The 57,671-nt window shown below is 51.7% G+C and carries 33 protein-coding genes and 2 pseudogenes; 27 read left to right on the forward strand and 8 right to left on the reverse strand.

Annotated elements, in window-relative coordinates:
* Positions 1-357: 357 nt before the first annotated feature.
* The 3 genes and pseudogenes from BLR08_RS31940 to BLR08_RS27750 form a co-directional block, all read left to right on the forward strand.
* A pseudogene (locus tag BLR08_RS31940) lies at positions 358-447 on the forward strand (cation transporter); the annotation flags it as partial.
* A gap of 20 nt (positions 448-467) precedes the next feature.
* Entirely contained in the window at positions 468-1,355 is an 888-nt protein-coding gene (locus BLR08_RS27745; RefSeq protein WP_072337767.1) for a hypothetical protein, read from the forward strand.
* Between the two features lie 33 nt (positions 1,356-1,388).
* On the forward strand, positions 1,389-2,006 hold the full coding sequence (locus BLR08_RS27750; RefSeq protein WP_072337769.1) for an NAD(P)/FAD-dependent oxidoreductase: 618 nt from the start codon (positions 1,389-1,391) through the stop codon (positions 2,004-2,006).
* An 875-nt stretch (positions 2,007-2,881) separates the two neighbouring features.
* On the opposite strand, the gene BLR08_RS27755 is transcribed toward BLR08_RS27750, so the two are convergent.
* From BLR08_RS27755 to BLR08_RS27765, 3 genes are all read right to left on the reverse strand, one after another.
* Positions 2,882-3,148, reverse strand: coding sequence for a pepsin/retropepsin-like aspartic protease family protein (locus BLR08_RS27755; protein ID WP_072337771.1), 267 nt, complete (start codon positions 3,146-3,148; stop codon positions 2,882-2,884).
* A gap of 86 nt (positions 3,149-3,234) precedes the next feature.
* Complete coding sequence (locus tag BLR08_RS27760; RefSeq protein ID WP_072337773.1) at positions 3,235-4,074, reverse strand: WYL domain-containing protein; 840 nt, start codon at positions 4,072-4,074, stop codon at positions 3,235-3,237.
* Positions 4,061-5,371, reverse strand: coding sequence for a helix-turn-helix transcriptional regulator (locus BLR08_RS27765; RefSeq protein ID WP_072337775.1), 1,311 nt, complete (start codon positions 5,369-5,371; stop codon positions 4,061-4,063). The genes BLR08_RS27760 and BLR08_RS27765 overlap by 14 nt, the downstream gene beginning before the upstream one ends.
* A 589-nt stretch (positions 5,372-5,960) precedes the next feature.
* Here BLR08_RS27765 and BLR08_RS27770 point away from each other — a divergent pair.
* The 5 genes from BLR08_RS27770 to BLR08_RS27790 all read left to right on the forward strand — a co-directional run bounded on the left by BLR08_RS27770 (position 5,961) and on the right by BLR08_RS27790 (position 11,411).
* Positions 5,961-7,076, forward strand: a complete 1,116-nt coding sequence (locus tag BLR08_RS27770; protein ID WP_072337777.1) for a slipin family protein — start codon at positions 5,961-5,963, stop codon at positions 7,074-7,076.
* A 39-nt stretch (positions 7,077-7,115) separates the two neighbouring features.
* Positions 7,116-7,919, forward strand: a complete 804-nt coding sequence (locus tag BLR08_RS27775) for a nucleotidyltransferase domain-containing protein (RefSeq protein WP_072337779.1) — start codon at positions 7,116-7,118, stop codon at positions 7,917-7,919.
* 7 nt (positions 7,920-7,926) lie between these two features.
* Positions 7,927-9,153: an RtcB family protein gene (locus tag BLR08_RS27780; RefSeq protein ID WP_072337781.1), complete on the forward strand. Its 1,227-nt coding sequence runs from the start codon at positions 7,927-7,929 to the stop codon at positions 9,151-9,153.
* A gap of 204 nt (positions 9,154-9,357) precedes the next feature.
* Positions 9,358-10,446: an IS200/IS605 family element RNA-guided endonuclease TnpB gene (tnpB, locus tag BLR08_RS27785; RefSeq protein ID WP_072337783.1), complete on the forward strand. Its 1,089-nt coding sequence runs from the start codon at positions 9,358-9,360 to the stop codon at positions 10,444-10,446.
* 377 nt (positions 10,447-10,823) lie between these two features.
* A complete protein-coding gene (locus BLR08_RS27790) occupies positions 10,824-11,411 on the forward strand; it encodes an ATPase (RefSeq protein ID WP_072337785.1) in 588 nt (195 codons plus the stop codon).
* Between the two features lie 25 nt (positions 11,412-11,436).
* Here the strand turns inward: BLR08_RS27790 and BLR08_RS27795 are convergent.
* Positions 11,437-12,651: pseudogene (locus tag BLR08_RS27795) on the reverse strand (multidrug effflux MFS transporter).
* A gap of 632 nt (positions 12,652-13,283) precedes the next feature.
* Here BLR08_RS27795 and BLR08_RS27800 point away from each other — a divergent pair.
* The 3 genes from BLR08_RS27800 to BLR08_RS27810 are packed head-to-tail and all read left to right on the forward strand — an operon-like array spanning position 13,284 to position 19,865.
* Positions 13,284-14,081, forward strand: coding sequence for a hypothetical protein (locus BLR08_RS27800; RefSeq protein ID WP_143014482.1), 798 nt, complete (start codon positions 13,284-13,286; stop codon positions 14,079-14,081).
* Positions 14,082-14,133: 52 nt separating this feature from the next.
* The gene (locus BLR08_RS27805) at positions 14,134-15,675 is read left to right on the forward strand and encodes a hypothetical protein (RefSeq protein WP_143014483.1); all 1,542 of its coding nucleotides are present in this window, start codon (positions 14,134-14,136) and stop codon (positions 15,673-15,675) included.
* Positions 15,676-15,686: 11 nt separating this feature from the next.
* Positions 15,687-19,865 (forward strand): NACHT domain-containing protein, encoded by a 4,179-nt coding sequence (locus tag BLR08_RS27810; RefSeq protein WP_072337788.1) that lies wholly within the window; start codon positions 15,687-15,689, stop codon positions 19,863-19,865.
* Between the two features lie 54 nt (positions 19,866-19,919).
* On the opposite strand, the gene BLR08_RS32200 is transcribed toward BLR08_RS27810, so the two are convergent.
* Positions 19,920-20,231, reverse strand: a complete 312-nt coding sequence (locus tag BLR08_RS32200; protein ID WP_072337789.1) for a helix-turn-helix domain-containing protein — start codon at positions 20,229-20,231, stop codon at positions 19,920-19,922.
* 163 nt (positions 20,232-20,394) lie between these two features.
* Here BLR08_RS32200 and BLR08_RS27820 point away from each other — a divergent pair, with 163 nt between their 5' ends.
* Entirely contained in the window at positions 20,395-20,742 is a 348-nt protein-coding gene (locus tag BLR08_RS27820; protein ID WP_072337790.1) for a hypothetical protein, read from the forward strand.
* Between the two features lie 449 nt (positions 20,743-21,191).
* Here BLR08_RS27820 and BLR08_RS27830 read toward each other — a convergent pair whose 3' ends face one another.
* Positions 21,192-24,383 carry a bifunctional diguanylate cyclase/phosphodiesterase gene (locus tag BLR08_RS27830; protein ID WP_176835624.1) on the reverse strand — a complete coding sequence of 1,064 codons (3,192 nt, stop codon included), beginning with the start codon at positions 24,381-24,383 and terminating at the stop codon, positions 21,192-21,194.
* Between the two features lie 452 nt (positions 24,384-24,835).
* Between BLR08_RS27830 and BLR08_RS27835 the strand changes: the two genes are divergently transcribed.
* A complete protein-coding gene (locus BLR08_RS27835) occupies positions 24,836-30,865 on the forward strand; it encodes an S-layer homology domain-containing protein (protein WP_072337793.1) in 6,030 nt (2,009 codons plus the stop codon).
* Positions 30,866-30,955: 90 nt separating this feature from the next.
* Here BLR08_RS27835 and BLR08_RS27840 read toward each other — a convergent pair whose 3' ends face one another.
* Positions 30,956-32,440, reverse strand: a complete 1,485-nt coding sequence (locus tag BLR08_RS27840) for an Lsa family ABC-F type ribosomal protection protein (RefSeq protein WP_072337794.1) — start codon at positions 32,438-32,440, stop codon at positions 30,956-30,958.
* A gap of 409 nt (positions 32,441-32,849) precedes the next feature.
* On the opposite strand from BLR08_RS27840, the gene BLR08_RS27850 reads away from it, so the two are divergent.
* From BLR08_RS27850 to BLR08_RS27865, 4 genes are all read left to right on the forward strand, one after another.
* Positions 32,850-33,269, forward strand: coding sequence for a hypothetical protein (locus BLR08_RS27850; protein ID WP_072337796.1), 420 nt, complete (start codon positions 32,850-32,852; stop codon positions 33,267-33,269).
* A 14-nt stretch (positions 33,270-33,283) separates the two neighbouring features.
* A complete protein-coding gene (locus tag BLR08_RS27855; RefSeq protein WP_072337797.1) occupies positions 33,284-38,149 on the forward strand; it encodes a DUF4132 domain-containing protein in 4,866 nt (1,621 codons plus the stop codon).
* A 92-nt stretch (positions 38,150-38,241) separates the two neighbouring features.
* Positions 38,242-39,507, forward strand: coding sequence for a class I SAM-dependent methyltransferase (locus BLR08_RS27860; protein ID WP_072337798.1), 1,266 nt, complete (start codon positions 38,242-38,244; stop codon positions 39,505-39,507).
* 3 nt (positions 39,508-39,510) lie between these two features.
* On the forward strand, positions 39,511-42,096 hold the full coding sequence (locus BLR08_RS27865; RefSeq protein WP_072337799.1) for a metallophosphoesterase: 2,586 nt from the start codon (positions 39,511-39,513) through the stop codon (positions 42,094-42,096).
* 82 nt (positions 42,097-42,178) lie between these two features.
* Here the strand turns inward: BLR08_RS27865 and BLR08_RS27870 are convergent, their stop codons facing one another.
* A complete protein-coding gene (locus BLR08_RS27870) occupies positions 42,179-43,576 on the reverse strand; it encodes a HupE/UreJ family protein (RefSeq protein ID WP_072337800.1) in 1,398 nt (465 codons plus the stop codon).
* Between the two features lie 170 nt (positions 43,577-43,746).
* Here BLR08_RS27870 and BLR08_RS27875 point away from each other — a divergent pair, with 170 nt between their 5' ends.
* The 10 genes from BLR08_RS27875 (at position 43,747) to BLR08_RS27915 (ending at position 57,479) form a co-directional block, all read left to right on the forward strand.
* A complete protein-coding gene (locus BLR08_RS27875) occupies positions 43,747-44,481 on the forward strand; it encodes a GntR family transcriptional regulator (RefSeq protein WP_072337801.1) in 735 nt (244 codons plus the stop codon).
* Between the two features lie 194 nt (positions 44,482-44,675).
* Entirely contained in the window at positions 44,676-45,623 is a 948-nt protein-coding gene (gene murQ / locus BLR08_RS27880; RefSeq protein ID WP_072337802.1) for an N-acetylmuramic acid 6-phosphate etherase, read from the forward strand.
* Positions 45,624-45,698: 75 nt separating this feature from the next.
* On the forward strand, positions 45,699-46,649 hold the full coding sequence (locus BLR08_RS27885) for a carbohydrate ABC transporter permease (protein ID WP_072337803.1): 951 nt from the start codon (positions 45,699-45,701) through the stop codon (positions 46,647-46,649).
* 27 nt (positions 46,650-46,676) lie between these two features.
* Positions 46,677-47,516 carry a carbohydrate ABC transporter permease gene (locus tag BLR08_RS27890; protein ID WP_072337804.1) on the forward strand — a complete coding sequence of 280 codons (840 nt, stop codon included), beginning with the start codon at positions 46,677-46,679 and terminating at the stop codon, positions 47,514-47,516.
* A 185-nt stretch (positions 47,517-47,701) separates the two neighbouring features.
* The gene (locus BLR08_RS27895; RefSeq protein ID WP_083537536.1) at positions 47,702-49,036 is read left to right on the forward strand and encodes an ABC transporter substrate-binding protein; all 1,335 of its coding nucleotides are present in this window, start codon (positions 47,702-47,704) and stop codon (positions 49,034-49,036) included.
* Positions 49,037-49,058: 22 nt separating this feature from the next.
* Positions 49,059-50,099: an N-acetylglucosamine kinase gene (locus BLR08_RS27900; protein ID WP_072337805.1), complete on the forward strand. Its 1,041-nt coding sequence runs from the start codon at positions 49,059-49,061 to the stop codon at positions 50,097-50,099.
* Positions 50,100-50,130: 31 nt separating this feature from the next.
* Positions 50,131-50,877: a sugar isomerase domain-containing protein gene (locus BLR08_RS27905; RefSeq protein WP_072337806.1), complete on the forward strand. Its 747-nt coding sequence runs from the start codon at positions 50,131-50,133 to the stop codon at positions 50,875-50,877.
* Positions 50,878-50,882: 5 nt separating this feature from the next.
* On the forward strand, positions 50,883-53,030 hold the full coding sequence (locus BLR08_RS31345) for a DUF6259 domain-containing protein (RefSeq protein WP_072337807.1): 2,148 nt from the start codon (positions 50,883-50,885) through the stop codon (positions 53,028-53,030).
* Complete coding sequence (locus BLR08_RS27910; RefSeq protein WP_072337808.1) at positions 53,027-53,755, forward strand: MBL fold metallo-hydrolase; 729 nt, start codon at positions 53,027-53,029, stop codon at positions 53,753-53,755. Before BLR08_RS31345 ends, BLR08_RS27910 begins: the two co-directional genes overlap by 4 nt.
* 139 nt (positions 53,756-53,894) lie before the next feature.
* Entirely contained in the window at positions 53,895-57,479 is a 3,585-nt protein-coding gene (locus BLR08_RS27915) for an outer membrane protein assembly factor BamB family protein (RefSeq protein ID WP_072337809.1), read from the forward strand.
* The last annotated feature ends 192 nt before the right edge of the window (positions 57,480-57,671 follow it).

The following is a 57,671-nucleotide window of genomic DNA, read 5'->3' on the forward strand; positions in this document are numbered from 1 at the left end:
CAACGGAAGCACTGGAGCAGCCGAAGGACTACATTCCATAAGGGCAACGACCCCGTAAAGGAGCAAGAATCGGCATCCACCCCTTGAGAGGTAGAACGAAGGAATGTGAGGGCATAGACCCAGCGTGACATGGGAGGGTAAACCCCGAGGGTGAATGTGGATATCCAACTGTGCGATCATACCGAATCATCCACAGTTTTGGAATCTGACATCCTAAGCTCTATTCCCGCCTACGCTCTGACTCCAGTCAGTTGCATAGGCTACATTCTCCGCTATTACCGCTCAAGCTGTCAAAGTTGAAATATTGAGAATACGTGAGAAAACAGAAGAAAACATTACTTTATAGTGGGAGGGACCATGACAAACGGAACGCTGAAAGTGGAAGGAATGTCTTGCGGACACTGTGTTAATTCGATCGAAGGGGCGCTGAGAATAATCGGCGCAAGCGAACAAGGAGTGAAGAAGGTATGAAACGACTGCTATTTCTGTTGATAACGATTACAGTTGTGCTTGCAGCTTGCGGAACGAACACGCCCACTAAGGAAGGGGATCATGCTGCGATGGATGACAATCATGGGGGGCATCAATCGGATAACCAAGTGAAGAACGGGACAGGTCAGGAGCATGCCGGGCATGGAAGTAAAGGCGGGAATGACAGGCAAGCCGAAGCCGTAAAGGCTGTTTGGACCCTTGCAGGAGGACAAAAACCGCAGGCGAAGCAGGATACAGCCATTCGGGTGGAAATACGGAATAACGGCAAGCCGATCGAAAATTTCGATACGAATCATGAAAAGAAACTGCACCTGATTATCGTCAGCCAAGATTTATCGTTTTTCAACCACATCCACCCCGAATTTAAAGGCAACGGCGTATTTGAGATTGTGACGCAGTTTCCAGCGGGCGGAGATTATAAGCTGATTGCCGACTTTGTTCCGACCGGCGGCAGCGCGATGACCCAAATGGAGTGGATTCATGTAGAGGGTACGCCGGGGCAAACCGAACCGATTCAACCTAGTCCGGGATTAACGGCGGCACTGAACGGAAAACAGGTCACGCTGCAGGTTGATCAGCTTGCGGCGGGCAAGGAATTGACGCTCACCTATACCATCAAAGACGAGAAAACGAAGGCCCCCATTACGAACCTCCAGCCGTATCTGGGCGCTGTCGGGCATGTCGTGATTTTGACGGCCGATGCCGAGCAATACCTGCATGTGCATCCTGTGGATGAGAAAGCAAGCGGCCCGGACGCCAAGTTTATGACGACGTTTCCGAAGAGCGGCGTGTATAAAATATGGGGACAATTTAAGCATAACGATCAGGTGATTACCGTGCCTTTCGTCGTCAAAGTGCCTTGAGTCATATCAACAGATAAGGGGAGAGTGAACGAAGTGGCCATTCGGAAATTTGCGGTTACGCCTGGTTTTGAAGTAGGGGGCACCGTATTTAAGCCGGAGCAGCTGGCAATCTTGGGACGTATCGTCGGTGAGGATGCCAAAATCGAATTGACCACGTTTAAGCAGCTTTATATCGCTATGGAAGAGGAGCGGCTGGAAGAGGTGCAGGATGCGCTTCGAGGGGCAGGGCTCCAGGTCCTTCCGGCCGGTTTTTATACCAAAAGCCTGATTGCCTGTCATTTCTGCAGGGGGGCGGAGGAGGCCGGACTGGATGTGGCCAAGGCGCTGGATGAGGTGATCTCGGGCCGTGAGGTGCCGAGTCCGCTGAAAATCGGCTTTGCGGGATGCGCCTTGGGAACGAGCGAGCCGCTTCTGAAGGACATTGCGGTGGTGAAGATGAAGGATGCATTCGATATTTACGTAGGCGGCGAAGCGAAAGGGCTGAAGGCTGAGCTCGCCAAGCTCTTTATGTCCGGAGTGAAGGAAGAACAGGTGATTCCGATCGTTTCCCGATTAATCGCCATGTTTCAGGAGCAAGGGAAAAAGAAAGAAAAGTTCGGCAAGTTCGTGGAACGGATGACGATGGAATCGCTCCGGGAACTGTCAGCTTAGGATTGCATAGAAAGCTGCATGTGTATCAGAGAATCGTCATTGTGTTACGCTGCTGATCATTCCGGTGTATCTGTTCAGCCTTTGGATCAATACGATAGGATTGTGGTATATCCGTCATCAATTTGCTACCTCCATAGAGTCGAACATCAACTTTTATGCGGAACAGCTGGATAAGCAGATGGCGCTTATCCGGGGCCAGCTTCCACAGAATCGAATAACGTGGACACCAACTTGGACGCGGGGGCTTCATCGTATACCGATACCCGGCTGACGAAATGGGTTATACAGAGAAGATCGCAGCGAACCAACCGCTGACCCCAGGCATGGTGCTAGGCGCGTACTTCCGGGCAACTACGTTTTCCTTGTAAATAGGCTGTGGGGCTAGGTCAGTCTATTAAAATACCCCCGATGGGTAGTCGAAGCTTGGGACATGTGCGGAAAACCATATAAACTCTCCTGATCGGGGGGCGAAGTATGGGAGTTGTGCGGAAAACCGTATAAAACGCTCCCGAGTGGCGGTTGAAGTAGGGGAATTGTGTGGAAAATCGTATAAAACGCTCCCGAGTTGCGGTCAAAGTATGGGATTTATGCGGAAAATCGTACAAAACGCTTCCGGCGGGTAGTCGAAGTATGGGATTTCCAAGGAATACCCGCTACTGCTTAAGCTGAGCGAAAAACCTCGAATTTCAGGGAAGAAAACTCCGGTTCCACTAACACAGTGGAATCGGAGCTTTTTTGTACATAAAATCAAACTTTAAAGGAAGGCAATTAAAGCACAACTCAAGATGGACGTAGGTGCCACGACTGCGGGTTATCTCTCACATAGTTGATGGAGATGAAATGGGACGAGGGCCTTTTCGCTTCCCCTCACAGTGCTAATCGATGTTTGCCGGATACATTTGCATCTGATGAAGGTCATTGACCATATTGCCACTTTTCAAGATATCTAAGCCGATAAGTCCATTAATGCTGCTAATCTCATCATGGAAGACGCCAAAGTTTAACGAGATATCATTTATGATGAAATGGCCAAGTTGGATGTGATCAATCCGCTTTTGGAACGAGTACTCATAGCCGCCAATCCCGAAGCTGCGCACAAGCTTATCGCCATTTTCAAATTTGTAAGCTTGTATTCGCAGCATTAACAATCACGTCGGCTGTTACTTTCGTAATATCACCTTTGAGCAAGGTGATGATTGTCTGATTGACCTTTATGCCATACTCCCTATTACTCCCCCACCAATGACGAAGTAAGCTCCTCTTCACCCGCAACGACACCGTAGCGCTCCAAGGCTTTCGTCGATGCTTCGAGCATGCGCTTTTTTAAATAATCGCCTTCGACTACCCGAATCCGTTTTCCCAGAAAGCGGATTTTGGAAAGTAAATACTCCATCTCATCTCCAAGCAGACAAACCGTGACTCGATAGGTATCGGTATCCGCAGCATACTCCACCTTTTTCTCAAAGCTGGAGAACACGTATAGGATACGGGACAGCTCTTCGTTATAGGTACGAATAATTTCAATGACGGCTTCCGTTTTACGCGATTCAAGCGTTTTTCCGATCTTCTTCAGGATGCTTTCCGCAGCTGAGGATTCGATAGGCTCCGATGTGACAGAATGGATTTTCTTCAGCCTTGTGCTCATGAAGGCGTGATGCCGAATATGATACCAGAGCAAGTACCACTCCCGTTTGACCATGGAGTACTCCAGCTTGTATGGGAAGCCCGAATGCTCTGTGTTTACACGCCCGCCCTTCATCTCGTACGTGATCCGGATGCCCGTTTTATTCATGATATGTCGGCGCAAAGGCCGCAGGAGCGGGTGGTAGACCTGCTTTTCCATCGTACCGGCTTTTTCAATCAAGTGGGGAGACGTATCCATCACCTGATCCGGAACAAGGGCAGACCGCAGCTTGTCTAAAGTGCCGGCCGTAAAAGCATCGGCCGCCGCGGGATGTTCCAGCATTGTTTTCAGCCATGCCCTCTCGTGCGAGGTGATCATGAACGTACCGGAGTCCTCCAGCCGGGAGATGATCTGGTGATTGAAGATTTTCTCAAACAGATTCATAATACGACTGAATCTCCTTCCATTCGGCGATCATTTCCTGGCGAAACGAAGCGGGCTCCAGAACCTCACAGCTGGAACCGAAGCTTCGCAGCCATGGCTTAATTTCAGTGGTCCCGTTTACGGGGATCTCGTATATAAATGAATGCTCATCTTCAAATACAATTTCTCCCCATTGCCCCTGCAGCAGTACCCGTTCCTTGATAAAATTCGGTTCGGAGCCTTCCGGATTAAAAAAACGCGCGCGTATCGTCACCAGTCGTCCGGTATCGATCAGCCAGCTGTATCGTATTTTCTCGGCAAGCTCACTTTTCTTCTCCTCATACCAGGCTTCATCCACGGCTTCTTCCTCTTCGATTTGCGTGATTCCTTCCATGCGGTATTTCCGGATCACGGACCGGCTGTAAGAAAGCAAATACCATCTCCCATATTGATGATCGTAAACAATCTTAAGCGGGAGCGTCTTTTCGGCCCTACCGTTTGCATCACGTTCAAACAGAGGATTGGTGTTTTTGGAAGCGTAGCTTTTGTCAGACTTCGGCGAGAAATATAGAAAACGGACTTTACGACGGTGACGTATGGCATGAAGAAGCGTGAACAGATGCGCCTCATCCAAAATCCGCGAGTAATAATGGTATTTATATAAAAAAGGTTCGACGGCATGCGGCTCAAATGCTTTGCGCAAAAGATGCTTCTTCAGTCCATCGCGCAGCAAATATCCTTGCACGGAAGGGATCTGCGTGTTGGCCATCACATCCACAAAATCGTACAGATCAATTAGCTCCTCGTCGGATAAATCGCGAATCAAGTCGTCCTGGATGCGATACCGATAAGGGCGGGGACCCGGCTCCCTCTTGATAACTCCGACCTCCTCCAGGTACTTGAGGTCCGACCGAATCGTCTTCTCGTCAGGCAGAGACAGCTCGGAAGACGGACTGCCGCAGCATATATCCAAAAGCTCTCTGGCAGTCAAAGCCCGCTCATTCATCGCAGCTATTAGCAGCGAGATTCTTTGGCTTTCGGATTCTTTGACAGATTTGGCGCGAAACAGAAACAAGAGCAGGGGATCGGTGGAGTCATAATAACTGAAGCGAATCGTCTCGGAAAATTCCTTGCTTTGTTCCTGCGGCAAATGCTGGTGCATGGAGCTTACAACTTCTTTGAGCCGTCGGAGCGTTTTATCGAAGGTATGGACGGAAATGCCGAGCCGTTCTGCGAACTGTTGCCTGCTGAACGCCCCGCTTGTCAGCGCCAGCATACGCAGGAATTGGATTTCTTTATCAAAGCTTTCTTTGGCCAAAGGTATCCTCCGTTCAAATGGAACATCTTCTTCCATTGTAGCAGGGGAGGGATTTGGATGAAATGGCAAACTTTATAGCGGGTCGTAATACTTTCGCCATGTTCGTTCAGAGCGAAATGAGCGAATATAGAACCTGTAACACACATCGCTTCTTATCCGGACGGTCGTAACGAGGCGAGGATATCGATGTATCCCGCAGTGCCGTGCCTGTCAGGCTGCGGTATCCTGTACGATGGGAACGGTAAGAAGCCAGTATTTGGGGTTCGATTCCCCAATCGCCTAGTGAGCGATTCTGGTAGAAGGCTCGACTTTCAATTGAGCGCAAATGTTGAAGAAGACCAGAGGGTAGAATCCCTGGCGGCTAGTTTAGCGCACTGCAGGCAAGGCTCTGTGATCCGTGGATACCGATAGTGCTAGACGCCGGCAGGATTTTCAGGATAGAAGAGGCAGGAGAATGGCTGAAACAAAGTCACCCTCCTGCATCAGATGTCCTTAACATCACCGGAAGACCGCTTATCTGAAACGAGATTCCGCCCAAACCACAGCGGGATTCTACATCCAATGGTCGAACCATGAGGGGGTAACGAACATGTTTAACAAAGTAATCATTCAAGCTGACCAACGGGGTTTGCTTTTTCATAAAGGAAGTTACGTGAAAAAGCTCAATCCGGGGACCTATCGCTATTTCATGTGGTCGCAAACTACTGTTGTCGTGATGAATATCGCGAATAAATTCGCCATAGAGGGCAAAGATTTGCAGCTGTTCCTTCACGATGCTGACCTCGTGCGAGAGCTGGATATCGTACGTGTGCCAGATCATGAATACGTGCTGCATTATGAGGACGGCCAATTCGTACAGCTGCTTAAGCCCGGTGTTTACGCCTACTGGAACGTGCTGAAAAAACATGCGTTTTTACATACGGATATCCGAAAACCGGAACTGCCCTCCGAGGTGGACCGCTCAATTATACCGAAGCTTGCGGGCCATATACAGTCCTACGAAATCGCGAGCTGCGAGTCCGGATTTTTATTTTATGATCATGTTTTGCAGCGGGAGCTTTCCCCTGGAAAGTATTATTTCTGGAAGGGCCCCGTTTCGGTTACAGTCAAGTCGATTGATCTAAGACAACAACAGATGGATCTGATCGGCCAAGAGATTATGACGGAGGATAAAGTTACGCTGCGGTTGAATTTTGTCTGCCAATACAAGATCGTACAGCCGCTGCGCGCCTTGGAGATGAAATCGTTCGACGAGCAAATTCATATCCAGCTTCAGCTCATGCTCCGGGAGTATGTCGGAACACTTAAATTAGACGATCTCCTGAAAAGGAAAGAGGACATAGCGTCGTTCATCCTGTCTCGTATACGGGACAAGAGTGAGGAGTTCGGCGTACAGTTCCTGAGTGCCGGGGTTAAGGATGTCATTTTGCCGGGAGAAATGAAGGATATTTTGAGCACCGTCCTGCTCGCTGAGAAAAAGGCCCAGGCGAATCTCATCACACGCCGGGAAGAAACGGCATCGACCCGAAGCTTGCTGAACACCGCGAAGCTGATGGACGAGAATCAGACATTATTCCGTCTGAAAGAGCTGGAATTCCTGGAGAAAATATGCGAGAAAATCGGGTCCATTTCTTTGACGGGCGGCGGGGATCTGTTGGAACGGCTGAGCTCCCTCATCGGCGAGAAAGGGACAGCAAGCAAATAACGAATGCTAGTGATAACTATGGCTTAAGGAGGGTGCCGGATGAACAGTTGCCATCAGCAAATCTTGACCGCGCTAGAACGGATCGAACACGAAGAACATGTGCGGATCTTGTATGCTTGCGAATCGGGCAGTCGGGCATGGGGATTTCCTTCCAAGGATAGCGATTATGACGTCAGATTTCTCTATGTCAGGCCGGAGGATTGGTACTTATCGATCTTCGAGAAACGGGATGTCATCGAGCGGCCGATCAGCGATATGCTGGACATCAATGGCTGGGATTTGCGCAAAGCGCTGAATTTGTTCCGCAAGTCGAATCCGCCGCTGCTCGAGTGGCTTCAGTCTCCGATTGTATACAGGGAGAATCATGCGATTGCCGAACAAATCCGCGGCCTGTCTTCCTTTACGTTTTCACCTAAGTCATGTATGTACCACTATTTGCACATGGCAAAGGGAAACTATCGGGAGTATCTGCAGGGCGAGCGGGTTAAGATCAAAAAATATTTCTACGTTCTCCGCCCGATATTGGCATGCGAGTGGATCGAGAAGCATCTTACTATGCCTCCTATTGAATTTGACCGGCTGGTCGATGCTGCGGTGCCGCGGGGGAGCGAGCTTAAGGCGATTATTGGCGAATTGCTTGTCCGTAAAAAGGCAGGAGATGAGCTGGATTACGAACCGAGGATCACTCCGATCAACGAGTATGTGGAGGAAAAAATCGCTTACTATGAGCGGACGGCAGCGGGTATGCAAACGTCCGATGGGGGCCAGGATCAGCAATTAGACGATTTGTTCCGGTCTGTGCTGGAGGAAGTATGGGGAGAAAATAGGGAAAACGGGAGTTGAATGAACAATGGCTTATCAGAATATAGACGGCGTGCGTGTCTGGGGAAATCCCGACAGCGGGGCGCTTGCTCAAGCGAAAACATGTGCGGAAACCGGCAATGTGGTTCAAACCTTGCTCATGGCGGATCATCATAAAGGCTACAGTCAGCCGATCGGCGGGGTTATGGTCTATGACGGGCAAATTTCTCCTTCAGGCGTTGGTTATGATATTGCATGCGGAAATAAGGCGGTGCGGACCAACTTGTTTGCCAAGGACATGAAGTCCGGCTTGGCGAAAGTTATGGATGAGATCGCCCGAAAGATATCGTTCGGTATAGGGCGTGTCAATCATGAACAGGTCGACCACGACCTTTTCGATGATCCGAATTGGGCCGTATACAAGGCGGTAGGCAAGCAGGAGCACGACAAGCTCAAGGGGTTGGCGCAGAGTCAGCTTGGTACAGTGGGCAGCGGCAACCATTTCGTAGACTTGTTCGAAGAAGCGGGAACCGGCCGCTTATGGATCGCAAATCACTTTGGGAGCCGAGGGTTCGGACATAAAACGGCGAGCGGCTTTATCAACCTGGCCGCCGGTAGAGAATTTCTCGCCGGCGCGCCCGGCGAAAAGATGGATCAGCCGCCTGTCCTGCTGGATCTGAGCAGTGAGCTTGGCGATATGTATGACAGAGCGATGAAGTTGGCCGGACGTTATGCCTATGCGGGAAGGGACTATGTGATGCGGCAAGTATTGGCCATTCTGGGAGCGGAGGCGGATCTTGAAGTGCATAACCATCATAACTTTGCTTGGAAAGAGACACATAACGGGAAGGAAGTCGTTGTCGTCCGTAAAGGGGCGACCCCTTCCGCACCTGGGCAGATCGGTTTTATCGGCGGCAGTATGGGGGATATATCCGTGATTGTCCGAGGCAAGGACAGCCTGGAGAACCGCGAAGCTTACTATAGCACTGTGCATGGAGCCGGGCGGGTTATGAGCCGCACACAGGCTGCCGGCAAGATGAACTGGAGGACCCGTACCCGCAGCGGTGGTCAAATCTCAACGGAGCAAATGCGGCAGGCCGTTCGGGAGTTCGGAGTGGAACTGCGCGGAGCAGGCACGGACGAAAGTCCCTTTGTTTACCGGAAGCTTCAAGACGTACTGGATGCGCATGCTGAAACGATCGAGGTCATGCACGTGCTAAAGCCGATAGGCGTTTGTATGGCCGGAGCGGACGAGTTTGATCCGTATAAGGATTGAGGTATGATCGAGTTTATTGGAGGGTAAATAGTAAGCGCCGTGAATGGTGAGGGGTAGTACGATCCTCCAGTGATAAGGTTTTACCTCAAAAAGCCGAAAATACTTCTTCCTCTCAAGGAAGGAGATGAATCGGCGTTTTTGTGATTTGAGCGAACATATGTGCTATGATGAATCATATTCACAAACGAAAGGAGGTTGCGTGGCATGCCTCATCATAAAGCTTTTAAGTATCGCATCTACCCCAATACCGAACAACAAAAGCTCATTCAGCAGATGTTTGGTTGTTGCCGTTTTGTATACAATCACTTTCTTGGAAAATGGAACGATACGTATACGGCAACGGGTAAAGGGTTGTCCTACAACACCTGTGCCACGCAGCTTCCTTCGCTCAAGGCCGAATTTGACTGGTTGAAATCGGTCGATAGCATTGCGCTACAATCGACAGTTCGGCATGTGGCCGACAGCTTTGATCGCTTTTTCAACAAGCAATCGGATCGGCCCCGTTTCAAGAGCCGCAAGCATCCGGTGCAGAGCTATACGACCCGGTTTACCAACGGGAACATCGCGGTTCATGGAAATCGCATCAAACTTCCGAAGCTTGGATGGATTCGTTATGCCCGCTCCAGGGAGCTGGAGGGACGCATCCTTTCGGCAACCGTTCGGCGAAATGCCGCGGGCAAATACTTTGTTGCGTTGGTTTGCGAGGTGGATGTTCAGTCTTTGCCGCCAAGCAACAAAGAGATTGGCATTGATGTTGGACTGAAGGAGTTTGCCGTTTGCACCGATGGGCCGCGAGTTCCGTATCCCCAAGCCTATCGCAAACACGAACAGCAGCTAGCTAGGTGGGAACGCCGGATGTCCCGCCGCACAAAGGTCGGTGCCAACTGGCAGAAAGCCAAACGCAAGGTTGCCTCGATCCATGAGAAGATCGCAAATATCCGCCGCGATTTTTTGCATCAATTCACCATAAGGCTGATCCGTGAAAACCAAACGATCAGTATCGAAAAGTTGAACGTGGTGAGCATGCTAAAAAATCGCACACTGGCAAAATCGATTGCAGATGCATCCTGGAGCGAATTCAGACGGCAGTTGACGTATAAAGCCACGTGGTATGGACGCACAGTCAAGCTTGCAGACACGTACGAGCCAACGAGCCAAAGGTGTCATGTATGCGGATTTGTGTGCAAAGAAGTGAAGAAGCTAACTGTGCGGCAATGGGAGTGTCCGACGTGCCATACGGTTCATGATCGTGACGAAAATGCCGCAATCAATATAAAGAGAGTTGCGATCTAGCGCCTCTCTTCGAACTGCGGGAACCGCAGGGATCGCTTGGTAGAGGTATTTCCGAAGGGAAATACCTTGTAACTCTGCTTCGTTGGAAGCAGTTATCCAAGAATCCGCCAATTCAAGCTTTTGCTAAGTGGGGGAGAGTTCAAAGTCAACGTATGTTATAATTAAAGCCAAATACCGATGCTAAATATAGATAAGGACGGTGAAGAAAATGAATCAAATCAAAGACCTCCAGAAGTATATTAAGCTTACGGGAGATCGGGCTAAGCTGGATGCTAAAGCCAACGAAACTTACATCGTATACAAAACTGATAAAGGCCAGATCGTAAAGGAATTTAACGACGGTCATATTGTCCCAGTCACTGACCAGGATGTCTCACATGCATGACACAACCTCAATCATGTATGTATTTGCTGGTAACAATGGCAGCGGAAAAAGTACAATTCGTAATCTCATCGTTGATCGGCTCGGGATTAGTATTAACATTGACCCAGATGCATTAGCTCGCGGGTTGGACTTCCTTCATCCGGAAAGCCGAAAAATGTCTGCAGGTAAAGCCGCCATCAAATTGGCGAGAGAATGTATTCAATTCAAACGAGATTTTTCAGTAGAAACGACATTAGCTGGAGGCAACGTCATTCGACTCATGCGCGACGCTAAAGCGAACGGATTCGAAGTATCCATGTTTTATGTTGGTCTGGGAGATTATCGTTTAAATATTGAAAGAGTCGCGGCGCGAGTTAAAAATGGCGGGCATAATATTCCAGTTGAAGATATAATCAGACGACATGACACTTCTATTGCAAATTTGCTTACGTATCTACATTTAATTGATCATCTCATTGTTATTGATAATAGCCATACGGCAGGAAAGATTATTCTGGGTGCAGATCACGGCTCAATAACTTATCGGGCAGATTCTCTTCCTCGGTGGGGTGAACGCATTGAGCAGGGATTACAGACTTAGAGAGAACAGACCGGTAAATTGAAAATTACATAGTTGATGAAGCTGCTGGTGCTGACGACCTTCTCACCAAGATGATGTAAGCGATAACAGCCAGTATACTCGTCGTGAAAATGGTTATGCCGAAAGGGACAGCAGAATTTTCTCCTGCGATGCCTACTAAAGGGGAAGTGACAGCCCCCAGGGCAAATTAAAGAGTTCCCAGTACGGCGGCTGCGCTCCCGGCAATATGGTCTTGTGATTCCATCGCGAGCGTAAAGGAAACCGGTCCGATCATGCCGATAGCGGCTGCGAATAAGAAGATGGCGATGAACAAAGCGACGAAAGGGCCGTGAGTCAGCACGACAATCAGGACAGCAGCGGTAGTGATGAACGCTAACAGCAGCCCGATCCGGAAAATACGGCGTTCGTCGATTCGTCCGGCCAGTCGTTTGACAAGCTGTGAGCCCAGAATAATCCCAAGCCCATTTAAGGCAAAGAGAACCGAAAACAGTTGAGGCGAAATGCCATACATATTTTGATAAATAAATGGAGTGCCGGCCACATAGGCGAATACACCGGAAAATAATATGCCATTGACAAGCGCATATCCCATAAAGCTCCGATTCCGAAGCAAGGAACCGTAGTTTCGCAGCATCTCCTTGAAGTTGCTTGGTATGCGCTGCTCAACAGGCAAGCTTTCATTTATGCCCCATATAGTTATCCCCGTTAAAAGAAGCCCTAAAATCCCAAGAGAAATAAACACCCCGATCCATGAAGTGAATGTAGTTACCGCGCTTCCGGCAGTAGGGGAAATCAATGGAGCGACATTGCTAATCATCGTCAACAGCGCCATGAATTTGACCATCTCTACTCCGCTGTACTGATCACGAACAATCGCGCGAGAAATAACAAGCCCCGCGGAAGCGACAAACCCTTGAATAAAGCGCAAAGCAATAAATATACCGATGTTTGGCGAAAACGCTCATGCTATAGAAATAAAAAAATAGAGCAGCATCGAAATGAGCAAAGGCTTACGCCTGCCATGAACATCGCTTAAAGGACCTGCAACGAGCTGCCCCAGACCTAACCCCAACAAACTGGCAGTTAGACTCGCTTGGATAAGAGATGCAGAGGTGTGAAAATAACTCATCATTTGCGGCAGCGATGACAGATACATATCGACCGTAAAGGGTCCCAACGCTGAAAAAGCCGAAAGGATCAGGGCAAAAAGAACTGGATGGTTAATGGTCTTAACATGCATTCCTATAGCTCCTTACTGGGGAGGTAGTGGTTGATTCGACGTTAATGAACTCATGTTCATAAGTATAGAAGGTTATCAAATATGTGCAATTGTCAATTAAGCTCAAGTTGTTAAGTAATGAACAGATCGATAGGATTTGTTTATTTATTAAAAAAAACGTTAAGCGGTAGCCGAGGTAGTCGAAAAACCGTATAAAATGCGTCCGATTGGCGGTAACGCAGAAGATTTAAACAAAAAACCGTCTACATACGCCCAGTTGGCGGTCCAAAGTAGGAGATTTGTGCGAAAAACCGTCTACATACGCTTTGCCGGAGGACAAAAAGGGTGAAATTTATACGAAAAACCGTCTAAATGGGTCTGGTTGCTGAATACGCACAGCCTAGTCCCTGTTTAATCTGCTTCTGATCAGTGTACTTTGTCATTGAAATGTTTGTGGTCTGCCCTTGTTCATTTCTTTGTTTCGAAAATCCCGCGGGACAGCTGCTAATGCACTGTCTCTTTTTGTGATTAGCTGTGGGTAGCATAACCGTTCCGTTCGGATAATCGTTCCGGCGAGAAAGCATACATAATCGGGAAGGTTTATATTAAATTCCAAAAAGAAGGATTTTGGCGTAATTTGCCGAATGATCTCCATGAATCAGGAATTACATACTGGGAAATTAGGACTATTCGTAGAGAGGAATACAAAATGGGAAATCGATTTTGGAGTTTTACCTTATCCGTTATTTGTCGGGTACGATATTCGGGTGCTTGTTTTATTTATTCTGGCTATGAATTTCAAATATGAAATCAACCAGGCCCTTTTTTCCAGAAGCAACGAAGGCGTAGATTATCTTTATAATCTGCTGTTTGTCACCACAAATGATATTGAAGTAGGCAACTTGAAGATGACTATTAACGGCAATCATTTGCAACTCCATGATGTTATTGGCGGAGATGCTCAAGGATTAATACGCTTGAATACTGACGGATTAACGGTGCTTACAGCCATCATCATCGCGGTTTTTGGATTTCTGTATATGTATCTCTCCAGTATGCTGATTCTGATCTTGCATGCAGCCAGGCTGGTTATATATCCGCGAATGAAGGAAATGAAGGTCTTGAGTCCTTTGTTTTATTTTTATGTGGATCTGAGTTTTTTGAGGTCCCAGAGGGAGCAGACAAACGGCAAAAAGGATTCGGTGGCAGACAGCGACTCTGCGGGAAACCGGCATTTGAATGAATATATCGAATCGTACAGACATTTGCGGGAGCACGGCAATGCCTTTGCTATCATTTCATGCGAAATTATATTTGCATTATGGCTGATCTTATGGTCATTTTCTGTATTGGCTATCGTGATCTGGGTAAGCGCAGGCTCGATTGCTTGGTTTATAGGCAGCTATTTGGAGATTAGAATGGTCAAGGAGCGCAGGAGATTTGAGCGATAAATGACGGATGGAAAGCGAAAGCGGGCATCTCGGTCGCGAACGGAGGGAGAGCATGGAGAAGAAACGGACATGGCCTACATATATATGGAGAATAGCGGCGTTCATTGTCCTTATTGTTTTATTCATAAAGTCAATGGATATATTGACGAGCATCCGGGAGTCCGGAGAGGCGACTATTCGGCAGCTGTTGAACAGCAATTTAAGTGCTTGGGAACGTTTGCGGAACATTTGGTGGCTGTTCTTCGATTTAGTCATACTGGTCCTATGGTATGTGTTTTCTGTGGGGGCGATCTCTTCCTTATCAGATTTTGCGGAGAAAATGAGTTTCAGATATAAATCATTCCTGCTTTGGTTTCATCCAGCTAAACGATTCATAACAAGGTTAGTCTGGTACGGGGTTTGCCTCATTTATTATATAGTCATTGTGTTGGCAAGCAGCGTCCTTTTATTGTTTGTCTCGTCCTTGTTGGTTATTGGTATTCATAGCATGGTGCCGACTATGGTGTCTATATTCGGGACGGCAATGAAGCTGCTGTTTACCTTTTTTTCTCTTGACTATAATTTCTCCGATTTTCTGGTCAATCAGCAAGAATTGGATGTGTCAAAAATTTTCGGCAATCAGTCGATTACTATTTTTGTCATTTTATTCGCTTATCTGATCAAGGCTATGACACAAGCGGGCTGTAAATTTTGGTTTTGGGCAATGGGTGGACAGTCGACAGCTCCTTTTTATCTGAAAGTGAACATCTTGCTCAGCCACAATTACTTGCGGATTGGGATGTACGGTATAGCTTTCTGTGCTTACATTATTCAGTCTTCTTACAAGATCATGGGCGATGTCAATAACATATTTACTACCTTTATTATTGCTGATGTGATTTTCTATACAATCAGCAGCTGGTTTAAGGGGAACGCCAAGGCAGCCAACGAGAATATCCGGACCTACTTGAACGGCAGCTACCAGTACTTAACCGAAGTTGAGCGTCAGATAGCAAAACACGCTTTAAACAACTTCGGCAGCAATTCAGTGGCTTCGGTCTGTTTTATTAATAAGGAACTTAAAATTGGATTTTTCGAAAAGGCATATCTGTACGCCAACAAAGAACGGAGACAACGTTACTTGATTGTCAGGAAGGTAGCTGTTTTATTAAAGACCAGGTATGCGAACACGAATGAGATTCTACACATGGCTGATGTCGTGAAGAAGCATATTTTAAACGCCAGACGGTATGCCCCTAATCGAGAGTACGAACGTATGGCGGTTAGATTGGATGAGATTAAGCAGGACATGGATAACGTTATGTGGGAATATGCAACGAGCGCTAGGACAGAGGTGAGGATTAAAGATAAATGTTTAGACAAGCAGAAGACCTTTCATATTCATTTTCGCGGATGGACGAGTAAGGATCAGATCGTTCTTTTTGTAAGGAAACGGTTGGATAAAGTAAGAGTAAGTGAGCTTGAACGGCAATATGAGCAGTACCGGGAGTCCGTAGAAGGCGTAAGCCGCAGGATCAACGAGGCTTATTTGCACCATATAGTCATTTCGTTGGAAAGCGTAGCGAGCGGGGGGAAGCTTGAACAATCGGATTAGGAGGACTCTTTATGAACGATATCATGTTTCCTTGGGTAAGATTCTGGTGTTCTAGGAAAGGCACCATCAACCTATCTGATGACGGATACCTTTACAATCCCGAATCCGAATATGGGCCCATATTTAATGAACATGTTGTTTCCTTTGATAAGATATCAGAGGTGCCTTGCTTAGTATTGTTGGGAGAGCCGGGTATTGGAAAAACAGAGGCTTTGCGAAACGTTGCTGATAAGGAAGGAAATCATACTCTGAGAATTGATCTCCGTTCGTATGGAACGGAGGAGCGATTGATCAGAAATGTATTCGAAAATCCTTTGTTTTTAGCATGCTTAAGGGGAGAACGCACTTTACATCTCTTTTTGGATAGTTTGGATGAGTGTTTACTACAGCTCAATTATGTAGCAGGTTTGCTGGCAGAAGAGTTTCAAAAACATAAAGACAATTCGAATTTGAAGAACCTTTATCTGAGAATTGCATGTCGAACGGCAGATTGGCCGAGTCTACTCGAGCGTGAGCTAGGGAAGATATGGGGAGATGAAAATATTCAAATCATGGAACTGGCTCCTTTGCGACGAGTGGATGTTTATAGCGCCGCGAGTTCATTCGAAATAGATGCGGATAAGTTTATGAGCGAAGTATCCGAGAAGGAAGTAGTTCCCCTGGCAATTAAGCCTGTTACGCTAAAATTCCTTTTGAACCTTTATAAGCAACACGGAAGCTTTCCATCTACACAAAAGGAGTTGTACATGCAGGGATGCGAGCTGCTTTGTGAAGAAACAAATGAAAGCAGAGTTTCATCTCAGCATGTAGGAAATTTAAGAGCTAAAGATCGTTTAAGGATAGCCTCCAGGATTGCAGCTTTAATGGTTTTTTCTAATAAGTATGCGGTGTGGCGAGGAATTAATTTTGGTAATATTCCTGATGAAGATCTTACCCTAGGAGATATTTCGGGCGAATCTCTGCGGCAAAGCGATATACTTTTGAAACTGTCAGAATCGGAAATTGAAGAAACTCTCTCGACAGGTCTATTTACTTCGAGAGGTTTGAACCGATTCGGGTGGGCTCATCAAACCTATGCAGAGTTTTTAGCGGCCTGGTTCATTACACAGCATGAACTGTCTACTACGCAAATTATGAGTTTAATAGAACATCCGCTTGGTGAAGAACGTAAGCTTGTACCTCAACTTCATGAGGTTTCGTCCTGGATATCAATGATGAATGTCGATGTCTTTCGTCAGATTACTGAGCAAGATCCGCAAATCCTTCTTCGAAGTGATGTAGCAAGTACAGACGTTGGGGATAAAAGAATGTTAGTTGCAAGCCTGTTGGAACTATATGATGCTGAAAAAATAATGTATTGGGACTCTGAGGAATATTTTTATAAATTAAAGCATCCTTCCCTTGCTGAACAAATTAAAACGTATGTGATAGACCAGCGGCATAGTAATGTGGCGCGGCGTGCCGCTATTCGAATAGCAAAAGCATGTCAATTAAGTGTGCTACAGGAGGACTTGTTTAGAATTGCGTTAAATCAGGACGAGGAGTACCAATTACGGGTACAAGCAGGATATGCACTATGTGAATTAGCAGAGGGGGAGAATACAAAGCGATTAATTCCATTAGCTAAATCAGAGGCAGGGGAAGACGCTGACGATGAACTGAAGGGGGTGGCACTGCATGCTTTGTGGCCCCAATATATTTCCGGTGAAGAACTATTTGCATGGCTAACTATTCCAAAACGCAGAAAATTCACTGGAGCATACAGAATGTTTTTAAACTTTGAAGTTTTTGATAAGCTACAAGCGAGCGAACTGCCTTTCGCGTTGCGATGGGTACTAACAGTGGTTGCGAATTATCAACAAATTGATCACCGTGTTGATGATTTAATTTTTGGCATTATGAATAAAGCAGGGGAGCATCTTGATCAGCCTGACGTTCTAATGGCGTTTACTAATGTTATTCGAGTGAGATTGGAGCATTTTGATGATTTTAGATACATCAGTGATTTATTGCAAAGGCATACGATTCGTAGGTCGATTCTTTGTTCACTAATAAACAATGAAGCTTCACATGAAGTAGTTGAAACATCTGCAATTAATTGGCTTATTAGGCCGGAAGATTTCTCATGGATGATTGAACGGCTTCAGGAAGAACTGGCTACAGAACTACGACGAAAATGGATTGGTCTAATCCAAAGGAGATTTGATACGACTGATTCTAGTCAAGTGGATTTACTTTTCCACGCTATGCAGAACAACGAAATGTTGGCAGCACAATGTCAAATTTATTTTCAAAGTATTCCGTTACATTCCGAACAAGCTCGAGAATTAAAAAAATATTACACTCGCATAAATCCATGGCAAAATCCAAGGCCTGCCCATCCTCCGATCCATCCGCCTATTCTTGAAAGAATAGGTCAGCGTCTCAATGAATTTGAGGCAGGAAATCTAGATGCTTGGTGGTTATTAAATTGGGAGTTAGGAGTTGATGAGGAGAGCAGGCGTGTTGAAGAATTTGTACCAAATATTAAGTCGTTACCAAATTGGGAAAAAGTAAGTTTTTCTGATGAAGTGCGTATTTTATCTGCTGCGAGAAAATATTTGCTTGACAAAAAAACAGAAGCTGATGAGTGGTTTGGAACAAACATTTGGCATAGGCCTGCTATGTCAGGGTATAGAGCGCTGAGGCTGGTCTACGAACAAGATTATGGATTTTTATTATCGTTAGCATCCGTGTATTGGGAAAACTGGACACCCGTTATTTTAACGCAATGGGTAACATCGAGAAGCGACGAAGAAATGATACGTCATCAATTGCTGAAGTTGGCCTATGATCAAGCTCCTGATAAAGTGATATCAAATCTGTTACAACTTATTCTTAAAGAGAACGAACAAGATTCTAATGTGTTTATTATCAGTGCTATGAAGGAATGCTGGGATGCCCAATTAGGTAAAGCCGTTTTAAATATGCTAATGACCCGTAGCTTAGCTCCAGAATCTGTGAAATGCTTACTTGATGGGCTACTAGGGCACCAAATAAGAGGATCAGAGGAATTTGCCAAGTCTCTCATCTCTTCTGAGTTATTAAATGAAGAAAATTCACGTGAAAAAGCTGTAATTGCTGCTATTTTGCTTTTAAAGAATCTCCCGACCGTAGGCTGGGACACAGTTTGGTCATTAAAAGAATCTCAACCGGATTTTGTTAAAAATACGTTTCTTTCACTTTCAAATAGATTCGAAGGATATAGCTTGCTTCATCATTTACCCGATGTAGCACTCGCTGATTTGTATATCTGGCTAGTACAGCAGTTCCCTTACCATGAAGATCCGAATCATGATGATGACGAGATGGCGCATTTTGTAGGTCTTCGTGAAGAGGTAGCTGAATTTAGAGATAAGCTTTTACGCTATTTGTCTAGTAAAGGAACACTGGAATCCTCCAATCAAGTTGCTCGAATAGTTGCAGCGCTGCCAGAGCTTCCGTGGTTAAAGTGGAAATTAGTAGAAGCACAAAATGCTACACGCCGGGACACATGGTCCCCGCTGAGTCCTAAAGAAATCATCCAATTAGCAGGGAATAGGCACAGCAGGCTGGTTCAAAGTGAACAACAGCTGTTAGAGACCTTAATTGAATCACTTAAGAGACTTGAGCAAAAGCTGCATGGAATTACGCCTGAAGTAAAATGGCTTTGGAATGAAGTTGGTAGAAACCTCTACCGCCCCAGATCAGAGAACGATTTTTCGGACTATGTAAAACAGCATCTGGAAGAGGACCTTGTGGGCAGGGGGATTGTAGTCAATCGTGAAGTAGAAATACGCAGCAGCGCAGGGTCAATGCCAGGAGAACGTACAGATATTCATGTCAATGCCGCTTTGTCTGAGCATACAAAAGGAGCTTTTGAAGTCATTACAGTCATCGTCGAAGTCAAAGGAAATTGGCATCGGGAACTTTTTCAAGCCATGGAGACACAACTGGTCGGGAGATATTTAAAAGAGGGGAAATGTAAGTTCGGGCTGTACTTAATTGGTTGGTTTGAAAGCTCAATTTGGGATAACGAAGATAGGCGTAAATCTGCGATTCCATCATGTGGCCTTGAACATACCAAAAAAAGATTGATAGGCCAGTCGACTAGTTTATCTGAGCTAGAAGGGACAACTGTTAGATCATTCGTCATGAATCTACATCTATAAGTTGAATTTTTTAGTTAGGCATAGGAGGGTCAACACATGCTGACTTTCTTATGCCTAACTGCTGCTGTATTTCCGAAAAACCTGTAAGGCTTCTTCAAGGAAGCCTTCTTCCCGTTCTGTAAGCTCTTTTCGAGTATAAGTTTGGTATCCATTGGCGTTAAATTCATGAATTTCCGTTCGGCCAAGTAGATAATCCAGGCTGACTTCAAAAAAATCTGCAAATACAATTAAAGTATGAAAATCAGGTTCTCTTGTGCCTTGCTCATAATTGGCAATTTGTGCTCTGCTAAATCCTAAGCGTTCAGCCAGTTCGTACTGGCTAAGACCTTTATTGGTTCTGACTTCTGCCAAGCGTTTTCCGAACAAGCAGATACACCTCCATCCACATTATAGAAAACTACGTTCCTATCCACCATAAAGGACACAAATAGTTTCTTTTATTTGACAATTATCAATTATTATATGTATAACGGACACAAAATGAGTCTTTTATGTGATGTTCATTGATGTCACTTTTTGGAGGTCAGCCATGCTCAAACAAACCTCATCTTGCCCGCTCATTACCATAACCCCGCATATCAGCGAAGCTACACATTGGATGCCCTTACCTGATGAACGATGGACAGCAGATAACGATGCTTGGAGCGGTGTCAGACCGGATAAGCATTATCGCCTGTTTTACGATAAGTATGACCGAGAGTATGTGATCGTCAACGACCGAGGACAACTTTCCATGATTTACTTAGCTCATCACGGCCTTTATCTGATCAATGGACATCAAGATGCCGCAGCTGACAACTCTATTGAATCCATTGCACAGCCAGGCTTGACTGAGACAAACTTCATTTCATTCGGTTCAGTTCAGGGGAAGGATTGAGCTATGGGGCACTCCAGAAAGTTACAGTCTTTGATACAGGGTCGATTGGAAGCCGCACTAGCACAAGTTGAACAGCAGGAGGATACAGCTCGTCTTCGAGCTATGGAGCAAGCTTCGTATGCAGCAATGAAGCGCAGCATGAGCAAGAGGGAGTTGGATAAGTTTATAGCATGGGAAGAGATCTACTGGATCTCAATATCGTTGAACTGAAACAGATGTATCAGCAGGGAGTACGAGACGGAGTGAACGAATGCGAGTCCAGAGGAACAGAGCCTTCATGCTGAACTGTTTATACATCCTTGTCTAGCTCATCTGCGTCTATTTTCTATACGCAATGGGGAGCGGTGAGTTTGAAGTTGAAGCGCTGCCGTTACAACCCAAAGAAACGGCCTCGGCCCCATGAAATTCAGGACTAAGGCCGCTTTGCCTTCCCAGCATTCTCTCTTGAACTACCCTTTCTGAAAAAACCGAACCACCTCGGCCTCAGGAAGCGGCTTGCTGAAGAGGAAGCCCTGGACGGCCTGGCATTGCAGGCTTTGCAGATGGGCGAGCTGCTCCTCGGCTTCGACCCCTTCTGCAATTACGTACAGCCCCAGATTCCGGCCAAGCTGAATAACGGATTGGACGATGGCCTTGTCCTCGGCATCCTCGGGAATATCCTGAACGAAGGAACGGTCGATTTTGAGCGTATCGATCGGCAGCTTCTTCAAGTGATTCAGGGACGAATAGCCTACGCCGAAATCATCCAGCGAGATGCGGATCCCCATCTCCTTCAAGGCATGGAGCGTTTGCAGGGCAATCTCCGGATTGCTCATGACGGTGCTCTCGGTTATTTCGATCCCGAGATAGTGAGGGGGAAGCCCGGAGTCCGTCATCGCCTGGGAGATATAGACGGCCAGATTCGGTTGTCTGAACAACATCATGGAAACGTTGACGGATACGGGCACCGGCTTATACCCTTCATCCAGCCAACGCCTGAGCTGTCTGCAGGCTTCCCGGATGACCCATTGGTCCAATGTTTTGATCAAGCCGCTTTCTTCCGCGAGCGGGATGAATTTGGCGGGAGGAATTGGCCCCCATTCCGGATGCGACCAACGAACCAGCGCTTCGAGGCCGATGATGTTCTGAGTAACCGAATCGATTTGCGGCTGATAGTGCAGCTTCAGCTCTTCGTTCGAAAGGGCTCGTCTCAGGCTGACCTCCAGCGACAACAGCTGCGGCGAAGAGTCCTCCTGAACCGGGGAGAACACCTGAAAATTGTTTCTCCCCTGCTCCTTGGCGCTGTACATGGCTTGATCCGCATGCTTGATCAAGGTATGGATATCCTTGCCGTCGCGCGGACAGAAGCTGATGCCGATGCTTACGGTAATATATAGCTCGAACCGGTCCAGGAAAATAGGCGCGGACAGTTCGAGTATGATCTTCTGAGCAATGACGGCGCTATCCTCCGGGTGATTTAATCCGTCCAGAAGAAGGATGAACTCGTCTCCGCCCGTTCTGGCCACCGTATCGCTTGTCCGCAAACAGGCGTTCAGACGTTCGGCGACCACATTAAGCACTTGATCGCCTACGGAATGGCCGAGCGTATCGTTAATGCGTTTGAATCGGTCCAGATCAAGGAACAATACGGCAAAGGTATTCCCGCTCCGCATCGCTTTCTCCATCCGTTCGTAGAGAAGCAGGCGATTCGGCAGCCCGGTAACCGCATCGTGGAAGGCTTGATGCTGAAGCTTGGCTTCCAGCTGCTTTTGAAGTGTTACGTCCTTGAATACGCCGATATAGTAAGCGATCGATTGCGCGCCGTCCTTAACGCCGGTAATGGTGATCGACTCCAGGAAGACGTCTCCGTTCTTGCGCCGGTTCCAGATCTCCCCCTGCCAGCTGCCGTGGCTGCGAATACTGCTCCACATCTGATCATAAAACGCCCGGTCATGCTTGCCCGAGCTCAAGATTTTGGGGGAAGCCCCTACGATATCCTGCTCTTCGAACCCCGTAATCTGCGTGAAAGCGGGATTGACATATTGAATCATCTGACGGTTATCCGTCACCATGATGCCGTCCGCAATATTCTCGAATACGGTGACGGCGAGCCTCTCTTTCCTCTCCGCCAGCCTCATCTCCGAGAGACTGCGCGCGATGGTGGAGTAAAATAACAGCTCGTTTTTCTCGTTGCGGTGACTCATAATAGCCTGGGATACCGGAATCTCCTCGCCACGCTTCCCCAAAAAGGCCGATTCGCCGTTCCACATGCCGTGCTCCTCCGCTTCGGGCAGGGCTGCGTTCAGCAAAACGTCCTTGGCCCAGGCCGGATGCGTCTCGGCGACCGAGATGGCGGACAGGTCGGCATCGTCGGCGATTCCCAGCATGGTTCGCGCCGTCTTGTTATAATAGAGAGCTTTCCCGTCAGCGGAAGCCATGGCGATGAAGTCGGACGCGGATTCGATGATCGAAGCCAGCGCCTGCTGATTTTGCTGCTGCTTGATCCGCTCCGTTATATCTCGGAAAACAAGAACGGTCCCGATCATCTCCTGCTGCTCGCCGATGATCGGAGAGACGCTGTACTCGGTGGTGACCCAGCGTTCTTCATGGGGCAGGAATACTTCGCTCGGCTTAATGCCGCTGGATTGTCCGGAAGCCAGACAGCTTTTAACCGGATGGTCATAGCTCTTGATTTTGAACAGCGCTTCGATGGCCATGCCTGCCATAGCCTGAGCGGATAGCCGGAAGAATGCCGCCGAAGCGGGATTGGCATAGGTAACGCTGCCCAGCCGGTCGGTAATGATGACGGCGTCATAAATGCTTTCCAAGGTTGCATGAAGATGATTCTGCGCGTTGCGGGTCTCGCCTTCCTTTTGTCGCAGTAAGGCTGGCGGCGTGTGAAGATGAGGCCACAGCACAGCACGGAAGATCAGGGAATACGCGGCAATCTTGCATATATGCGCCAGAAGAATATGAATCTCCGAGTTATTCTGATAGAACGTCAAGGAAGCCTCGCTGACGAGAGCGAGGAGAAGCGCGATGAACACGAGCCGTTTATCGAATGGCTGCCCCTGCCGCTGCTCGGTCTTACGCTGCACGAGCAGCACCGACAGCACAAGCAGCGCCAGTATGGGAAGCTCCACAGCCAACCTGAAGGACGCATATTCCCATACCTTCAGCAGAGAAGGGGAGAGCCAATCCTCAAGATGTACCGCCAGCACGTAGGCTGCGACTGTTAGCAGGAGTCCTCCCCCGGATATGACGTGATGGGTTCTTGTCTGCGGGCGTGATGTCCGCGTCCAAGGGTAAGCAACGATCGTGAGCAGGGAGAGAGCGACCAGAGAGCGGGCGGCCAGCCCGAAAACAACGGCCGTATGGGGGCCGTTATATAACAGCAGTCCGGGCATGCCGTTGTAAGACAGCATGTGAGCGAACTCCAGCAAGCCCACGCAGAGAAACAGCGAAGACAGGGCTTGGGCGAATGGGGATACTCTGATCCGGGCAGAAATCCAGCCGCCCAGGAAGATCATGACGGAGAGAAGAACGGCGATCGTCTCCAGCGTTGTATGCAGGATGAGACTCCAGTGAGTCGGCAATTGCCCGGCAGGCAGCAGGAAGGGTAGGACCAATGCGATCATAATTAGGAGTATGTTAGCAGCCATCCTCGACATAGGACCCCTTTAATGGCAAATTTTAAATGCAGAATACTTTTTTATAGGTATTTCATCCTACTATAGCATAGACATAATTCGGGATGAATAGGGGAAATCCCTATAAATTTGTCAGGAAGGAGGCTGCGCTGCGCATTAGGTGCTGATTGCGGAGGATCACGCGGTATAGGGGATTTCCCGATTGTGGCTGCCGGCATGGCACCCAACGAGTATCGCAGACAATTGCCGGATAGAGAAGGATACACGGGGCAACGGCAGACGGAATAGGTAATGAGGCGCAGATAATCTAAAAAATTTAGGAAATCTTTATCATAAACTGTAGAATTATAGTTTCATATGCTATATAATTCCTAATATTACCACTAGTCTTGCTAGGTTCTGAAGATGGCGGGCTGCTGGAGGATTGTTCATTGATAAATTCATAATTTTAGGGAGGAAAGCTCATGCAGGTGCATGAAGGGCGTGGAAGAGTCAGCCTAGTTCTTGTATTTGCGCTGTTGTTCGGTTTGCTCATGCCAGCTATGGCAGATGGTGCCGAAGCAGTTCAGTTCAAGGATACAGCAGATTCCTACGCGAAGCAAGAAATACAAGAATTGGCACGTGATGGAATCGTTAACGGCTACGAAGACGGAACATTCCAGCCGAATCAAACGATGACCCGTGCCGAGCTTGCCAAGATAATCGTGTTATCACAGGGGCTTAATGAAAAGGCCGAGGAAGCGGCAGCCTTTACGGATGTGGCTCCCGATGCCTGGTATCGCGGTTATGTGGGAGCGTTGGTGGCTTCAGGAATCACTCAAGGAACCTCGCCGACAACCTTCTCTCCGGGGAAAAAAGTAACCAGGGAAGACTTGGTTGTCTTTTTCATTCGGGCGCTTGGACTTGAACAAGAAGCCAAGCAAACGGCACCGGCAGCAGGCCTTTCCGACTTGCAGGATGCATCAAGCTGGGCTCGTGCGCATATCTCACTAGCCTTTCAGATCGGATTTGTCAACGGGATCAGTCATCCTGACGGCAGACTGACCTTTAATCCGAAGGACCAGGCGGAAAGACAGGCATTGGCGCGGCTGGCCTATGAGTTCAAGGCTCATGGCAAAGAGCTAGTCGCTAAAGCAAAACAGCTTGTACATAAGGAAGAATCTTTTGTCAAAGCGTTGTCGGTTGCAGACAACGTTACTGTCGAGGTAACTTTTATGAAAGAGCCTCTATCGGCGTCGGCCTCTGATTTTACGTTTGATCAAGGGCTAAAGGTCGAGAAGGCGGAGCTTAAGAAGGGAGATCCCTTTACCGTTCTTTTGACAACGACGGCCCAGACGGCGGATAAGGTTTATTCGCTTACTTACAAAGGAAAGCCGACGGGATTAACTTTTAAGGGAAAAGCGGCAGCCTTGTTTGGAGGCGGTGGCGGAGGAGGCGGGGCTGCTCCGACCAAGCCTTTGACAGACCTGGAGAAGCTGAATCGCGGGGGAACCTATGATTCGTTGACGATCACGGCATCGGGAACATTAGGTCCTGCTGACGGTGCGGAAGCAACGGCGATCAGCGGAGTGCTGACGCTGGATCCGGGAGCCAATGGAGAAATTACGCTGCAAAATGTGAAAGCCAATCAAATCGTAGTGGCATCGGGCAGCTCCAACTCTATTAAACTAAAGAACACGATCATTACGACACTCCGGGTATCGGCGGCCAATCAATCGAATCCGGTCCGGATCGAAACGCTGTCTGGTGCAAATGTATCCAATACAGACATCCAATCGAAGGCAATTATCGAATCCACTGCAGGAAGCTTGGGCATGATCAAGCTTGGTGCAGGAACGGAAGGCCAAGAGATTGAACTGAGAGGCACGCTGCAGGGACCGATTACTGTTCAGGGAGAAGGAGCCCGTATCACCTTAGCTCGTCCCCAAGCGAGCGGAGCCGTAACCATTGTGGCAAGTCTCCAGCTGGCTGCGAATGCGAAGGTATCCGCGCCTGATGGAACGAGTTTAACGGATGTGAACATCGTAGCTCCTAATGCGAAAATAGCTGTGGAAGGCACAGGGAGCATAGGTTCTGTTACTGTGTCTCCAGAGGGGCAGGGGGCAACTCTAGACCTGAAAAATTCGAATATAGCTTCGGTTCACTTGAAGGCCAGCATTAAGCTGGAGGGGGATCCGACGGTTATTGGCAGAATCAAAATCAACCGCGACCCGGGTATTATCGTTCAAGCCGCCGAAACATTGATTGAGAAGCTCAAGGAACTGGCTGAAGCAGCTATTGCAGCGATCCCTGACTTCAATAGTTATTCGGCAGAGGTGGATGCACGTATTGCCGCAGCCGACACGCTTGCATTCAATGCCATCACGGTCGGGACGAATGCGGAGGAATTGGTTGGATATTCAACTAAGCTGGCTGTAGCGAAGGCACGCATTACTACCTTTGCGCTGGAGGAGTCGTCTCAGGAGCTTTCCATCGGTTTGGCTGATGGAGATACGCTTCTGACCGTTACCCAGACCTTAGGGCTGCCAGCAAAGGATGCTGCGAGAGGTGTCGACATCTGGTGGTTGAGCTCGGATACAGCAACAGTAGCTGTAGATGGCAAAATCACACGTCCGGCCAACGGCTCGGGGGATGCGGTTGTCACATTGACGGCAGTACTATCCAAGAACGGCCGTGAGATAAGCAAGGAATTAAAGGTGACCGTATTAGCTCAAGGTCAACTCGCGCCAATTAGGCTAAGTATCGAGCCGTACAATATTATATTCCAAGTGTACGGGGATTCCCGCCAGCTTGAAGTTTTTGCTCATTATTCGAATGAGTCGGTTCTACGCGTTACGGACGAAGCTGTATTTTCAAGCAGCAATCCTTCCGTGGCCAAAGTTAGCGCAGCAGGTCTGCTAACACCCGTAGGCAATGGAACAGCTGTGGTAACCGCTCATTATAAAAACATCTCCTCCACAACTGCTGTAACCGTAGACTATGTGAATGAGCTGCCGAAGGCGCCGGTTGTCAAAGCGGAACCGGGGAACGAACAGGTCACATTGTCTTGGGATGCGGTCGGCTCCAACGTGACCTACCAGGTCTATAGCTCGACTACGAGCGGCTGGTACTCGTTTGCGCCAGCTACGGTAACGGATACGACTTACACTGTTCGGGGTCTTAAAAATGGCCAAACCTACTACTTTAAGGTTGCTGCCGTTCACGGCGGTCAAAGCTACTTGTCCCAAGAGATAAGCGCTGTGCCGGGACAGCGGAAGACGGCGACTCCGGTGGTAAGCGGGGCTGTGTATACTTATGGCTGGAAGCTTAGCGGGACGGCTGAACCAGATGCGTCTGTTCAACTGTACAAGAAGGACGGAACCTTTCTCGCCTACGCTTATAGCGGCTATAACGGCCATTTTTCGATGACAAATGAGTTCGAACGCTACTCGTCTCATCTGCAAGTAGGGGAAGAGCTATACCTGACCGCAAGGTATGGGAACGATAGCCCTAGTGATCCGGAACGTATTTTTGTACAGACAACTGTTGGGCAAACGACCAGGCCGACGGTGACCGGTAACGTGTATGATAGAGGACAGCTTCAAGGAAAAGCGGAGCCTGGATCAACCGTTGTTTTGTATGTGTACGGCTCTATTAATCCCAGCTATACCCAAGCCTCTTCTGTAGACGGCTCCTTTACATTTTCTGCGGGCAACTTCACTGTAGGCAAGACGATTACTTTGAAGGCCACTACCTTCGGTAAAGCGACCAGCGAAGGGTTGACGCTCGTCATACAGTCCGCTCCGAAGGCCGTTATCTCTTCTGTAACCGGAGCGGTATACACCAACGGCTGGAAACTGCAGGGGCAAGTTCAGATAAACGGCAACCAAAGCGGGTCTCTTGAGTTGAGGGGGAAAGACTCGGCATATCTGGGCTTTCGCTATGTTCAAGGAGACGGTAGCTTTGTTTGGAGTGAATTTAACCGTTATACTACTCTGCGGGCTGGGGATCAGGTGCAGTTGACAGCGAATGTCGATGGTATGCATACAAGTGAGCCTTTCAAGTTTACTGTACAGCTGCCAAGCGTCTCGACCCCCGTTCCTGTCGTGGAGGATGTCTATGAGCTGAGCAATCTGCGAGGTTATACGGAACCTGGAGCGCAGATCACGCTGAGAATAGGGGACAGCGCCTATGTAACTACAACCACAGCCAGCGAGATAGACGGCTCCTTTATCTTCAGTACGAACGGAAGCTATTCGGCTGGCACGAAGCTTTCGCTGACGTCGGTTGCCATAGGTAAGACGGTGAGCGAGGCCGTGTATGTGACGATTCAGTCTTCGCCGAAAACTGCGCTCAGTTCGGTGACTGGTATCGTATATACGAATGGTTGGAGGATCAGCGGCGTATCTGAGACCACTTCGATTGATTTTGGATATACCAAAATAGAACTGACGACGACCAGCGGCGCCTACGTAGCCTCCACGACGGAAGTGACCAAGGACGGAGCCTTCCAACTTGAATGGAATCAGGACCAGTATTTCCAACGCACACTTGTTGCAGGGGAAGAACTGCTGCTGACGGCTAGGGTTACAGGCAAGATGCCTAGCGAACCTGTAAGCTTTAAAGTACTGGCCACGACTGATAAGCTGGAGAAGCCGACTGTTACAGGAGATGTTTACGAACTTCAAAGTCTTATTCACGGCAAGACGGCCCCGGGAGCCGTGGTCATGCTGAAATACAAAGATAATTACCGTAGCAGCACAAAAGCCGACAGCAACGGAGATTTTAGCTTGTATACTCCTTGGACGGCCGAAATAGGGACCAAAGTTGAACTGACCGCGTCTGTTATCGGCAAAACCGTGAGCGATGCCGTCTATCTTACGGTTCAAGCGATGCCGCAAACAGCCCTGCCTTCTGTCACAGGCGCCATCTATACGAGCGGTTATATGTTTAGCGGTACCGCTGAACCTAGTACGTCTGACGGTTTTACAGAGGTAAGGTTAACGTGGAAAGATGGAACCCATTTAGCCTACACGAACGTGGAAACTAACGGTCAATTCAGCTTCTCGTCCTTTTCGGATTATTTCAAAGGGTTTGAATTGGGCCGGGAAGTGGTTCTGACTGCTAAGGCGCCAGGAAAGAAGACTAGTGAGTCCATTTCTTTTATTGTGCAGCCTGATGCCGGACAGACGGATCCTGTAATGACTGAACTTGTTAATGATGAGGTTATTCGCGGCCGGGCTCCCTTTGGTGCTCTCGTACGCATAACCGTCGAAGCTTCAGGTTATATCCATTTTGTTAAAGCAATTGATGGCACTTTTGTATTCAGCTCTGCTGGTTGGGTTACAGCTGGAGACCGAGTGAGCATCACCGCGACGAACATTGGAAAAAGGATGAGCGAACCCGTAACAGTAACAATTGAAGGTGCTCCAATTACGCAAATTCCTACTGTATCGGGTTCTGTGTACTTCAATGGTTTAAGCCTGACTGGTCAAACGGAGAAGCCGATGGGCCAGCAATGGGACCGTGTAATCTTGAGCAAGCAGAGTGGAGAAATAGTCAGTATTACCGGTATTGAAGAGGATGGCACGTATTACATGAACGAAGTGTGGCAGATATACCCTCCGATAACCGCAGGAGAAGTACTGTTTCTATCAGCTCGTGTATACGGGAAGAAGGAGAGCTTGCCAGTCCAGGTTGTGGTTCAACCGATTATGGGGGAGACAGCTGCACCGACCATAGTGACGAGTAATGAGGCCACGATCTCCGGTTACGCGGAGCCTGGGGCGAGCGTTCGAATTTTCCGAGATCAAGTAGCAAGGATTGAGACGGCTTCTTCGTATAACGGGTATTTCGAAGCCAATTATTTTGAAAGTAACGTGCTGCCAGTCGGAGAGAAGTTAACTATAATCGCTACAACATTAGGCAAGGCGTCAAGTGCTCCAGTTCAGGTTGTGGTGGAAGCGGCAGAGCAAACAGCTACGCCTGTTGTAACAGGAGCGGTTTACTCGAATGCCTTCAATCTCAGCGGAACAGTAGATGCAGGCGAAAAGTCAGGATATATTCTGTTGAATAAGCTGGCTGGTTCCTATATCTATTCCAACTATTCATGGGGTAACAAATTTAATATGAAAGGCATTGTAAATCCTTACTCGCCGATGCTTGTTCCAGGAGAAGAAGTGCAGCTTACAGCACAAGTCTTTGGCAAGAAGACAAGCGACCCGATCACCCTAGTCGTTCAGCCAGTCAGCGGACAAACCGCTGTACCCACTATTGTTGAAGAGGAGTCAGGGCTGCCCATTTTCAAAGGGAAAGCTGAACCAGGTGCTATCTTAATACTGAAAAATAATACCCGGCTTTTCTTTGAAACGATAGTGGCCGATGAGCAGGGAGACTACCAACTGTCCTACTCTACCAGATATTTCAAACCAGGAGATCAGCTAACACTTACAGCTACAACACCAGGCAAAGCGACTAGTGATCAAGTGCATATCACTTTAGTAGGGACTCCATAACAAAAGGCGACCGCTGTCTGGAACAGCGGTCGTCGTTCGTTCAAGACGCTGAGTAATTCGGCGTCTTTTTTGCAACCATTACCCAGCCCTCTAGCCGCTCAACTCCACAGCCTTGGTCGCGATATGCTTGCAGAACTCGCTGTCATGCTCAACGAACAGGATGGTCGGAGCATGCTCCAGCAGCAGCTCCTCGATCTGCATGCGAGAGATGACGTCGATAAAGTTCAGCGGTTCGTCCCACACATGCAGGTGAGTCCGGTCGCAGAGGCTTTTGGCGATCAGCACCTTTTTCTTCTGGCCGCCGCTGTAAGAGGCGATGTCCTTCTCGAATTGCAAACGTGAGAAGTCGAGCTTGCGCAATATCGCTTTAAACAGACTTTCATCAATTCCGCCGCTGCGGGCGAAATCCGACAAGCTGCCCCGCAAGTGCGAGGTGTCCTGCGAGACGTAGGAAATGCTGAGCTGGCTCCCGATCCGCAGCGCGCCGGAGTAAGGGATGTCCTCGCCGCATATCAGCTTGAGCAGGCTGGATTTGCCGGAGCCGTTCGGCCCGGCAAGCGCGATGCGGTCACCTTGCTCGATCGCAAAGCTGACGTCGCGGCAAACCTGCTTGTCGCCGTAATGAATCGAAACGCGGTCAAGCTCCACAAGCTGATGCTTGTGATAGGTCAGCTGAGCTATTTTCAGGCTATCCGAGCTTTCTATATTTTTAAGCAGCTGAGAGCGGTCCTCGATTGCGGATTGCTGCCTTTGCTCGATCGACTTGGATCGCTTCATCATTTTAGCCGCCTTATGACCGATGTATCCTTTATCGACCTTCGAGCCGGAATTGCGGGTGCCGTTTTTGGTTTGTTCCACTTCGTCCGACCAATTGCTCGTCCGCTTGGCCGCTTCGGACAACCGCTTGATGTCTTTCTTCAGCTTCTCGTTTTCGGCCATTTCCCGGTTATCCTGCCGCTGCTTGTTCTCCCACCAGTCCGTAAAATTTCCTCTCTGAATGTCGATATCCGTCTTGTTGATGGACAGGATGTGGTCCACGCAGTTGTCCAGAAACGCCCGGTCGTGCGACACCAGAATAAATCCACGCTTGCTCTTCAAATAATCGCTGACCAGCTTCCGAGCATGCACGTCCAGGTGGTTGGTTGGCTCGTCGATAAGCAAAAAGTGGTTTTCCTTCAAAAACAAGGCTGCCAGCAGCACCTTCGTTTGTTCTCCGTTGGACAGCGAGGCGAATGGCCGATATAACACGTCCTCCGACACCTTAAGCAGCGAAAGCTCGCGCAGCAGCTGCCAATGCTCGAAATCCAGGACGATCTCAGCGACGATATCGATAGTATGGTGCTCCTTGTGCTCCACTTGATAAGGGAAATAATCGAAATCAACGTCGGTCGAAATTGTCCCGCCGTATTCGTATTTGCCGAGCAGCAGATGAAGGAAGGTCGTTTTGCCCCGGCCGTTTCTCCCCGTAAAGCCTAACTTCCAATTCGTATCCAGCTGAAAGCTGACATGCTCGAAGATGTTATCGTAGCTGCCGTCATAAGCAAACGTCAGATCCGTTACTTTGATTAATGACATGATCTATAACCTCCTTAATTCCAATAAAAAAAGAGCCGCAAGAAAGTTTACCTTTCTTACAGCTCAAAAACATACAGCAAATCCGCCCCCGGATGCAGGGGAGGAAGCCGATATATGCGATGAGTGAAAAGAATAAGGTAACTCTCTTGCCCATAAAGAATACAACAGCAAATATTGCTCTATTCTTTAACAAGTGGCAAAAAATATTACATTATCCTCTTCATCTCCTGTCGTTAAACGTTAGTGGAATCTTAACACAGGAGGTTTTGGATTGCAACAGGGGGATGGCTGCCATCAAGGAGGGTCATTTCCAAAAAATACTACTCAGGTAAGCGATAGGCGTGCTATTATGGGGAAATAAATCCTTTATTTTCAAGTTAATGCGTACTTAGGAAGAAAAGGAGTTGCTATGAACATTTATTTTACCGTAAAAAGTGTGGGCAAGCGGAGGCCATTTTTAACGAAAAAGGAATACGTCCTTTCTACAAGACCAAATACCCTCAAAGAGCTGATTGAGGAAATCGTTGTTTATCATGTCGGTTTGTACAACGAACGGGCTGAGGACAGTCAGCTTGTTCACTTTCTAACCGCGGACGAAATGGCTTCTCGAGGAGCCGAAGGCAAGATTGGTTTCGGAACCCGGTACGATGAACGTCAGGCTAACGATAGAGACGCCATCCAAACGGCTCTCCTAGCCTTTGAGGATGGTTTGTACCGGGTGTTCGTGCGCGATGAGGAGGTTTCAGAGCTGGATGCCAGGATAGACCTTCGAGGCGGGGACGATATAGCATTTATTAAATTTACAATGTTAGCTGGCCGACAATGGTAATGGAGGGGACCTAAATGCTAATTACTCAACCAAATGATGAGGCAACCAACCGCTTGGAGCAACTCATATTGGAAAATTTGGATAAAGAGTATCAAGAAAGACAATTGATTCATTCGGAGATCGGCGGACTCCTTGACCAAATATATGCGCAAGACAAGAAGGAGGCTTATTTTGCTCCTTTCATTCCCATCACCGAGCAAGTGGCCGGAGAGTATTCCGCTGAAATCATGCGGTATTTAACTTCACATATAACCGAGTATCCTTATGCTGTCGGTTATATACGTCGGCCATTTCGGACTAACAATTCTCGTGTTCATACTCAGCATATGATACGCAAGCTTTTCGCGCTCTACGATTTGTCCAAAACCAGCTTTTCGTTGATGGAGTACCTGACGACACCTGTTGACCTAAGTGACAGATCCATAGTTTCCTATATGATTGCCTTTGAGCTTGACCGAAACAACTGCCAGGTGTTTGATGCTCTGAAAGAGATCTTATTTGGCGATAACAACACAGCCCTTCTCAGCAAAGCTATGATCCGAGGGATGTTCTTAAGCCATCAAGCCGAAGCTCATCAAATGTTGGGTCAGATGCTGGTCGCGGCGCGGCTGCAGGAGGGCTTGCGTCAGAGCATTGTTGAAACTATGGACGAAGGCACGATTGAAGCGTTTACCGCTTTATTAAAGGTCATTATCGACCATGATTTCATTAGGTACAGTTCGGTTATTCGATCGCTGGATGTATGGACCGGGCTGGGACTTGAAGCGGCCAACTCTAGAGTGGCTAAGCAATGCATCGCGTATGCTTATGAGTGTTTAAACGATGAGAAGGTATGCCTGGAGTGGGCGGGAAGTCAAGATGTACATAAGCTCTATTTCTCCTTATGGGCTACTGCCGTCAGAGAGGAGGAACGTCTCCCGAGCCTTATCCGTGGGATTATGGAGCAGGGGGCCGTCTACCAACAAATCGCTGCTCAGTATTTTTTGACGCAAAGCCAGAACAATACACTTCGGTTTTCTCTATCCGTTTCTTATCTGGCGCAATCGACCATGGAGCTTCAGTCACTTGTTATTGCCAACTATGTGTACAGATGGTCAACCGCTTGGAGAGGGTACCTGGAGGATGAAGGTCTGCCACATAAGCCAGTCATCGAACGCATTCCTATGCTGGAAAGGAAAGAGGAGCGGGGGCGGCAGTTTGAACTGTTCAAAACGATGCTACTCCAACTGCCGAAGCTGGAGATAGCGGAAACGTCGAGAGTCTTTGATTGGATGACATACTCCCACAGCACGGATGCCATCGCCCATAAAATGCTTTATCTCGCCGCGTACGACTTAGACCCGGATTATATTGCGCAGATAATTGAACTGAAGGACCGGGTTACTCCCGACCTGCGCCGCGCATTGATTCAGACATTTACGAGCGATGTTGCCAATCCGGTACAAAGGCAGTTTATTTTCGATTCATTATCTGATAAAAGCGTTTCCAACCGTGAAATGGCTTTGGCAAGAATTGAAAGAATGACACTTGCTCCGCGGGATGTGGAGAAGGTCCAAAATCTGTTGAAGCTTAAGACAGGCGCGCTTAGACAAAACGTCATCAAGATTTTGCTTAAACAGGATCATGAGCAACTGGAGCAAACTATGGAAGTCCTTCTGAAGAGCACGTTCGAGCTGCAGCGTCTCGGCGCCCTAGAAATGCTTTGCGAGCTGAAGGAGGATCGGGAGCAAGTCAACCATTTTGAACAGATGAAGCATCATATGGCATCGATCAAGGAGCCTTCGGACAAAGAACGTCTCTTGATGGAGCGCTTGCAGCAGCAGCAGACAAAAGGGCTCCACAATGGGTTTGATTTATTCAATCCTCATAAGGCCAAAAAACTCCACAAGCTGCCCGACTATCCTGATGTTCTCGTCAAAGACCTGTTGGGGATGCCGTTCGTAAAACTCAAGGGATTCCTTCAAAGATTGTCGGAGTTAATTCATGCTCATCGCGATTATGAATATACGGCCGAGAGGTTTACTGGCTATAAGGAGAGCTATTTGCTTGGAGCTCGTCTTGAACGATTGAAGGGCTACCGAAAACAAGATGATGAAACAACGCATTTGGAAGGCTATCCGCTTGCAGAAGTGTGGGAACATTACTTGCACGAGAGTGGCATTACGCCACAGGAACTCAGTCAGATCGCTTTTTATTTCTTTGCCGACTCCTTCTATAAATATGAGACGAACAAGCTGACACACTGGGAAGCTCAGCAATATAAGCCATTGGGAACCTGGGGAAAAACATTTCTGTCGGAACAGTATCCGATGGAAGCGATCCGCGCCTTCTATGAATGGCTGCCGGAGTTACCCTACCTCCAGCAAGTTCAGCAAATCGTATTGGTTTACGTGGATGATAGCGACATGCCAGAGCGGTTCGCCACATTCAGCCAAATTTTAAACAAGGTGATGGATGCCTTGCAGAAGCTGGAGCTGGAGGAAAACTCACAGGCATGGTCTATCTTAGCTGCGCCATGGATTTACTGGTTGGATAGTACGGTTCACGACGATCAATCGTTTCTTGAGTATTTCGCGATGAAGTTGAATTTAGATAAGCTTACTTACTATGAGGAAATGAATCCGGGGCTTGAAGAATTTGTCAGAGCTCGGGAGTTGGGGCTTATCGATGACGATGACCTTTACAGAGAGCTTATGACCCGCAGGAGAAGCGGAAGGCATATAGGCACGCTCACCGGCAAAAAGGAGGATTTCCTTAAGCAGTACCCGATCATGAAGCGGTTTAAAGCAAATGTGCTCTCTGTCATTCTCGAACTAGAGCTTAATCGTGGGGACTTGCCGACAGACGTCTCGAGCCTCGCGACGAGTATTCGCTACTATGAGGGCATGGAATATTTCATAGCCATATTGGCGGGGCTCGACCAGGAATCTTTCACGCGCGGTTATATATATGCCAATCGGACCAAGAAGGAAACGCTCAGTCATCTTCTTCGCGTCTGTCATCCGAAAGAGGGCGACGATGCGCAGAAGCTTGGCGAGATGCTGAAGGGGAAACGTATTTCCGAGAAAAGGCTGCTGGAGGCAGCCATGTATGCTCCGCAATGGCTTGAGATTATTTCAGAGTATTTGCAATGGAATGGATTACGAAGCGCCGCGTGGTATTTCCATGCCCATGTCAATGAACACTTCTCGGCGGAGAAAGAAACGATTGTCGCCCATTATTCGCCGATCTCGCCTGCCGATTTCAACGATGGGGCATTCGATGTCCATTGGTTCAAGGACTCTTATAAAGAATTGGGTGAGAAGCGATTTAATGTTCTATATCAATGCGCCAAATATATTTCCGCAGGAGCAAATCATCGCAGGTCGCAATTATTTGCAGATGCCGTTCTCGGAAAGCTGGACCTCAGCGAAATCCGGGCTTCCGTGGAGACCAAGCGGAATAAAGATCATCTGCTCAGCTACAGCCTGATACCGCTTGGTGAAGATCGCGCTCGGGATGTGCTCGAAAGATACGAATGTATTCAGCAATTTCTCAAAGAGAGCAAAAAATTCGGAGCACAGCGCAGCGCCAGTGAAGCGAAAGCCGCGGCCATTGCTCTGGATAATTTATCCCGGAATGCGGGATATCAGGATGTGATTCGGCTCAAGTGGGATATGGAGGCGCGAAAACTAGATGAGATTCTGCCGCAGCTCGGATCGATGGCGATCGAAGGGATAGAGGTAAAGATCACCATCGACGAAACCGGTCGGGCCGATATTGAGGCGGCGAAGCAAGGCAAAATACTCAAGTCCTTGCCGTCCAAGCTCAACAAACATCCCTACGTCCTATCTTTGAAAGAAACGGTCGCAAGCCTCCGAGATCAATACAAACGGGCGCGAAGCGAATTCGAGAAATGTATGGAATCGGAAAGTGCTTTCACGGATCTGGAGCTTAACAATTTGATGAAAAATCCGACCATTGCTCCTATTCTTCGGACGCTTGTTTTTCAAGCAGGATCAAGGCTTGGGTTCTTTGAAGACGGCCGCTTGGTCAGCGCGACGGGTGAATCGCATCCATTGTCCAGTGAGGATGTTATTCTAATCGCACACCCGCTCCATCTGTATCGAAGTGGGGAATGGAGCCTGTACCAGAGGGTGCTGTTCGATCGTGAGCAGAAGCAGCCGTTTAAACAAGTATTCAGAGAACTGTACCTTCCTAATCAAGATGAGCTGGAGAGCGGTTCGATTTCAAGACGATACGCAGGCCACCAGATACAGCCGAAGCGGGCGGTTGCGCTGCTGAAAGCCCGGCATTGGACCGTTAGCTATGAGGAAGGATTGCAGAAGGTCTACCATAAGGAAAATATTATTGCTCAAGTGTATGCCCTGGCGGACTGGTTCTCACCGTCGGATATTGAAGCGCCAACGCTCGAAACCGTGTCGTTTATCGACCGAAAAAGCTATAAGCCGCTTGAATTGAGCCTTATTCCCGGCATTATTTTCTCCGAAATTATGCGGGATGTGGATCTGGTTGTGAGCACGGCTCATGTGGGCGGAGTCGATCCGGAAGCGAGCCTCACCACAATCGAGCTTCGGAAGGTGATCATCACTGAATCCTTGAGACTGATGAAGATTTCCAATGTACAGCTCGAAGGCAACTTTGCCCGAATTGCAGGATCACTCGGAGAATATGGCGTACATCTCGGAAGCGGAACCGTTCAGAAGCATGCCGCAGGCACCTTGTATATCCTACCGGTTCATTCCCAGCATAGGGGGAAACTGTTCCTTCCGTTTATGGATGAGGACCCGAAAACATCCGAGATTTTATCCAAAATCGTGATGTTGGCCCAAGATACCAAGATCAAAGATCCGCATATTTTGGAGCAGTTGAAGGAATGACAACTTGTTTGGCTTCGTAATACTTATGCCATGTTCGTTTGCAGATGTCTTAGCTAAGATAGAATTTATAAATAGGTTAGGAGTAGATGGCTATGGCAATTGTTCAACTTAGATCCACCAATCCTCAGTTCTCGTTTCTCATCAAGAAAAATCCGGGTTCCGGCATGATGCTTCGCTCAATCCGCAAGGGAATGACCTATGGCTGGTACACCGATGAGCAGATCTATAATGTGTACTTTAAAGATGCGGACAATGACATCTCCTATAAGCAGCATGAGCAGGAAAACTTCGAATATCTGAATGTATCCAGGTACAATACGCCTTTATTTCCGCTCAATGCGATTAATGAATTTTTCTCCGCAACCCTTAAGGCTCAGGATGAGAGGGATGTGGACGGATATGAGCATACTTTTTTCATTAATATGATACATATTGAGCTGCTGCGATATATCGAGTTTTTTGAGAAGCACCTGAAGGATGTTTCCTTCGAAATTTCCCATCAGGCTCATAAAAGTTATTCGCTTACTGTTACGACAAAGAAAAGCCTGTACCATCTGCTTCATGTCGTAAGCGTATTATGCTTATTTCTCTCAATATTCGGCAACGAATATATGGATATCTCGGACAGTATCCTGGATAAGTATATTAAGAGCATGAATGTCATTGACGCACCGTTCTACATTCGCAGCTTGTTTGTACGGAATTTCCTGTCTTCGCGAGATCGGTTTCACAAGTACAAGGGTGAGCTTGAACGAACGGAACGATATCATATTCAGTTTGCTTATGGGGGGACAGGGCTGCAGCGGAGAAATTATATCGGAGGCGCCCTGGCTTTCGATAAGTCCATCCTGGACGTAGGCTGCGGAGAGGGATTTTATGCGCTTCCCTTTGCCGGGAAAATCGAAGGAAACTACTATGCGATCGACATCAATGAGGAATTGCTGGCCAAGGTGAAGCGTAAAGCGGAAGCCAAAGAACTCGAAAATATCATTACCTTCGAATCGATAGATCGTTTCCTGGAAAGCTACAATGGGGAGCTGGTTGATGTGATATTGACCGAAGTGATCGAACATATGAGCCAGGATGAGGCAAGGCAACTGATCGGTCAAATCTGCGCGCATGTTGACTTCGATAAATTCATCATTACGACGCCCAATGCCGATTTTAACCGTTACTACGAGCTGGATGATTTCCGGCACGTCGATCATAAATGGGAGATGGGCGAACACTCCTTTCAGCAGTGGATGAGTGATGTGATTAAGGAAACGAATTTGCAAGCAGAATTTGTCGCTGTCGGAGACGGCGTGAACAATATCCAGACAACACAAGGCGTCATTTTGAAGAGAAGGGGGGCCTGATTCGTGAATATCCAAACCAAGGTTCACACGATTTTCATGCTGATCGGGTCCACCGAATGCGGCAAAACGACGTTTGCCAAGGAAGTGTTGATTCCCGGGCTTCGTTACGAAGATTTCGGCAGAAACGTCAGAATGAATGTCCAATATTTGTCTTCCGACCAGATTCGTCAAGAGATACTCGGATATGAATACGATAAGTACGATCAAATTATGCTTGAGGCCAGCGAACAAGCTTTCCATCTGTTATTTGAAAGACTAAGGATGGCGACGTCGTTTCCGATTAATGCCGAGTTTGTGGTCGTCGATACAACGGGGCTGTCCGAGGATTTCCGGGCCAAGGTGAAGGAAATCGCGTCTCAGAACAACTACAACCTGGAAGTCATTATCTTCGACTATCGCAAACGGGACGATTACTATGCATCGGAGCGTTCGAAGAAGCTGATTACCAGCCATATCAACCGGATGAAGAAGGATGTCCTGGGCTCGCTGGCACGCGAGGATTATGGCAAGATCCATAGAGTGCGCGCAAAGGACTTTTACGAAACCCAAGAGGGACGGTCAAATCCGGAATACAGGGTGATCATCGAGGATCTGGATGCTTATTTAGCGACTATTCTCCCTCAGGACCAGCAGTACATCATTATCGGAGACGTTCATGAATGTGTGGACGATTTGAAGGGGCTGTTGCTGGACCATGGGTATAAGCTGAATGAGGGTAAGCTGGTTGTGACGGAAAAGCTGAAGCAAACGAAGATTATTTTGGTAGGGGATTGGCTGGACAAAGGGAAGCAAACGAAGGGTATCATTCAGTTTCTGTATGATAACCGGGAGCATATGTACCTGGTCCTCGGCAACCACGAAAACTTCGTCGACAAATATATCAAGGGCGACATCAACGGTGTCGATCAAGAACTGCTACATACGTATTTTGATTCATCCCAGGTCTTAGTAAACGATGCGGAACTGCAGGAGAAGTTCCAGCATCTGGTATCGGTGTCGAAGCCATTTTATCGCTATATAGGGGCGAAGGGGTCGTCCTTCTACGTTACGCATGCTCCATGCCGGAACAAATATATCGGGAAGCTCGATCCGAATTCCTCCCGGCATCAGCGAAATTTTCGGATTGACCGGGAGACGCCGCTGGAGGGGCAGCTTGCTTTTCTCCGGGAAGAGGCGGTGAAAAATCATCCGTACCATGTGTTCGGCCACATAGCGGCCAAGCAGCCATTTCGAATAGGGAACAAAATTCATCTGGATACCGGCTGCGTACACGGCAATCTGCTGACCTCTGTCATTATTACGTACAAGCCTTTTATGAAATCACATAAGTCTCATCATTCCGTCATTGCCGAGGAGCTGCATACCTTATTCAAGGAAGAGCGGAAGGTAGCGATTCGTGATCTTGGCGAAGATGACCTCCGCAGACTTCATTACTGCTCCAGAAACAAAATCAATTTTATCTCAGGAACGATGTCCCCGGCGGACAAGAACGGGGAGACGAATGAGCTGGAGTCTTTACAGCGCGGTTTGGATTATTTCAGAGAGCGCGGAGTCGGACATGTGGTTTTGCAGCCCAAATATATGGGTTCAAGGTGCAATATTTATTTGCACAAGGATATGGAGCGCAGCTTCGGTGTCAGCCGCAACGGATATAAGATCAGCCAAGTCGATTTATCTGAGATTTACGGCCATCTGCTGAGCAAGTTCGGGAGCTATATGGAGGAACAGAAGATAACAATGCTAGTTCTCGATGGAGAGCTTCTTCCTTGGAAGGCGCTGGGCGAAGGATTGATCGCAAGACAGTTCCAGCCTATTGAGAAAGCATTGGAGACAGAGCTTGCGTTCCTGCAAGAAAATGGGTTTGAAGAAGCCTATCATAAGCTCATCTCCCATTATGAAGCGAGCGGGTTTGAAAAAGATCAGCATCATACGGCGAAGTCCGCTTTAAGCGACAAGTACGGTCCGCATGTGTATCAAAATTATAAGTACGTCCATGACATTCGCGAAAACTATGTCCCTTTATCGGAACATATGCAGGCTTATCAAACGTACAGAAGGCAGTTAGAGCTGTATGCGCAAGACGAAACCATGGCCTATAAACCGTTTGCTGTCCTGAAAATCATCTATGAAGACGGACAGGAAGCAACTCCGCAATGGAGCACTTCCGAGATGTACGGCTTTGTGTCGGAGGACGAGATGCTTGAACTGGATCTTCATGAGCCGGACTGTCTCGAGAAGGCTGATCGATACTTCTCCAAACTTACGCTGGAAAACCATATGGAAGGGGTCGTGATCAAACCGGAGCTGTGGAATGGGAAAACCGTCCCTTATATGAAGGTGCGGAACGCCGATTATTTATCGATCATCTACGGCTATGACTATAAGTTTCCTTATAAATACCGCAAGCTGCTCAAACAAAAAAATATCCTATCCAAGCTGCGAACGTCGCTCAATGAATACCGGCTTGGCATGCAAATGCTGGCAGTGCCTTTTGAACAAATTTCTCCTGATCATGAGGCGTACAAAGAGATTGCGGCAAGTCTGCTGTTTGAGGCTGCGCAGGAGCGGGAGATTGATCCGAGGCTTTAAGCCTGTGTAAGCGCCTGAATCTTACTATGGATTCAGGCGCTTTTTATTAGGGGACGCCTGCGCAGCTGCCGCCCAGCCCTCCCTACAACAACCGCTCCACCGCCCAGAGCATGCCCATGGTCAAAATCGCCGTCGAGCCGAAGGCGAAGCCCCGCCGGTACAATCCGCTGCCTTGAAACGCCTTGAGCAGCGGACTGGCTGCCGCGATCAGGGCGAGCTGGACGACCTCGATGCCCAGATTGAAGCTGACGAGCGATACGGCCAGATGCGAGGGAGGAATGTCCAGCTCGGACAGAATGCCGGCGAATCCGAGTCCGTGCACAAGCCCGAACACAAAGGTAAGCTGCCAGCGCCGTCCCCGGTTGAGGTCGCACAGATTCTCTACCGCCACGTAGACGATACTGAGCGCAATTAGCACCTCGACCGCCCGCGAAGGCAGCGGGTTCCAGCCAAGTACGGCGAGCGTAAGCGTCAGGCTGTGGGCGATCGTGAAGGCGGTTGCAATCTTCGCGTAGTCGAGCAGCTTTTGCTTGCGCAGCAGCAGGGCGAGCAGAAACAGCAGGTGATCGTAGCCGGTCAAGATGTGGTGGATGCCGAGCATGAAGAAGGAGCTCCAGGAGGAGGCGCCATCCGGCGGCACAACGCCGGATCGCGAGCCGCTGTTGTTCGATCCGGGCAAGCCGCCCGCCACTTGGCCTTCCTCCTCGCGGCTAAGACGAATGCCCTGCCCGTCCGCGATAAAGGAGGCCGTGCGCCATTCGCCGCTCAGCGCCTGTTCGGCGACATGGGTGCCAGAGCGAATGACCAGCATGTCCACGTAGGTCGTACCATCATCCTTGTACAATCCGTCCGCATAGCGAAAAGCGGTCGCATCCGGCGGTACGGCGTAGCGGATGTCGGCGACGACCATCCGTTTCCCGCCTCTAGCCTGCAGGGAGACGGCGGCTGCTTGGCCGGTGAGCGGCGCATTGGCAGCGGACAGCGACAGATTAGAGAGAAGCCAGGCCGCGATGGCGTCCCGCGCCTGCTCCGTCTCGGCTGCGTCCAGCCCGTTGTCGCCGTTCAGATCGACGCCTGGGACCGATTCGATGACCGATAAGTCGTCGACGGCAAATACAAGCTCGGCCGAGCCGGGCTGCAGCCGCAACTCGCTGCTGGCGACGCTGAGCGGGTGGGCGGAGGCTGTGGGCAAGAGCTGGAGCGGCAGAACAAGCAGCGTAAGCGCCAAAGCCAGCACCAGCAGGAGCCGCACTGGCGGACCTAAAGAAGGCGCGGACGGCAATCCCGCTAGTTCAGGCCGTCCCGGCAGGCGAGGTCCTGCGCCGCCTCCGGGGGTGGCGGCCCTGCAAGCCGTCAGCCGGCTTCGGCTTCTGCTCATCGCGGAGCGGACTAAGAGCAACGGGAAAGGCGGTCGCTCGGCGCAGCGGCCCGGGGTGGCAGCCTTGCACATGCGCAACCATGGAGCGGAAAAAAGATTCATCATTGGCCTCCTAGCGTAGGTTGGGGTAGGATCGTGCGAAAAAAAATTTTTCGTCAGGAAGGAATATGAGCGCGGATATCAAATTATATAACATATAGTGGTCTATACGTCTACATTTCTAAAGGCATAAGCCATTAATATTTCGTAAAAGGAAAGTTGGTTGCTATCCGATGAAACCTAGCTTGAACAAAAATATTCCCGTACCCCTGTACTTTCAATTGAAGCAGTATTTGATCGAACAAATCGACAGAGGGGAGATGAAGCCGGGAGACAGCATCCCGTCCGAGCGGGAGCTGAGCGAGGAATTCGAGATCAGCCGCATGACCGTGAGGCAGGCTGTACTGGAGCTGGTGAACGACGGCCGGCTCGTCCGCGAGCAGGGCAAGGGAACCTTTATCGCCCAGCCGAAAATCAGCCAAGGGCTGTTCCGGCTGACGAGCTTCAGCGAAGATATGATCAGCCGGGGCATGAAGCCCGGCGCGTATGTTGTGGACGTGGTTGTCAGCGAGGCGTCCGCGACTGTGCAGGAAGCGCTCAAGCTGAGAACAGCGGCCCCGGTCATTATCCTTACCCGTGTGCGGCTCGCTGACGGCAAGCCGATGGCGCTGGAGGTGACGCACTTGCCGCTGCGCCGGTTCGAGGGCTTGGAGCGGGAGAATTTCGAAGGCGTGTCGCTGTACCGGCTGCTGGAGAGCAAGTTTGGCGTGAAGCCGGCCTCCGCTTCCCAGACGATCGAGGTGGGGATGCCGAACGCCCGGGAGATGAACCTGCTGCATGTGAGCGGTGAGGTGCCGATGCTGCTTATCAAACGGGTTACCTGCGACGAAGACGGCGTGCCGTATGAGTTTGTCAAATCGATCTATCCGGGAGACCGGTACAAGTTCCATGCGGAACTGGTCCGTTAGCCGATGCTGGCGGATCTTCCGCCTCTATCCTAACGTGGGGGTGATGCGTAGAAGATTTACAAAAACTAAACGACAACACGGCAAAAGCTCTGATATGATGGATATGCAAGTTAATCATACATATAGTGGTCTATACGTATAATCCATTTATCAGGCGGAGCAAGGAAATTTGAAAAGAAAGCGGGGATGAGAAGATGAGTGCCAACAAGGAGCGTGCCGAAACGGAACGTCTGAAGGCTTTGGCCTCCGAGCAAGTCAATCGGCGATCCTCCGATCTGGATCAGATGACGACGGAAACGATTCTGCTGACGATGAACGACGAGGATCAGAAGGTGGCAGGCGCCGTGCGCGCAGCCATTCCGCAAATAACAGCGGCGGTTGAGCTGATCGTCGGGAGATTCCGGCGGGGGGGACGGCTGATCTACGTCGGCGCGGGCACAAGCGGCCGGCTGGCCGTCATCGATGCGCTGGAATGTCCGCCGACATTCGGCACGCCGGAGGGGCAGGTCGCCTTTGCGCTGGCCGGAGGCCCGGCTGCGATGCTGCTGGCGGAGGAAGGAGCGGAGGACGACGCGGCGCGCGGGGCCGAAGACCTTCGCAGCCTGGAGCTTGGCGCCGACGACTGCATCGCCGCGGTCAGCGCCAGCGGGCGCACGCCCTACTGCATCGGCGCCCTGCAATATGCGCGCAGCGCGGGCGCGGCGACGATCGCCGTCTCCTGCAATGCGAACGCCGCGATGAGCGGGCTGGCCGACGCGGCGATCGAGGTGCTGACCGGCCCAGAGGTGCTGGCCGGCTCAACCCGGCTGAAGGCCGGCACGGCCCAGAAAATCGTGCTGAACATGCTGAGTACGGCCAGCATGGTCCGCACCGGCCGTGTGTACGGCAACCAGATGGTCGATATGCAGCCGTCCAACGGCAAGCTGAGGCAAAGGGCCGTGCAGATGACGGCAGACATCGCCGGAGCGAGCGAAGAGCAGGCGAAGCAGGCGCTTGAGGCGGCCGGCTGGAGCATCAAGCGGGCGATCGTCTGCCTGATGGCGGGCGTCGATCCGGGAGAGGCCGAGCGCAAGCTGGCGGCCGCCGGCGGATTTTTGCGGACGGCCGTTACGCCGGAGCTCAGGCCGGACCGGCCGGTGTAGTCTCCGTCCGCGCACGCGCCGACACGGGGCCTTTTTTGAAGCAAAGAATCGAAATCCGGAAAGGGGTATTCGTTTATGGCCTCCATCACGACCGACACAGGCGACCGCGCGCGGGCATCGTTGCCGCCAGGCGTCCGGCTGCGCCGCTTTCTGAACCGGGAGGGCGTGGCCGGCTGGCTGTTCATCCTGCCTGTGGTCATCGGGGTTTCCATTTTTACTTACGCGGCGCTGATCTACTCGTTCTATTTGTCGCTGACCGACTGGGACCTGCTTCGCCCACCGAAGTGGACCGGCATGTCCAATTATCATACGCTGCTGACCCGCGACGAGGAGTTTTTCAAAGCGCTCCGCAACACCTTGTTTTTCGTCGTCACGCTTGTTCCGGTGGGCATCGCCGCCGCCATGTCGATGGCTATTCTGCTGAACCGCAAGATCAAGGGCATCGGCTTTTTCCGCGCCGCCTACTACATGCCGCACATCACCTCGACAATCGCCATCGGCATGGTATGGATCTGGATGTTCAACCCTGACGTGGGGCTGATCAACACAGCGCTGAAGGTTATCGGCGTCTCCCATCCGCCCGACTGGCTGAGCAGCGTCCATTGGTCGAAGCCCGCGCTGCTGATCATGCGCATCTGGCAGGTGACCGGCTATTACATGATTCTGTACATCGCCGGGCTGCAGACGATTCCCGACGAGCTGTACGAAGCCGCTTCCATCGACGGAGCGACGAGCTGGCACAAGGCTCGTTATATCACGGTTCCGCTGCTGGCGAACACGACCTTTTTCGTCACGATCATGCTGACCATCGAGTCGTTCAACATCTTCGAGGCCGTGTTCGCGATGACGGAGGGGGGCCCTGGCGGCTCGACCAACACGCTGCTCTACTACATATACACGGAAGCGTTCAAGTCGTACCGGATGGGCTACGCCTCGGCGATTTCGTGGGTGCTGTTTGTCATCATTTTCTGCCTGACTTTGGTGCAATTCAGCTTGCGCCGCCGAAAAGAACGCGACCGCATGTAACCCGAGACCAAGGAGGGGCGACCCGTTATGAAGACCCGGCAAACGCTGATCCATACGGTGCTTTACGCCGTGCTGATCGTCATTGCACTCATTATGATTTACCCGTTCCTCTGGGCGTTCACGGCTTCCTTCAAGACGAGCGTCCAAATTTTCAACGGCAATCCGTTCGATCTGATTCCTAAGCCGTTTACGCTGGATAACTACGTGCGCGCATGGACGGTGCTGCCGTTTTACCGTTTCGTGCTGAACTCGCTGATGCTGTCCATTATCGTGCCGGCCTGCATCATCGTGCTGGCGTCGCTGGCCGCTTATTCCTTCGCCCGGCTGAACTTCAAGGGCCGCGACTTCGTGTTCCTGTGTCTGCTTGGCGTGATGATGATGCCCGGACACATTACGCTGATTCCGAACTACTCCCTGATGCGGATGCTCGGCTGGATCAATGATTACCGGGCGCTGATCGTGCCGATGATTTTTCAGGGCTCGCTTGTGTTCAATATTTTTTTCATGCGGCAGTATTTTCTGGCGATCCCGAAGGAAATGGACGAGGCTGCGATCATCGACGGCTGCAGCCGGTTCGGCGTCTGGTGGCGCGTCATCATGCCCAACGCACGGCCTGCGCTGGCGACGATCGCGATCCTGTCCTTCGTCTCCGAATGGAATACGTTCCTGTGGCCGGTTATCGTCATTAACGATTATTTGAAAATGCCGATCCAGGTCGGGGTGTCTTACTTCAAAGCCAATGTGAACGACTGGGGTGTTCTGATGGCTGCGACGACGATGGCGATCGTGCCGCTGATTATCGTCTTCGGCGTGTTCCAGAAGCATTTCATCAAGAGCATGCTGACCTCGGGCCTGAGCGGCAAATAAGGCATGAAGCTGAAGCGCCGCGGAGAGGATGTGATGCCGGTAGCCCCGGGCGGGATGCGGCGGACGGCGCGTGACAGGGCCGGACTTGCAGCTGCAAAAAGGGGCCAAAGCGTAAGGGAAGCCGGGAACGAGGCAAGCTGATAAGTTTAACGCTAGTAAACTTTCAAAAAGGGAGTTAGACGATCATGCTGAAAATGAACAAGAAATCGAGATTTCACCCTGCGGCTTTTATGGCCGTCATGCTGATCTTCCTGATCGCCGTCGCCGGTTGCTCCGGCGGCAGCGGTGCGAGCACGAAAAACCCCGCCGACCCGCCCGCCGGAAACACAGGCAGTTCCGGCTCATCCGCGAGCAATACGCCCAAGACGAAGCAGAAGGTGCAGGTGATGTCCTGGTGGGACTTCACGACCTCGGAGCCGCTGAAGCAGCTCAAGGCCAAATTTGAGGAAATGAACCCCGATCTGGAGCTGGAGTACATGCAGATCGGAACCGGCTACGCCGACAAGGTGCTGGCGATGGTCGCAGGCGGCGGCGCTTTGCCCGATGTCATGATGCTTGCGATGGATAAGGTGCCGGTATTCGCCGATAAAGGCGCTATTTTATCGCTCGAGAAATATGTGACCAAGGAGTACACGAGCGGCCTGTACCCGGTCGTATCGGATGCGCTGACGTTCAACGGCAAGCCGTACGCGGTCGCCCGGGACATTACGAGCAAGGTCATGTTTCTGAACAAAAAAGTGTTCGACGAAGCCAAGGTGCCGTATCCCGGCGCGGACTGGACGATGGAGGACTTCCGCAACACGGCTAAGCAGCTGACGAAGAAGGACGCCGCATGGGGGTTCTACTTCCCGAAAAACGCTGACGGCTATACCCACTTCCTGTACGCCATGGGCGGCGGTCTTGTCACCCAGGACGGCAAGTCGCTGCTCGCCAAGAAGGAATCGGGAGACGCACTGCAATTTTTGCAGGACATGATCGTGAAGGATCAATCGGTCATGTCGGAGACGCAAGCGCAGCAGTTCGGCAAAACCGACATGGCGGTGTTCATCGCCGGCAAGGCGGGCATGATCGCGGGCGGACTGTCCTATACGGCGTCGTTCAAGCAGGCGAACGTCGAGTATCTGGTGCGGCCGCTGCCCAAGAAGGATAAGACGACCAGCACGTCGTTTGTCAATTCGTGGGTCATCCCGAAGGGCGCCAAAAATCCCGATCTCAGCTGGAGGGTGCTGCAGTTTTTGAGCTCCAAGGAGGCGCAGCAAATCGCGCTGGATACGGCGATGGGCCTGCCCGCATCGAAAAGCGTAGACACCACGGCGTTTCTCAAGCAGCATCCGGACAATAAATATTTCATCGAGTCGCTTGGCTACAGCGTTCCTTTCCCGACTCCGGTGTACGGGGCCGACTTCAATGCGGAGGTGCAGAAGCAGTTCGACCTGATGTGGCTTGGCCAAAAGTCGGTCGCCGACTCCGTGGCGGCCGTCGAGAAAGCGGCGCCGAATGTGCTGGCCGGCAAGAAATGACGGGTAGAAGGAGCGGGCAGCCATGTACGTCATAGGTGTGGACGGCGGGGGGACGAAGACGGCGGCTGCCGTCTCCGATCTCGCCGGCAATGTGCTTGCCGTGGCACAGGGTCCGGGCTCGAATCCGAACTTCGTCGGCCGGGACGGAGCGTTCGGCACCTTGCGCGCCGTGATCGCCGAAGCGCTGGAGCGGGCTGGCGCTCCGGAGCCGGCCGGCGGTGCTGCCGGCCTTGCAGGGCCGGAGCCGAGCGGCGGGGAACGCTCCCGGGAGGACGGGGAGCGGCTCGTCCGCTCGGCTGCGGCCGGAGAGATCAGGCATGCGGCGCTGTGCGTGCCGGGGCTCAGAGGCTGCGAACGGGAGGCGGCTGAGGCGTCCGGGCTGCCGCCGGAGCGCCTTTCGTTTGACTCTGATGTGCGCAGCACGTTTTACGGCGCGCTTGGCCGGGAGAGCGGCCTTGTGGCGCTGGCCGGCACGGGTTCGTTCGTATTTGGCGCCAATGCGGAAGGAGCGGAAGCCCGGGCCGGCGGCTGGGGACCGGTAATCGGCGACGACGGCAGCGGCCAGATGATCGCGGTGCAGGCGCTGCGGGCCGTCGGTCTTGCCTTCGACGGGCGGGGCCCGGCTACGGCGCTCACGCAGCACGCGCTTCGCTACTACGGCGTGAGGGATGCGCATGCGCTGAAGTCGGCGGTGCGCCTGGACAACGTCAGCAAGCTGACATATGCCGTTTGCGAGGCCGCGGATGAAGGGGATGCTGTCGCGGCAGCGATTCTTGCCGAAGCCGGCCGCGCGCTCGCGGACATGGCCGCAGACGTGGCGGCCCGGCTCGGCATGACGGACGACGGCGGCTGGGAAGCGGCGCTGACAGGCGGACTGCCGCGCATCGGCGAGCGCTACGTGCGGCCGTTCGCCGAACGGCTGGCCGAGCGCTGCCCGTCGGCCCGCGTGGTCCCGCCGCTGCTGCCGCCGATCGGCGGGGCGCTGCTGCTGGCGCTGCGGGCCTGCGGCGTGCCGTGGTCGCCCGCGCTGCTTGAGCGGCTGCATACGAGCCTGGAGGCTTAGGCCGACATTCATACATGAGGAGGGGACGGACATGCTGGTTCAGCAATATTTTGCCAATATGAAGCAAGTGCTTGAGCGCATCGAAGCGACCCAACTGGGTCCGATCGAGGAGGCGGCTGTAAAGATCGCCGACAGTCTGGAGAACGGAGGCATCTGGCATCTGCTGGACACCGGGCATATGCTGATGCACGAAGCGGTCGGACGGACGGGCGGCATGATGGCGGTGCGCCCGGTGAAGGTGACGGTCGAGGTAGACAATCCGACCCGATACCGGGAGGAGGATATCTCCAAGAAGAAGCGGGTGTTTATGGACGAGGTGGCGGGCTTGCCGGCGTTTATCGTCGGCAAGAGCAAGATGATGCCGGGCGACGTGCTGATGATCGGCTCCGTGTCGGGCATTAATATTTTGCCGGTGGAGATGGCGCTTTACGCCCGGGAGATGGGCATCACGGTCATCGCGCTGACATCGGTCGAATACTCGGGCTTCTTGAAGCCGATGCATCCGGGAGGCAAACGGTTGTATGAGGCTTGCGACATCGTGCTGGACAACTGCAGCGGCATCGGCGATACCGTCGTACAGGTGGAGGAGCTCGGCCAGGGGTTATGCCCGTCGTCCGGCATTGCCGCCGCCTATATCATGTGGGCGCTGCAGACGCGCGTCGTCGAGCTGCTGCTCGCCCGGGGCAAGCAGCCGAGCGTTTATATCAGCAACCATATGCCGGGTGCGGGCAAGCATAACAGCGAGGCCTGGTCCCGCTACGAGAAGGAAGGGTACTGAAGCCGATGGTCATCACTATCGATAACGGATATCTCTCGATCTCCTTCGACGAGCGCACCGGGGAGCTCGTCTCGCTGCTGAATCGGCTGACGGGCGACGAAGCGGTGAAGCACAAAACGGCGCAGCCGTTGTTCAAGCTGTACGCACGCGAGCGCGGGGTCAAAGAGGGCGAGCGGACAGCGCTGCTGCCGGGCGCGGTGCGCAGCGCCGCGGTCGGCGAGGCCGACGCCGGCGGCGCGCGCAAGCTGACGCTGGAGCTAGAGGATGCCGCCGTCGCCGACGACGGCGATGGGGCGGGCGCGAGCTTGCGCCTCATGGCCCGGATAACGGTCGAGCTGGCGGCGGACAGCTCCGAGAGCGTCTGGACGCTGGAGCTGGAGAACCGTGACGCCGGTTACGATATTGTCGAGGTGCTGTTCCCGTATGTGCGGGGGCTCGGCCTCGGCGATCGCTGGGACGACGACACGCTGGTTTACCCGCATCATGCCGGAGAGAAGACGGATAATCCGGTGGCGCAATACGCCTCGGAGAAATACCGGAAGTTCTGGCGCGCCGAATCGGTTGCCGAGCCGGACGGCACATACAGCAGGGAAATCAACTATTGCGGACTCGCCTCGATGACGTGGATGTATTTGTACGACCGGGAGCATGGTCTGTACTTCGGCTCGCATGACGAGCGGTTTCCGCTCACCGGCCTGCGGGTGGAGACCGGGGGGCCGGAGCAGCCATGGATGGGCTTCGCTTTTCGCAAATATACGGTCATCCGCGAGGGTCGGACATGGTCCTCCGGACCGGCTGTCATCGCGCTGACCGACCGTGACTGGCATTGGGGAGCGAAGCGCTACCGGCAATGGATCGATCGCCACATCGATATGCCGGCGCATCCGGAGTTCCTCAGCCGGGAATACGTGCTGAATCAATGCTACAACTTCAAGCGGGGCGACGATATCGCGAGCCGCTTCGCGGATATTCCGGCGATGTTCCAGGCCGGCCGGGAGCAGTACGGCATGAACCATATGTTTATCGCCTCCTGGAACCGCAAGGGCTTCGACCGCGATTATCCCGAATACCAGCCCGACATGGAGCTGGGCACGCCCTGGGAGCTGTATGAAGGCGTTCGCGCGGTTAACGACGGCGGGGGCTTCGTCACCTTTTATATCAATGCGCGCATTTTCGATAAGGATCATGATTTTTTTCCGACCTTGGGGACGAAATGGGCGATCAAGGATCATAATCAAGCTTTTATGAACGAAACGTACGGGCCGGTCGAGTTTACCGTCTCCTGCCCGTCTCATGACGAATGGCAGCAGTATATCGTCGATACGGCGCGGTGGATGGTGCGCAGCTATGGGGCGACGGGCATTTATCTGGACCAGCTCGGCTCGGCCGATCCGTACCCCTGCTACGATGCGGACCATTCGCACGGCGATATCGGCGAATTCAACACCGGCTATCTGCACGTCCTGCGCGAGCTGCTGCCTGAGGTGCGCCGGCTGAACCCGGACGGCTTCCTTATGATCGAGAACTGCGGCGACATTTACGGCAGCTACGTATGGGGCAACTTGACCTGGAACGGCGAGCGCTATGACGAATTTTTTAATATGTACAAATATACCTTCCCGGAATATGTGCAGGTGAATATGGTCAATCCGCGCCGGGAGCTGGAGGGCGAAGCGCAGGAGACCAAGCTGCGCTGGGACATTGCCCGGGCGACGCTGATCGGCTCGGTGTTCTGGATCGGCATGTACCGTTTCGCCGGCGAGGGAAATGCCGGGATGCGGCGGTTTCTGGAGCGCTCGCTGGCGCTTCGGGCAGAGCTGCAGCCTTATATCGCGCAGGGCGTATACGCGGATGCCGAAGGCGTACGGGCGGCAGCGGAAGGACTGGACGTGGCCCGCTGGCGGCTGGCTGACGGAAGCGACCTGTATATCGTCTCCAATCTGGACGGGCGCGAAGGCGCTTACTTTGAAGCGGAGCTGACGGACGATGCGCATGCAGCGATGGAGATGGTATGGGGCGGCGACATGGATGGCGACACCCGTCCGCAGCCAGTCGCCTGCACGGCTCTGGACGGCGCGCTGCGCGTGCCGGTGCCGCCTGCGGCGATCAGCTACCGGCTCGTTCGGCGGCGCGGGGAGGAGGTTCGGCAATGAAGCTGACCGTATTGGGCCGATACGGCACCTTTCCCGCGGCTGGCGGGGCCTGCTCCGGCTATTTGCTGGAGCGGGCGGGCAAGTTCGTGCTGCTCGACTGCGGCAACGGCGTTATGAGCCGCCTTCAGAACTATTGCCGTCTCGAGGATCTGGAGGCGGTCGTGATCACTCATCTGCATGACGACCATGCCGGGGATTTGCGCATTCTCAAATATGCGATTGAAACAAAACGGGCGTTCGGCACGATGGATCATCCGCTCCGGGTATTTATGCCCCGGGAGCCGGATGAGCTGTACCGCGGGCTGGTTTACCCCGAGGCGTTCGACATGGCTCCGATCGGGGAGGATGCCGTCCTGGAGCTGGCCGGGATGACATTCCGCTTCGCGCCGATGCGGCACTCGATCCCATCCTTTGCGATAGCGGCAGAGGCGGACGGGAAGCGGCTCGTTTATTCCGGCGACACGGTGCCGCACGACGGCTTGACCGCCTTCGCGCGCGACGCCGACGTGCTGCTGTGCGAGGCGACCACGGCCGTCCGCGGGCCGGTTCCGATCCCGCACATGACTGCCGGGCAGACGGGCCTGACCGCCCGCGAAGCCCGGGTCCGCCGCCTGCTCCTCACCCATCTGTGGTGTGAGGAGCAGGCGGGGCGATGCCTGGCCGAGGCGCAAGCTTATTACCCGGAAGCTGAGGTGGTGGAGGAGCTGCAAACTTACGAGATTTAAAAGTCCGGAGAACAAGAGGCCGGAGAGCCGATGGGGAGTGGAAACAGCGAGTGGAAACCCCGATCGGCCGCAGGCTCGCGTTGTTCACCGGACATTTGAAGGAGGCAGGCCATCAAATTTTTCCTTGGGAGGGGAGAACATGAGGGCGATTAATCAATTGAAACGATGGGCTATGGTCGGACTTGCGGCCGCCCTGCTGCTGCAAACGTCCGGGGAATTATGGCCGCGGGAGGCGCAGGCGAGCGGGCTGCCTGCGTACACGCAGGCGCTTCGTTCGTTTGTGCCCGGCGCGATCTCGCTGACGGCGGGTACTTTGGCATCCGGCACGGCTGCGCAGCTGGCCCAGAACGACCAGCAGTACATGCAGTTCGCGTCAGCCTTGTCGGGCAGCGAGCATAAGGTGGCGTTTACGGCCGATCTTGCGCTGGCTTCGCCGGGGGCGGCGACCCAAAGTCTGCGGCTGGAGCTGAACGGCAAAGCTTCGGCAACCGGCGGGACGGCGGCACTGGAGCTGTGGAATAACGCCACATCCGCCTGGGAGGCCGTATCGACGGCCGCCATCGGAACGGGCGATACGCCGATCCGGTATGCCACCTCGGCTGCGGCGGCAATCGCCGGCTACGTGTCGGGGACAAATGTGCTGAAGGCGCGGGTTACCATCAGCCGCAGCGCCGCGTTTACCGGGTATTGGGATTACTTCAATGCGGTGACGGAGACAGCCGCTCCGTCCGGCTGGTATGCGGCCTCCTATCCGGCGGCAGCCGCCGCGCTCGAGAACGGCACGGTGTCCGCCAACACGGCGGCGAAGCTGGCCGACCGCGACAAGTCGTATTTCAGCGTCCAGTCCGACGGAGCGAACAAGGTTGCCTGGGCGTCGACCGTGACGCTTGCAGAGCCGGCCTCCAGCGTGAAAACGCTGGTCGTGCGCTATGCCGGCAAATACTCGGCAGCGGCCAACACGACCTGGATCTCGCTGTGGAACTATACGACCGGCAACTGGGACACCGTCTACGACGCCGATTCCACGACCGCCTACGGGATGGTGGAATGGTCGACCTCCGATCCGGCCTTGATCGGCAAATTTGTCTCCGCGCACAACGACGTGCAGTTGCGGCTGTATAATTCCGGCAGCGGCAGCTTCGTCCGCGACGCGGACGCGCTTGACGTAACGGCGTATTATGCGGCGTCCGGGACGACGACGAAAACATTCGCGCCCGATACGGTGACGGCGGAATTCGGCACGATTACGAGCGGTAACGCCGCCAGCCTGGAACAGATCGACGCCAATCCGCTCGTCATGGCCGCAAGTGTCGACAAAAAGCTGGCCTGGAACGCCGAGGCGACGCTGACGGGCGTCGATCCGCTGAAGGTAAGGACGCTGTCCGTCTTTACGAAGGCCGGTACAAGCTCGTCTGTCGCCAACAATCTGTTCCTGAGCTTCTGGAACTACAAGGACAGCAGCTGGGATGTGGTCCGCACTCAGACGCCGGAAGCCGATCCGGATACGTTTCTTGTTACTATTCGCGATTCGGACCTGATCGAGCGCTATATTTCATCGGCCGGCCAAGTGAAGGCCAGACTGTATAACTCCTCCGCCACCACGAATCCCGCCTTCACCCGCTCGACCGATGTCCTCTCCTTCATCGTGGAAACCGGGGACGTCTCGACGTTCGAATTCGCTCAGCTGAGCGATGTCCACGAGCCGATCGGCCACAACAATTTTCTCGCCATCATCAATGAATTGAATACGACGATCAAGCCGGCCTTCACGGTGGTGACAGGGGATATCTCCGACCACGGCACGGAAGCCCAATATGCGCAATATGCGGCGGATTCGGCCCTGCTCGACAGCACGCTGTATACGACGCCCGGCAACCATGACGTGCGCTGGTGGAACTCCAACGGCAAAAACGATTTCGCCGACCGTATCGGACAGCTGTACTCCTCGTTCAATTACGGCGGCGTGCATTTTGTGCTGCTCGACTCGACCGTCACGCTGGAGCTGGATGCAAAGTTTTCGAGAAAGATGCTTGACTGGCTTGAGACGGATCTGCAGGCGCTTCCGGCGGGGATGCCGATCGTCTTCTTCGCCCATCATCCGTTTGAAATTCAGAACAACGTGACGGGCAAATCCGAGCTGCTCGATCTGGTGGAGGACTACAACGTAGTCGCCTACCTGAGCGGCCATCTGCACCGGTGGGGCAATCAGATCGAAAACGGCGTGCCGTGGGTATATATCGGGCAGATCAAGGACTACCAGGAATATACGACGGTCAAAATTTCCCCGAACAAGCTGACGATCACCCGCCGCAACGCTGCGAACGGCTCATCCAGCCAGTACCTGACCGCTCCGATGAACAATGTCCGGAAGCAGGCCGTTACGATTACAAGCGCCACCGCAGCGGCAAACGGCAATGTGACGGTCAGCGTTTCGATTCCCGACGCGCCGGACGGCGTCACCTCGGTGCAGGCGAACGTCGACAACTACGGCTCGTGGACGACGCTGACGAAAGGAAGCGGCAATGTGTGGACGGGCACGGTGAACATCTCGGGCATGTCGCCGGCGCTGCCGTTCGGCTCGCATTTTGTGGCCGTGAAGATGACGGACGGGAAGGGCGGCGTCTGGAAGAAGTACAAGGAATATCTGTGGACCGGGACAGGCGGCAATGTCGTTCCCAAGTGGACGTTCCAGACCGGCGGGCTGATCCAGGCTCCGCCGACTTATGCGAACGGCAAGGTGTACGTCGGCTCGGAGGACGGCAAGCTGTACGCGATCGACGATGCAACCGGCACGCAAAGCTGGGCGTATACGACGGGAGGCTCGATCTTGTCCTCGCCGGCCTTCGCCGATCTGGCTGCGCCTGATGACGACGTAGTGCTGGTCGGCTCAGGCGACAACAAGCTGCATGCGGTGTACGCCTCGACCGGCACGGTCAAGTGGACGTACGAGACGGGCGGGAATGTGATGTCCAACCCGGTCGTCGACAGCGGAGTAGTATACTTCGGCTCGGGCGACAAATATATTTATGCCGTCAACTTGTCCGACGGCTCCCTGAAATGGCGCTATTTGACGGAGGGCCTGATGCGGCAGCGGCCGACGATCCAGGGCGGCAAGCTGTACGCCAATGTGCGCGACACGTACGTCTGGTATGCCCTTAATGTCAGCGACGGCTCTTTGTACTGGAGAGGCAATGCGGCGACCGACGAGTCGTTGTTCGTCGTCGGGGACGTCGAGCCGATCTATGCCGGAGGTCAGCTGTGGACGATCAATCCGATGCCGACGGATATCAGTACGCTGAATCCGGCGACCGGCGCGGTGACGTGGACCGATTCGATCGGCAACGACTTCTCGGCGCGAGGCGGAGCGACGGACGGCACGCTGGTCTTTTACCCCGCGCACGGCGGCCGGCAGCTGTACGCGTTCAACGCGACGACGCGCAGCCTTGCCTGGACGAAGGATCTGCGCGCAGGCGGTACGGACTCCGACCTGCAGGAGTACCAGATCGACAGCGGCCTCGTGTACGACGGAGGCATCCTTTACCATGTCGCGGAACGGGGCCGCATCACCGGCTATGATCCGGCGAATGGCAGCTTGAAGTTCAAGTACGACGCCGTCGGCTTCCCTGAGCGCGTGCTCTGGTCGACGCCGGAGGTGCATAACAAGACGATCTATGCCGGGGGCATCGACGGCAAGGTGTATGCCGTCACGTATACCGGCAGCTAAACCTGATCGGACGCAACGCCCCGCGGACCCTCCGCCGAGTGAGTCGGAGTCGGAGTCGGAGTCGGAGTGCGGGGGGCTCCCCATGGCGGAAACAAGCCCCTGCTGGACATGTGCCAGTAGGGGCTTGCTGCTGCTATGATGCGGCTCGGGGCGATCTCGATGCGGCAGACTGTCATGGGAGCCAGCGCGGTT

The sequence above is a fragment of the Paenibacillus sp. cl123 genome (assembly GCF_900101595.1).
Classification (GTDB): domain Bacteria; phylum Bacillota; class Bacilli; order Paenibacillales; family NBRC-103111; genus Paenibacillus_G.

Coding starts and splice junctions, on each gene's coding strand:
- BLR08_RS27745 (WP_072337767.1), top strand. CDS start 468: ATGAAACGACTGCTATTTCTGTTGATAACGATTACAGTTGTGCTTGCA.
- BLR08_RS27755 (WP_072337771.1), bottom strand. CDS start 3,148: ATGCTGCGAATACAAGCTTACAAATTTGAAAATGGCGATAAGCTTGTG.
- BLR08_RS27760 (WP_072337773.1), bottom strand. CDS start 4,074: ATGAATCTGTTTGAGAAAATCTTCAATCACCAGATCATCTCCCGGCTG.
- BLR08_RS27770 (WP_072337777.1), top strand. CDS start 5,961: ATGTTTAACAAAGTAATCATTCAAGCTGACCAACGGGGTTTGCTTTTT.
- BLR08_RS27775 (WP_072337779.1), top strand. CDS start 7,116: ATGAACAGTTGCCATCAGCAAATCTTGACCGCGCTAGAACGGATCGAA.
- BLR08_RS27780 (WP_072337781.1), top strand. CDS start 7,927: ATGGCTTATCAGAATATAGACGGCGTGCGTGTCTGGGGAAATCCCGAC.
- tnpB (WP_072337783.1), top strand. CDS start 9,358: ATGCCTCATCATAAAGCTTTTAAGTATCGCATCTACCCCAATACCGAA.
- BLR08_RS27790 (WP_072337785.1), top strand. CDS start 10,824: ATGCATGACACAACCTCAATCATGTATGTATTTGCTGGTAACAATGGC.
- BLR08_RS27800 (WP_143014482.1), top strand. CDS start 13,284: ATGAATCAGGAATTACATACTGGGAAATTAGGACTATTCGTAGAGAGG.
- BLR08_RS27805 (WP_143014483.1), top strand. CDS start 14,134: ATGGAGAAGAAACGGACATGGCCTACATATATATGGAGAATAGCGGCG.
- BLR08_RS27810 (WP_072337788.1), top strand. CDS start 15,687: ATGAACGATATCATGTTTCCTTGGGTAAGATTCTGGTGTTCTAGGAAA.
- BLR08_RS27820 (WP_072337790.1), top strand. CDS start 20,395: ATGCTCAAACAAACCTCATCTTGCCCGCTCATTACCATAACCCCGCAT.
- BLR08_RS27830 (WP_176835624.1), bottom strand. CDS start 24,383: ATGGCTGCTAACATACTCCTAATTATGATCGCATTGGTCCTACCCTTC.
- BLR08_RS27835 (WP_072337793.1), top strand. CDS start 24,836: ATGCAGGTGCATGAAGGGCGTGGAAGAGTCAGCCTAGTTCTTGTATTT.
- BLR08_RS27840 (WP_072337794.1), bottom strand. CDS start 32,440: ATGTCATTAATCAAAGTAACGGATCTGACGTTTGCTTATGACGGCAGC.
- BLR08_RS27850 (WP_072337796.1), top strand. CDS start 32,850: ATGAACATTTATTTTACCGTAAAAAGTGTGGGCAAGCGGAGGCCATTT.
- BLR08_RS27855 (WP_072337797.1), top strand. CDS start 33,284: ATGCTAATTACTCAACCAAATGATGAGGCAACCAACCGCTTGGAGCAA.
- BLR08_RS27860 (WP_072337798.1), top strand. CDS start 38,242: ATGGCAATTGTTCAACTTAGATCCACCAATCCTCAGTTCTCGTTTCTC.
- BLR08_RS27870 (WP_072337800.1), bottom strand. CDS start 43,576: ATGAATCTTTTTTCCGCTCCATGGTTGCGCATGTGCAAGGCTGCCACC.
- BLR08_RS27875 (WP_072337801.1), top strand. CDS start 43,747: ATGAAACCTAGCTTGAACAAAAATATTCCCGTACCCCTGTACTTTCAA.
- murQ (WP_072337802.1), top strand. CDS start 44,676: ATGAGTGCCAACAAGGAGCGTGCCGAAACGGAACGTCTGAAGGCTTTG.
- BLR08_RS27885 (WP_072337803.1), top strand. CDS start 45,699: ATGGCCTCCATCACGACCGACACAGGCGACCGCGCGCGGGCATCGTTG.
- BLR08_RS27890 (WP_072337804.1), top strand. CDS start 46,677: ATGAAGACCCGGCAAACGCTGATCCATACGGTGCTTTACGCCGTGCTG.
- BLR08_RS27895 (WP_083537536.1), top strand. CDS start 47,702: ATGCTGAAAATGAACAAGAAATCGAGATTTCACCCTGCGGCTTTTATG.
- BLR08_RS27900 (WP_072337805.1), top strand. CDS start 49,059: ATGTACGTCATAGGTGTGGACGGCGGGGGGACGAAGACGGCGGCTGCC.
- BLR08_RS27905 (WP_072337806.1), top strand. CDS start 50,131: ATGCTGGTTCAGCAATATTTTGCCAATATGAAGCAAGTGCTTGAGCGC.
- BLR08_RS31345 (WP_072337807.1), top strand. CDS start 50,883: ATGGTCATCACTATCGATAACGGATATCTCTCGATCTCCTTCGACGAG.
- BLR08_RS27910 (WP_072337808.1), top strand. CDS start 53,027: ATGAAGCTGACCGTATTGGGCCGATACGGCACCTTTCCCGCGGCTGGC.
- BLR08_RS27915 (WP_072337809.1), top strand. CDS start 53,895: ATGAGGGCGATTAATCAATTGAAACGATGGGCTATGGTCGGACTTGCG.